60 protein-coding genes, 1 tRNA gene, 1 pseudogene and 1 riboswitch (1 of these 63 cut by a window edge) are annotated in these 55015 nt (G+C 64.9%); of the genes and pseudogenes, 19 read left to right on the top strand and 43 right to left on the bottom strand.

Annotation, left to right across the window (positions count from 1 at the left end; translation table 11 throughout):
- Positions 1 to 103: 103 nt before the first annotated feature.
- From GGR44_RS17005 to ppc, 5 genes and pseudogenes are all read right to left on the bottom strand, one after another.
- Positions 104 to 786 (bottom strand): annotated as a pseudogene (locus GGR44_RS17005) (IS3 family transposase); the annotation flags it as partial.
- Between the two features lie 385 nt (positions 787 to 1171).
- Positions 1172 to 1495: a transcriptional regulator gene (locus GGR44_RS14645; RefSeq protein ID WP_183956234.1), complete on the bottom strand. Its 324-nt coding sequence runs from the start codon at positions 1493 to 1495 to the stop codon at positions 1172 to 1174.
- 5 nt (positions 1496 to 1500) lie between these two features.
- Positions 1501 to 1839 (bottom strand): type II toxin-antitoxin system RelE/ParE family toxin, encoded by a 339-nt coding sequence (locus GGR44_RS14650; protein ID WP_183956235.1) that lies wholly within the window; start codon positions 1837 to 1839, stop codon positions 1501 to 1503.
- A 27-nt stretch (positions 1840 to 1866) separates the two neighbouring features.
- Positions 1867 to 3168 carry a tyrosine-type recombinase/integrase gene (locus GGR44_RS14655; protein ID WP_183956236.1) on the bottom strand — a complete coding sequence of 434 codons (1302 nt, stop codon included), beginning with the start codon at positions 3166 to 3168 and terminating at the stop codon, positions 1867 to 1869.
- 595 nt (positions 3169 to 3763) lie between these two features.
- Positions 3764 to 6466 (bottom strand): phosphoenolpyruvate carboxylase, encoded by a 2703-nt coding sequence (ppc, locus tag GGR44_RS14660; RefSeq protein ID WP_183956237.1) that lies wholly within the window; start codon positions 6464 to 6466, stop codon positions 3764 to 3766.
- Between the two features lie 125 nt (positions 6467 to 6591).
- Between ppc and GGR44_RS14665 the strand changes: the two genes are divergently transcribed.
- Genes GGR44_RS14665 through GGR44_RS14675 form a run of 3 tightly spaced genes read left to right on the top strand, consistent with a single transcriptional unit; the run spans position 6592 to position 8902 of the window.
- Positions 6592 to 6942: a hypothetical protein gene (locus GGR44_RS14665; RefSeq protein ID WP_183956238.1), complete on the top strand. Its 351-nt coding sequence runs from the start codon at positions 6592 to 6594 to the stop codon at positions 6940 to 6942.
- A 47-nt stretch (positions 6943 to 6989) separates the two neighbouring features.
- A complete protein-coding gene (locus tag GGR44_RS14670; RefSeq protein ID WP_183956239.1) occupies positions 6990 to 8441 on the top strand; it encodes a helicase HerA domain-containing protein in 1452 nt (483 codons plus the stop codon).
- Complete coding sequence (locus GGR44_RS14675) at positions 8438 to 8902, top strand: low molecular weight protein-tyrosine-phosphatase (protein ID WP_183956240.1); 465 nt, start codon at positions 8438 to 8440, stop codon at positions 8900 to 8902. The genes GGR44_RS14670 and GGR44_RS14675 overlap by 4 nt, the downstream gene beginning before the upstream one ends.
- Here the strand turns inward: GGR44_RS14675 and GGR44_RS14680 are convergent.
- Both GGR44_RS14680 and GGR44_RS14685 read right to left on the bottom strand, forming a co-directional pair.
- Positions 8893 to 10470 carry an amidase gene (locus GGR44_RS14680; RefSeq protein WP_183956241.1) on the bottom strand — a complete coding sequence of 526 codons (1578 nt, stop codon included), beginning with the start codon at positions 10468 to 10470 and terminating at the stop codon, positions 8893 to 8895. The two genes, GGR44_RS14675 and GGR44_RS14680, sit on opposite strands and share 10 nt — an antisense overlap.
- Positions 10467 to 10883, bottom strand: coding sequence for a DUF1801 domain-containing protein (locus tag GGR44_RS14685; RefSeq protein ID WP_183956242.1), 417 nt, complete (start codon positions 10881 to 10883; stop codon positions 10467 to 10469). The genes GGR44_RS14680 and GGR44_RS14685 overlap by 4 nt, the downstream gene beginning before the upstream one ends.
- A gap of 33 nt (positions 10884 to 10916) precedes the next feature.
- Positions 10917 to 11027, top strand: a riboswitch (yybP-ykoY riboswitch).
- A gap of 99 nt (positions 11028 to 11126) precedes the next feature.
- On the opposite strand from GGR44_RS14685, the gene GGR44_RS14690 reads away from it, so the two are divergent.
- The 6 genes from GGR44_RS14690 (at position 11127) to gltB (ending at position 20690) form a co-directional block, all read left to right on the top strand.
- Positions 11127 to 11705, top strand: coding sequence for a TMEM165/GDT1 family protein (locus tag GGR44_RS14690; RefSeq protein ID WP_183956243.1), 579 nt, complete (start codon positions 11127 to 11129; stop codon positions 11703 to 11705).
- 104 nt (positions 11706 to 11809) lie between these two features.
- Positions 11810 to 12745, top strand: coding sequence for a complex I NDUFA9 subunit family protein (locus tag GGR44_RS14695; RefSeq protein WP_183956244.1), 936 nt, complete (start codon positions 11810 to 11812; stop codon positions 12743 to 12745).
- A gap of 101 nt (positions 12746 to 12846) precedes the next feature.
- On the top strand, positions 12847 to 13656 hold the full coding sequence (locus GGR44_RS14700; protein WP_183956245.1) for an undecaprenyl-diphosphate phosphatase: 810 nt from the start codon (positions 12847 to 12849) through the stop codon (positions 13654 to 13656).
- Positions 13657 to 13821: 165 nt separating this feature from the next.
- On the top strand, positions 13822 to 15267 hold the full coding sequence (locus GGR44_RS14705) for an NAD(P)-dependent oxidoreductase (protein ID WP_183956246.1): 1446 nt from the start codon (positions 13822 to 13824) through the stop codon (positions 15265 to 15267).
- Positions 15268 to 15305: 38 nt separating this feature from the next.
- Positions 15306 to 16076, top strand: a complete 771-nt coding sequence (locus tag GGR44_RS14710; RefSeq protein ID WP_183956247.1) for a DUF2059 domain-containing protein — start codon at positions 15306 to 15308, stop codon at positions 16074 to 16076.
- Positions 16077 to 16154: 78 nt separating this feature from the next.
- Complete coding sequence (gene gltB / locus GGR44_RS14715; RefSeq protein WP_183956248.1) at positions 16155 to 20690, top strand: glutamate synthase large subunit; 4536 nt, start codon at positions 16155 to 16157, stop codon at positions 20688 to 20690.
- Between the two features lie 9 nt (positions 20691 to 20699).
- On the opposite strand, the gene GGR44_RS14720 is transcribed toward gltB, so the two are convergent.
- Complete coding sequence (locus tag GGR44_RS14720) at positions 20700 to 21197, bottom strand: hypothetical protein (RefSeq protein ID WP_183956249.1); 498 nt, start codon at positions 21195 to 21197, stop codon at positions 20700 to 20702.
- A gap of 121 nt (positions 21198 to 21318) precedes the next feature.
- Here GGR44_RS14720 and GGR44_RS14725 point away from each other — a divergent pair.
- The 6 genes from GGR44_RS14725 to eda all read left to right on the top strand — a co-directional run bounded on the left by GGR44_RS14725 (position 21319) and on the right by eda (position 28397).
- Positions 21319 to 21405: transfer RNA gene (locus GGR44_RS14725), tRNA-Leu, on the top strand.
- 794 nt (positions 21406 to 22199) lie between these two features.
- Positions 22200 to 23378 (top strand): SGNH/GDSL hydrolase family protein, encoded by a 1179-nt coding sequence (locus GGR44_RS14730; RefSeq protein WP_183956250.1) that lies wholly within the window; start codon positions 22200 to 22202, stop codon positions 23376 to 23378.
- A gap of 121 nt (positions 23379 to 23499) precedes the next feature.
- On the top strand, positions 23500 to 24975 hold the full coding sequence (gene zwf / locus GGR44_RS14735; protein WP_183956251.1) for a glucose-6-phosphate dehydrogenase: 1476 nt from the start codon (positions 23500 to 23502) through the stop codon (positions 24973 to 24975).
- Positions 24968 to 26815 carry a phosphogluconate dehydratase gene (gene edd / locus GGR44_RS14740; protein ID WP_183956252.1) on the top strand — a complete coding sequence of 616 codons (1848 nt, stop codon included), beginning with the start codon at positions 24968 to 24970 and terminating at the stop codon, positions 26813 to 26815. Before zwf ends, edd begins: the two co-directional genes overlap by 8 nt.
- Positions 26815 to 27783, top strand: a complete 969-nt coding sequence (glk, locus tag GGR44_RS14745) for a glucokinase (protein ID WP_183956253.1) — start codon at positions 26815 to 26817, stop codon at positions 27781 to 27783. Before edd ends, glk begins: the two co-directional genes overlap by 1 nt.
- Positions 27780 to 28397 (top strand): bifunctional 4-hydroxy-2-oxoglutarate aldolase/2-dehydro-3-deoxy-phosphogluconate aldolase, encoded by a 618-nt coding sequence (gene eda / locus GGR44_RS14750; protein WP_183956254.1) that lies wholly within the window; start codon positions 27780 to 27782, stop codon positions 28395 to 28397. Before glk ends, eda begins: the two co-directional genes overlap by 4 nt.
- 9 nt (positions 28398 to 28406) lie before the next feature.
- On the opposite strand, the gene GGR44_RS14755 is transcribed toward eda, so the two are convergent.
- On the bottom strand, positions 28407 to 28868 hold the full coding sequence (locus GGR44_RS14755) for an SH3 domain-containing protein (RefSeq protein ID WP_183956255.1): 462 nt from the start codon (positions 28866 to 28868) through the stop codon (positions 28407 to 28409).
- Positions 28869 to 28966: 98 nt separating this feature from the next.
- Here GGR44_RS14755 and GGR44_RS14760 point away from each other — a divergent pair, with 98 nt between their 5' ends.
- From GGR44_RS14760 to GGR44_RS14770, 3 genes are read left to right on the top strand one after another with little or no spacing between them, the layout of a single operon-like run.
- On the top strand, positions 28967 to 29965 hold the full coding sequence (locus tag GGR44_RS14760) for a 2-hydroxyacid dehydrogenase (RefSeq protein WP_183956256.1): 999 nt from the start codon (positions 28967 to 28969) through the stop codon (positions 29963 to 29965).
- A 60-nt stretch (positions 29966 to 30025) separates the two neighbouring features.
- Positions 30026 to 31303, top strand: coding sequence for an ammonium transporter (locus GGR44_RS14765; RefSeq protein ID WP_183956257.1), 1278 nt, complete (start codon positions 30026 to 30028; stop codon positions 31301 to 31303).
- A 10-nt stretch (positions 31304 to 31313) separates the two neighbouring features.
- Positions 31314 to 32159 carry a glycosyltransferase family 2 protein gene (locus GGR44_RS14770; RefSeq protein ID WP_183956258.1) on the top strand — a complete coding sequence of 282 codons (846 nt, stop codon included), beginning with the start codon at positions 31314 to 31316 and terminating at the stop codon, positions 32157 to 32159.
- A 28-nt stretch (positions 32160 to 32187) separates the two neighbouring features.
- On the opposite strand, the gene GGR44_RS14775 is transcribed toward GGR44_RS14770, so the two are convergent.
- Positions 32188 to 34371 (bottom strand): xanthine dehydrogenase family protein molybdopterin-binding subunit, encoded by a 2184-nt coding sequence (locus tag GGR44_RS14775; RefSeq protein ID WP_183956259.1) that lies wholly within the window; start codon positions 34369 to 34371, stop codon positions 32188 to 32190.
- Positions 34368 to 34829 (bottom strand): 2Fe-2S iron-sulfur cluster-binding protein, encoded by a 462-nt coding sequence (locus GGR44_RS14780; RefSeq protein ID WP_183956260.1) that lies wholly within the window; start codon positions 34827 to 34829, stop codon positions 34368 to 34370. Before GGR44_RS14780 ends, GGR44_RS14775 begins: the two co-directional genes overlap by 4 nt.
- Before the next feature lie 228 nt (positions 34830 to 35057).
- Between GGR44_RS14780 and GGR44_RS14785 the strand changes: the two genes are divergently transcribed.
- The gene (locus GGR44_RS14785) at positions 35058 to 35960 is read left to right on the top strand and encodes an XdhC family protein (RefSeq protein ID WP_183956261.1); all 903 of its coding nucleotides are present in this window, start codon (positions 35058 to 35060) and stop codon (positions 35958 to 35960) included.
- Here the strand turns inward: GGR44_RS14785 and GGR44_RS14790 are convergent.
- From GGR44_RS14790 to tuf, 32 genes are all read right to left on the bottom strand, one after another.
- Positions 35909 to 36511 carry a nucleotidyltransferase family protein gene (locus GGR44_RS14790; RefSeq protein WP_183956262.1) on the bottom strand — a complete coding sequence of 201 codons (603 nt, stop codon included), beginning with the start codon at positions 36509 to 36511 and terminating at the stop codon, positions 35909 to 35911. The genes GGR44_RS14785 and GGR44_RS14790 overlap by 52 nt on opposite strands.
- Positions 36512 to 36559: 48 nt before the next feature.
- On the bottom strand, positions 36560 to 37237 hold the full coding sequence (msrA, locus tag GGR44_RS14795; protein ID WP_183956263.1) for a peptide-methionine (S)-S-oxide reductase MsrA: 678 nt from the start codon (positions 37235 to 37237) through the stop codon (positions 36560 to 36562).
- Positions 37224 to 37376, bottom strand: a complete 153-nt coding sequence (locus tag GGR44_RS14800; protein WP_183956264.1) for a hypothetical protein — start codon at positions 37374 to 37376, stop codon at positions 37224 to 37226. Before GGR44_RS14800 ends, msrA begins: the two co-directional genes overlap by 14 nt.
- Positions 37377 to 37615: 239 nt before the next feature.
- Positions 37616 to 38818 (bottom strand): pyridoxal phosphate-dependent aminotransferase, encoded by a 1203-nt coding sequence (locus GGR44_RS14805; protein WP_183956265.1) that lies wholly within the window; start codon positions 38816 to 38818, stop codon positions 37616 to 37618.
- A gap of 123 nt (positions 38819 to 38941) precedes the next feature.
- Positions 38942 to 39565, bottom strand: coding sequence for an aminotransferase class IV (locus tag GGR44_RS14810; protein WP_183956266.1), 624 nt, complete (start codon positions 39563 to 39565; stop codon positions 38942 to 38944).
- A gap of 10 nt (positions 39566 to 39575) precedes the next feature.
- Entirely contained in the window at positions 39576 to 40775 is a 1200-nt protein-coding gene (gene pabB / locus GGR44_RS14815) for an aminodeoxychorismate synthase component I (protein ID WP_183956267.1), read from the bottom strand.
- Positions 40776 to 40832: 57 nt separating this feature from the next.
- Positions 40833 to 41357, bottom strand: coding sequence for a peptide deformylase (gene def, locus GGR44_RS14820; RefSeq protein WP_183956268.1), 525 nt, complete (start codon positions 41355 to 41357; stop codon positions 40833 to 40835).
- A gap of 100 nt (positions 41358 to 41457) precedes the next feature.
- Positions 41458 to 42018, bottom strand: coding sequence for an ATPase (locus GGR44_RS14825; RefSeq protein WP_246344700.1), 561 nt, complete (start codon positions 42016 to 42018; stop codon positions 41458 to 41460).
- Between the two features lie 37 nt (positions 42019 to 42055).
- The gene (locus GGR44_RS14830) at positions 42056 to 42712 is read right to left on the bottom strand and encodes an adenylate kinase (protein ID WP_183956269.1); all 657 of its coding nucleotides are present in this window, start codon (positions 42710 to 42712) and stop codon (positions 42056 to 42058) included.
- A gap of 43 nt (positions 42713 to 42755) precedes the next feature.
- Positions 42756 to 44102, bottom strand: coding sequence for a preprotein translocase subunit SecY (secY, locus tag GGR44_RS14835; protein ID WP_183956270.1), 1347 nt, complete (start codon positions 44100 to 44102; stop codon positions 42756 to 42758).
- Positions 44103 to 44295: 193 nt separating this feature from the next.
- Entirely contained in the window at positions 44296 to 44817 is a 522-nt protein-coding gene (gene rplO, locus GGR44_RS14840) for a 50S ribosomal protein L15 (RefSeq protein WP_183956271.1), read from the bottom strand.
- Positions 44818 to 45005: 188 nt separating this feature from the next.
- A complete protein-coding gene (rpmD, locus tag GGR44_RS14845; protein ID WP_021316788.1) occupies positions 45006 to 45182 on the bottom strand; it encodes a 50S ribosomal protein L30 in 177 nt (58 codons plus the stop codon).
- A 5-nt stretch (positions 45183 to 45187) separates the two neighbouring features.
- Positions 45188 to 45889: a 30S ribosomal protein S5 gene (gene rpsE, locus GGR44_RS14850; protein ID WP_183956272.1), complete on the bottom strand. Its 702-nt coding sequence runs from the start codon at positions 45887 to 45889 to the stop codon at positions 45188 to 45190.
- 2 nt (positions 45890 to 45891) lie between these two features.
- Positions 45892 to 46257: a 50S ribosomal protein L18 gene (gene rplR, locus GGR44_RS14855; protein ID WP_183956273.1), complete on the bottom strand. Its 366-nt coding sequence runs from the start codon at positions 46255 to 46257 to the stop codon at positions 45892 to 45894.
- Position 46258: 1 nt separating this feature from the next.
- Entirely contained in the window at positions 46259 to 46792 is a 534-nt protein-coding gene (rplF, locus tag GGR44_RS14860) for a 50S ribosomal protein L6 (protein WP_183956274.1), read from the bottom strand.
- A complete protein-coding gene (rpsH, locus tag GGR44_RS14865) occupies positions 46792 to 47187 on the bottom strand; it encodes a 30S ribosomal protein S8 (protein WP_021239751.1) in 396 nt (131 codons plus the stop codon). Before rpsH ends, rplF begins: the two co-directional genes overlap by 1 nt.
- A gap of 12 nt (positions 47188 to 47199) precedes the next feature.
- The gene (rpsN, locus tag GGR44_RS14870) at positions 47200 to 47505 is read right to left on the bottom strand and encodes a 30S ribosomal protein S14 (protein WP_183956275.1); all 306 of its coding nucleotides are present in this window, start codon (positions 47503 to 47505) and stop codon (positions 47200 to 47202) included.
- Positions 47506 to 47554: 49 nt separating this feature from the next.
- On the bottom strand, positions 47555 to 48127 hold the full coding sequence (gene rplE / locus GGR44_RS14875; protein ID WP_183956276.1) for a 50S ribosomal protein L5: 573 nt from the start codon (positions 48125 to 48127) through the stop codon (positions 47555 to 47557).
- On the bottom strand, positions 48127 to 48438 hold the full coding sequence (gene rplX, locus GGR44_RS14880) for a 50S ribosomal protein L24 (RefSeq protein ID WP_183956277.1): 312 nt from the start codon (positions 48436 to 48438) through the stop codon (positions 48127 to 48129). The genes rplE and rplX overlap by 1 nt, the downstream gene beginning before the upstream one ends.
- Positions 48438 to 48806 carry a 50S ribosomal protein L14 gene (rplN, locus tag GGR44_RS14885; RefSeq protein WP_183956278.1) on the bottom strand — a complete coding sequence of 123 codons (369 nt, stop codon included), beginning with the start codon at positions 48804 to 48806 and terminating at the stop codon, positions 48438 to 48440. The genes rplX and rplN overlap by 1 nt, the downstream gene beginning before the upstream one ends.
- 166 nt (positions 48807 to 48972) lie before the next feature.
- Positions 48973 to 49236 carry a 30S ribosomal protein S17 gene (rpsQ, locus tag GGR44_RS14890; RefSeq protein ID WP_009820639.1) on the bottom strand — a complete coding sequence of 88 codons (264 nt, stop codon included), beginning with the start codon at positions 49234 to 49236 and terminating at the stop codon, positions 48973 to 48975.
- A gap of 14 nt (positions 49237 to 49250) precedes the next feature.
- A complete protein-coding gene (rpmC, locus tag GGR44_RS14895; protein WP_183956279.1) occupies positions 49251 to 49454 on the bottom strand; it encodes a 50S ribosomal protein L29 in 204 nt (67 codons plus the stop codon).
- A gap of 5 nt (positions 49455 to 49459) precedes the next feature.
- Positions 49460 to 49891 (bottom strand): 50S ribosomal protein L16, encoded by a 432-nt coding sequence (rplP, locus tag GGR44_RS14900; RefSeq protein WP_183956280.1) that lies wholly within the window; start codon positions 49889 to 49891, stop codon positions 49460 to 49462.
- 21 nt (positions 49892 to 49912) lie between these two features.
- Positions 49913 to 50608, bottom strand: coding sequence for a 30S ribosomal protein S3 (rpsC, locus tag GGR44_RS14905; RefSeq protein WP_183956281.1), 696 nt, complete (start codon positions 50606 to 50608; stop codon positions 49913 to 49915).
- 4 nt (positions 50609 to 50612) lie between these two features.
- Positions 50613 to 50999 (bottom strand): 50S ribosomal protein L22, encoded by a 387-nt coding sequence (rplV, locus tag GGR44_RS14910; protein WP_183956282.1) that lies wholly within the window; start codon positions 50997 to 50999, stop codon positions 50613 to 50615.
- Positions 50999 to 51274 (bottom strand): 30S ribosomal protein S19, encoded by a 276-nt coding sequence (gene rpsS / locus GGR44_RS14915; RefSeq protein WP_021244948.1) that lies wholly within the window; start codon positions 51272 to 51274, stop codon positions 50999 to 51001. Before rpsS ends, rplV begins: the two co-directional genes overlap by 1 nt.
- 6 nt (positions 51275 to 51280) lie before the next feature.
- Positions 51281 to 52117: a 50S ribosomal protein L2 gene (gene rplB, locus GGR44_RS14920; protein WP_183956283.1), complete on the bottom strand. Its 837-nt coding sequence runs from the start codon at positions 52115 to 52117 to the stop codon at positions 51281 to 51283.
- Positions 52118 to 52127: 10 nt separating this feature from the next.
- Positions 52128 to 52442: a 50S ribosomal protein L23 gene (locus GGR44_RS14925; protein WP_183956284.1), complete on the bottom strand. Its 315-nt coding sequence runs from the start codon at positions 52440 to 52442 to the stop codon at positions 52128 to 52130.
- Positions 52435 to 53058 (bottom strand): 50S ribosomal protein L4, encoded by a 624-nt coding sequence (gene rplD / locus GGR44_RS14930; protein WP_183956285.1) that lies wholly within the window; start codon positions 53056 to 53058, stop codon positions 52435 to 52437. The genes GGR44_RS14925 and rplD overlap by 8 nt, the downstream gene beginning before the upstream one ends.
- A 3-nt stretch (positions 53059 to 53061) precedes the next feature.
- On the bottom strand, positions 53062 to 53817 hold the full coding sequence (gene rplC, locus GGR44_RS14935; protein WP_183956286.1) for a 50S ribosomal protein L3: 756 nt from the start codon (positions 53815 to 53817) through the stop codon (positions 53062 to 53064).
- 319 nt (positions 53818 to 54136) lie between these two features.
- Positions 54137 to 54445 (bottom strand): 30S ribosomal protein S10, encoded by a 309-nt coding sequence (gene rpsJ / locus GGR44_RS14940; protein ID WP_004208724.1) that lies wholly within the window; start codon positions 54443 to 54445, stop codon positions 54137 to 54139.
- 207 nt (positions 54446 to 54652) lie between these two features.
- Positions 54653 to 55015: the 3' portion of an elongation factor Tu gene (tuf, locus tag GGR44_RS14945; RefSeq protein WP_183956287.1), read on the bottom strand. Its footprint extends 828 nt past the window's final position; the window shows 363 of its 1191 coding nt (coding positions 829-1191); its start codon lies off the right edge, out of view; it ends in the stop codon at positions 54653 to 54655.

A 55015-nucleotide genomic window follows, 5' to 3' on the forward strand; every position in this document is an offset into this window, starting at 1 on the left:
GGTCGAGAATGTCGTTCGGTATCGAAGGCTCTTTGCGTCGTGACATAGTGGATCTCCTTGTTGCCCATTATGCCTCGCCGCACACGAAATTCCTGACAGTCCCCCAGATATAGGTAATGTCACCTGCCCACTTCTGGTTGGGCGCAGCAGCAACAAAATCCCCGTCCAGCCAGTTGGCTGCGACACCCAGGCGATGGTGGCTGTCGGTCGTCACCTTGTGCTTACGCGTGCGAACCGGCTTGATCCCGTTGAGGCGCATCAGTCGGCCCACGCGGCGCTCACCGACAGCGAGGCCCGCCTCCTTCAACTCCATCGTCATCCTCGGTCTGCCGTAGCTGCCTAGGCTCAGGTGATACTGTTCCCGGATATGGGTCAGCACGGCCATGTCTGTCCGATCCCGCCGACACATGGGCCGGGCACGCCACGAACGATAGCCACGAGGGCTGACCCGCATCACCCGGCAGATCGTCTCGATCGGCCATACATGCCGCCAGCTCTCCACGAACGCAAACCTCACGGCCGCTGACTCGCGAAGAACTGCGTGGCCTTTTTTAGGATATCCCTCTCCTCCTTGAGCACCCGGTTCTCAAGGCGAAGGCGTTCGTTCTCGCGGGCCAGATCTGTCGGCGGCGCTGATATCAGGTCTGTCGGCCGATATTGCGCGATCCACTTACCCAGCGTCGACTTCCCGACCCCCAAATCCTTGGCAACCCGTGCATGGGGCAAACCACTGGTCAGTGCAATCCGCACCGCCTCCTGCTTGAACTCTTCTGAATGCTTGATCATCTCTTCGGTCTCCTGTTGCGAGCTTAAAACGCTCAGGCGACCGGCGCAAAACCGTTACAAGTCCAGAGTTCCGTGGTGAGCGATGTCAGTATTTGCCCTCGCCGGTAAGCGCCCTTCGTGGCTGGCGATGTGGTTCCGGTCACGCTCCACTTTGAAAGGGCCGGAAAGGTTCAGGTCACGTTGCACGTCAAACCGTTGGGAGATGGTTCCACAGGTTCTCATACGCATTGAACGGGGGGTCAGTTAGTGCAGCAGGCATTGACAATCGTGCAGCTGGCGACAGCATTCCACATCGAGTCCATTGGATTTGTGTCTCAGCAACATCGAACGAGCCGAACTTGGTCAGCCGGTGGAGGGTTTTAGCACAGCTAGAATACCGCAGGCATCACGCTGCCTCGACACCATGGGCTTCGAACGCAACGCCAAGCCGCTTGCGAACGGCGCCGAATATCGCGGCGAGGTTGTCCATGCTGGGATTGCCCTTCTCGGAGAGCATGCGGTGCAGGCTCTTGCTCGGGCGCTTGGTTTCAGCGGCGAGGCCTTCGAACCCGACCGAGGCATTGACCAGGTCGCGCAGGATCAGACGTGCAACATGGGGTTCGCCATTGAGGAAGGCAGTCGCAGCCTCGTCGAGCATGGCCTTGGCGAACGCCGGATCGCGCGCGGCGCGCTCCTTCACCGTCTCCTTGAAATCGCGTGTCAGCGCCACCTTGCCTAACTCCTTGCCTTCTTCGCTTTGACCTTCCGGTCCTTGTACTCGTCGAGCAATGCGCTCGCCTGCCTGATATCCGACGGCTGCCGCTTCTTGGTCCCGCCCACGAAGAGGATGACCAACTGACCGCCGTCCTGGGTCAGATAGAGCCGGTATCCCGGCCCCCAGTCGATCCGATACTCGCCAAGGCCACCGCCAATCCATTTGACGTTGGACAGGTTGCCCAGTTCCATCCGGACGATGGCGGTCGCGACCTTGGCAGCGGCCTGGACATCGAGATCATCGAACCAGCCCCGAAACGGGCAGGAGCCATCCTCGCGAACATACTCCTCAACAATCATACTGCACCGCCATCGGTAACATATTCGTTACCTTCTGTCGAGGGATTCGATTCCGGCATGATCAGCCGCAAGGCTGGAGCGACGCAGGTCCGCCGCGCCCTCATCGAGCAGGCGGGCAATCTCGTCCGAGGTGCGCCGGACTGCCAGCTTCAGCGCCTCGTCGATATGGATGTAATCCTGCGTCACGTTCTGGGATGCATGGCCGAGCATGGCGCGGATCGTCAGTTCGGTGAACCCCAGTTCGCCGGCAATGCTGGCGAAGGTGTGGCGCAGAGTGTGGAGCGTCGCGCCCTCGATCCCGGCCAGTCGGCAGACCCGAATGAAGCACGCAGCGGCCGCCTGATAGGGGCCGGTGCCGGTCAGTGACGGGAATACATGAGGGTTCCCGGCAATCTCGGTCTGCGCGAGCACAACCCGGAGTGCCTCCGGCCCAATCGCGCGAACCTGGGCGTCGGTCTTGGTGTCGGGGAAAGCGATGAACCCGCCTTCGGCATGAGCCCAGGCGCGCTTCATCGCCTGGCCTTCCTCCCGCCGAAAGCCGGTCAGTGCGAGAAGCCTGACGACAGCAAGTGCGGTCAAGTTTTCGCCATTGCGCTCGGCATAGGCCATGGCTTTGCCCAGTGCGACGATTTCGGCGGAACTGAGCCGCCGGGTCTTCTTGTTGGTGGCGAGTTTCTTGGCGCCGCGAGTTGGATGTTCGGTCAGCAGACCCTTGTGCTTGGCATGGCCCAGGATCGCCTGCAGCGTGCCGAGGCAGCGCGCAGCGACGCCCGGCCCGCCAGCGGCTTTGCCGCCGCGCCCGCCGCCGCGCGCCTTGGCCGTCTTGCCGTCCCGCACATCGGACTGCATCTGCTCGACTTCGGCGATGGTCAGGTGCTTGGCGTGCCGCTTGCCAAGCAATGGCTTGATGTGCGTGTTGATCCGGCTCTCGTCCATCTTGAGCGAGGTTTCCTTGATCGGCCGGTTCCTGCGGCCAAGGATGTTCCCGGCGCGCGCCTCGGTCAGATACCATTCGCACATCTGGGAAACCGTCATCCCCTTACGGGCCTGATGGACCGCGACGGCCGGATCCTCGCCGGAGGCCACTTCGCCGAGCTTTATCTTCGCGAGATCGCGCGCGCGTTCGACCGTGATAACGCCATACCGGCCGAGGTTGATTCGCCGCTTGATGCCCTCGGCATTGCGGTACTGGACGATGAAGGTCTTGAGTCCTGACGGAAGCGCACGGACGCCGAAGCCCCGGATTTCGCTGTCCCACAGAACTGCCTGCGCCTGTCCGTCCGCGCTGAAGGCATCGACCGAGCGCTTGTTGATCTTGGCAGTCGGCATCGTTACCACTCCATTTGGAGACAAAGCTCAAATCGAGGCTTTCTGTCTCCGTATTGTCTCTAATTTTTGCCGTTTCGTGGCGAAGACAGGAGTAGGGTGGTGCGACATTGACCGCAACAACTATCGGAATTACCTTAGTATTTCGTAGAATCGGCTAGGCTGGCGAAATGGCTTGAATCGTTTTGCCAAGGTTGGGGTCGAGGGTTCGAATCCCTTCGCCCGCTCCAGTTTTTCTAGATAAATCAGTGATATAGTCGCCTTCTAGGCGAGGTGATTTTACGCCCTCAATCTGTGTCGCCACCATGTCGCCACGGGGATGCAACTCCGCGAACGGCGATGTGAGGCGACAGGTTCGTAGGATGCGGGTCGCCGGCAGACCCTGCTAATGCAGCCGGATTTCTAGTGTGGTGGATTTGAAATTCGCCACATTAAGCGGCCAGGCGCGGAGCGAATTTCAAATCCTTAAACCACACTAGAATCATATAGTTGCTATTGACCCTTTTGAATCTGAAGTTCGCTCCGACCTATCCATCCAATGTGGCGAACTTCAGATTCGGGTCACTAGGCTCAGCATGTGTAATTGCAGATCCTGAGCCTAACCGCTGTTGCGCAGCGCCGTTGCGATCGCGTTGATCGACAGTTCAATCCCTTCGCGGATGCGCGGATCATCCTCGCCCGCGCGGTGGCGCTTGAGCAGTTCGACCTGGAGCAGGTTCAATGGCTCGATATAGGGCAGGCGCAGCCGGATCGACGTTTCGAGCGTCGCGTTCCTGTCGAGCAGGCGCGACTGGCCGGTGGCGGCGAGCAACCCGTCATGCGTCTGCGCCCATCCGTCGCGGATGCGGCCGAAAATGCTCCCGGCCAGCGCCTGATCCTCGACCAGCGGCAGATAGCGGGCGGCGATGCCCAGGTCCGATTTCGCCAGCACCATTTCCAGATTGGCGAGCGCCGATTTGAGGAAGGACCAATGCTGCGCCATGTGGGCCAGCAACGCCTTGTCCTCGAACGCGGTCAGCGCATGGCCGACGCCATACCAGCCGGGCAGCATGACCCGCGCCTGCGCCCAGCTGAACACCCAGGGTATGGCGCGCAGATCCTCGATGGCGGTGCTTTTTTTGCGGCTGGCCGGACGCGACCCGATTTTCAGGCCCGCTATTTCCTGAATAGGGGTCAACTGGCGGAAGAAATCGCGGAAGCCTTCCGTGCCGTAGACCAGATCGCGATAGGCGGCGAAGGCGGTTTTCGACAGCTCATCCATCGCGCCCGCAAAGCGCGCCGCGTCGCGCGTGGAAATGCCTTCGGGTTCCAGACTGGCGAGCAGCGTCGCGCTGGTCATCGCTTCCAGATTGGTCATGGCGACATCGCGCGTGCCGAATTTGGCGGCGATCACCTCCCCCTGTTCGGTGATACGGATGCGCCCCTGCACCGTGTCCTTGGGCTGGGCCTGAATCGCGGCGAAGGCGGAGCCCCCCCCGCGTCCGACCGCGCCGCCGCGCCCGTGGAACAATTGCATCCCCGTTCCCGCCTCGGCAAAGACGGGAGCGAGCGCCTGGCTTGCCTTATACAGCCCCCAGGTCGAGGTGATGTAACCGCCATCCTTGTTGCTGTCGGAATAACCAACCATCACTTCCTGATGGCCGCGCGCCTTCACCACCCCGGCGATTTCGGGCAGGCCGAAATAGGCGGACATGATGTTGGGCGCGGCCTCCAGATCGCCGATGGTTTCAAACAGCGGAATGGCCATGATCGCGGCATGGGGCGGTTCGCCATTGTCGGCCGCCCGCCACAGGCCCGCTTCCTTCAGCAGGATGTTGACCTCCAGCAGGTCCGACACGCTCTGCGCCATGGAAATGATATAATGGCTGATGCATTGCGGCCCGTAGGTCCGGTGCGCCTGCGCCGCCGCCTCGACAATGGCCAGTTCCGTCGCCGTTTCCTCGCTATAGCTGGAAAAGCGCGAACCCAATGGCCGGTTGTTGGCCAGTTCCTTGCGCAACAGCGCGATGCGGGCATATTCGTCGAGCGCCAGATAATCCGCCTCGACCCCCGCAACCTTCAGCAATTCGGCCACGACCCGTTCGTGCACGGCGCTGTTCTGGCGCATGTCGAGCGTCGCGAGGTGGAAGCCGAAGGTTTCGACCGCGCGGATCAGCCGCCCGAGCGCACCGCCGGTCGCCAGCGCGCCGTCGCCCTCGCTGGCGAGTCCCTGCGCGACGATGACGAGATCGCGGCGAAAATCCTGCGGCGTCGCATAGGCCTCGCCGCTCAGCTTGGCCGGGCGCGCCGGCTGCTCCCCGGTCAGCGCGACGCAGGTCGCGGCGAGGCGCGCATAAATGCCCGACAAGGCCCGGCGATAGGGTTCATCCTTGCGGCTGGGCGACAGGTCGCCGCTGGCTTCGGCCAGGTCCAGCACCGCCTGCGGCACATGGGCGAGTTCGGTCGACAGCGACAATTCCGCGCCCAGCGCATGAAGCGCATCGAGATAATAGTTGATCGCCGCCTGACAGCCGCGCTGCAACGCAAAGGCGAGTTGCGGCGCCTGAACAAAGGGATTGCCATCGCGGTCGCCGCCGATCCAGCTTCCCACCCGCAGAAAACTCTGCGGGCGCGCGCCCAGCACCCGTTCCCAGCGCGCATAAAGCGCGGGCAGCACCGGCAGGAACACGTCGCGGAAATAGGCGAGCACATTTTCGATCTCGTCGGCGACGAACAGCTTTTCGCGACGCAGCGGGCGCGTCTGCCAAAGGAGCGCGATCTGGCGGAAAATCGCCTCCTCCAGATTTTCGCCCTCGGGCGTTTCGGCGCGCCCGGCGTCCTTTAACTGCATCAGGTCGGCGATGCGGTTCTTGTGGTCGATCATGCTCTTGCGCCGCACCTCGGTCGGGTGGGCGGTGAGCACGGGGACGATCAGGCTGTGCGCCAGCAGGTCGAGCACAGCGTCATGCGACACGCCATGCGATTCCAGCCGCGCCACGGCGGAGGCGACGTCCGCCCCCGGCTCGGCGGCGACGCCCTGCCGGTCCTCGGCCAGATTGGCGAGCATCGAAAACAGCATGAAGCCGCGCACGAAGGACAATGTGTCGTCCAGGCTGAGCGCATCCAGGCCGGTGTCGGCCAGGTCCGCCCCCTGAATGCCGCGCGCCCGGTCGACGGAGGCGGCGCGGATATACTCGGTCTGTTTATACAGCCCCTCCCCGCCATAGGCGCGGATGACATCGCCGAGCAGCCGCCCCAGATAGCGTATGTCAGGATTCTGCGTGATCGCGGGCGCGCCCGCGGGAGGGGTCAGAGTCGCCATGGAAACGATGCTGCATCGCAACAATCGGACGGTCAAGTAAGAGTCTGAACAGAATCCGGATCGACCTGAATCTGTCGAGCGTATAACTTTTGCGCATGCACCGTCGCCCGATCTTCGCATTAGTCATGCTGTGGGCGACCATGACGTCTCCTGCCGCCGCAATGTCTGTGAACTTCGGCCCTGTCTATGTTCGCTTTGAAGGCGAGGCTGGTACGCCCGCCGATCAGGCTGCCGTCGCAAACCTGATCATCGCCATCATGAGCATGTTTCCTGACGACAATGCCACAATCTGCTCAATTCCTTCATCGTCGAAAGAGGGGGCGAAGCGGCGCGCCATTGTCCGGGATTTATTAATCGCCGGGCATATCGCTCCCAGCCGTCTTGAAACCATAGAATTTTGCAAAGAAAGCTGGATGAGTGGGAAAGACCCCAAGGGCTCGGTCATGGTCATCCTCAACTGGCTCAAGTCGGATTAGAACCAAGCGGCCTTGCACTCGCCCACCCCCTACGCCAAAAGCCCCTCGTGACCGCCAACATCAGCATAGGAACCGACAGCCACGGCAAGGACGTGCTGGTCGATGTCGAGGAATTGCTCGCCACGCGCCTACTCGTTCAGGGCAATTCGGGGTCGGGCAAGTCGCATCTGTTGCGCCGCCTGCTGGAGGAAAGCGCCGCCATGGTGCAGCAGGTCGTCATCGACCCGGAGGGCGACTTCGTCACGCTGGCCGACGCCTATGGCCATGTCGTGATCGACGCGGGCGATTATAATGAGCGCGACATCGTGCGGATGGCGGGCCGCATCCGCGAACATCGCGCCTCGGTGGTGCTGAGCCTAGACGCCCTCGAACTGGAAGCGCAGATGAAATGCGCCGCAACCTTCCTTTCCACCCTGTTCGATGCGCCGCGCGACCATTGGTATCCCGCGCTGGTGGTGGTGGACGAAGCGCAGATGTTCGCGCCCGTAGCGGCGGGCGACGTTTCGGACGAGGCCCGGCGGCTTAGCCTTGCGGCCATGACCAACCTGATGTGCCGGGGGCGCAAGCGCGGGCTGGCGGGCGTCATCGCGACGCAGCGTCTGGCGAAACTCGCCAAAAATGTTGCGGCGGAAGCGTCGAACTTCCTGATGGGCCGCACCTTCCTAGACATCGACATGGCGCGCGCGGCGGACCTTTTGGGCATGGAGCGGCGGCAAGCGGAGCAGATTCGCGACCTGGAGCGCGGGCGATTCCTGGGCCTTGGCCCCGCCATCGCGCGGCGGCCGGTGTCGGTGAAGATCGGCGCGGTGCAAACGGGCACGCGCGGCGGATCGCACAAGCTGATGCCGCCGCCCGTCGCCGTGGCGGAGGATTTTCAGGAATTGCTGTTCGCGCGCGGACAGGAGGATGGGCCGCCCCCTTCCCCGCCGCGCGCCGATCCGCCGCCGCGCCCGGCCGAGGACATCATGCGCCAGTTGGCCGATGCGCCCCAGGCAAAGCCCGCCGCACCGCAACTCGACTTTGGCGAGAATGAGCCGGTGGTGATCGCCGTGCTGGAGGATATTGTCGCGGACATGGGCGACGCCGCGCCCGGCGTTGCCGCGCTCTATCAGGATTTCGGCGTGCGCTGCCGGATGAAGGGCCTGAAAACCGCGCCGATCGACCTGCCCGCCTTCCGCAGGCGTTTCGCCATGGCGCAGGCGGGGATGGCCGATGCCGACGATCCGCGCTGGCGGGATGCGCTGCGCGCCGCCGAGCCAGTGCCGGAGGACATGCTCGCCCCCTTCCTGCTGATCGCGCGCGCCGCGATGGAGGGGCGGCCCTGCCCCGACGACCATGCGCTGGCGCGGGCCTATGGCACCAGTTCGCCGGGCCGGGTCCGCCGCCTGATCGACTATATGGAGAAGCTCGGCGTCATCGTCGCGCGCACCGATTTCGGCGGGCGGCGCTCCATCGGCGTGCCCGGCCTCGGCCTCTCCACGGCGGCGGCTGAGGGATGATCGCGTCCGTCCTGTTCGTGTGCCTGGGCAATATCTGCCGCTCGCCGCTGGCGGAAGCGGCGATGCGGGCGGAGGCGGCGCGGCTCAACCTGCCCGTCCATGTCGATTCGGCGGGCACGGGCGACTGGCATGTCGGCGATCCGCCCGACCGCCGGGCGCAGGCGGTGGCGATGCGCCATGGCGTCGACATCAGCGGCTATCGCGGGCGACAGGTGAAGGCGGATGATTTCCGCCGCTTCACCCATCTCTTCGCGCTGGACGGCCAAAATCTGCGCGATCTGCGCCGCATCGCTCCGGCGGGGCATGGCGCGCACCTTGGCCTGTTGATGGACATGGTGCCAGGGCGTGAGGGCACGGGCGTCACCGACCCCTATTATGGCGACGAGGCCGGGTTCGACGAGACATGGGCCGATGTCACCGCCGCCGCCCGCGCCATTGCTGCGCTGCTCGGTCAGGGCTGAGCGGCTTCCAGTTCAGGCCCGGCATCGGCCGTCGCGCGAAAATCGGGGCGCAGTTTCAGCCCCTGCGCCTGTTCAAAGGCATAGCCGACGTTCAGCAGTCGCTGTTCATCATAGGCCGCGCCGATGAAGCTCAACCCCACGGGCAACCCGCGCATCTGCCCCATGGGGACGGTAAGGTGCGGATAGCCCGCAATCGCGGCCGGGCTGGTCAATCCGCGCGGCCCGGAATAATTGTCGCCATAAAGCGTGTCGCTGATCCAGGCCGGGCCATAGCTGAGGGCCAGCAACAGGTCGAGCTTGCGCGCGGCCAGCATCGCGTCGATCCCCTCCGGTCCCGCCAGCCGTTTCGCCTTGTCCCGCGCCTCCGCATAGGCCGGATCGGCCGCGCCAGCCCCCGCCTGCGCCTTTTCGAACAATTCCTGCCCGAACAGCGGCATTTCGCGCGGCGCATGGGCGCTGTTGAACGCGATCAGGTCGGCCAGCGTGCGACTTTCCACCCTCGCCGGGTCGGTGCTCGCCAGATAGGCGTTGAGGTCGGTCTTGAACTCGGCGTTCAACACCGTGCCGCTGGCCGCCCGCATCGCGTCCATATCGGGCTTTTCGACATCGACCAGTATCGCGCCCAGCGCCGTCAACCGGGCGAGCGCGGCGTCATAGAGCGCGACCAGCGCGGGCTGCTCGATCCCGCGCATCACGCCGATCCGCATCCCCTTGATCGCAGCCGGGTCGAGCGCGGCGGCATAATCATGGGCGTGGGCCTTTGCATCCGCCGTGGCTGGATCGGCCGGATCGCTGGCGATCAGGACGGACAGCAGGATCGCGGCGTCGCGCACGTCGCGCGCCATCGGCCCGGCGGTGTCCTGGCTTTGGCTGATCGGCACGATATGGGTGCGCGGCACAAGGCCGACGGTCGGCTTCAGCCCCACCAGCCCCATCAGCGATGACGGGCAGATGATCGAGCCGTTGGTTTCCGTGCCGATGGCGGCGGGCGCGAACCCGGCGGCGATGGCTGCGCCCGATCCGCTGGACGAGCCACAGGTCGTGCGATCGAGCGCATAGGGATTGCGGGTCAGGCCGCCCATGCCGCTCCATCCGCTCATCGACCGGGTCGAGCGGAAATTGGCCCATTCGGACATGTTGGCCTTGCCCAATATGATCGCGCCCGCCGCCTTCAGCGAAGCGGCGACCGGGGCGTCGCGGCCATTGTCGTTGCGGGCGAGCGCCAGCGACCCGGCGGTGGTCGGCATCCCCGCCGCTTCGATATTGTCCTTCAACAGGATCGGCACGCCATGCAGCGGCCCGCGCACAAGACCCGCGCGCCGCTCCGCATCCAGCGCCGCCGCCTGTTTCAGCGCATCGGGATTGAGGGTGATGATGCTGTTGAGGCGCGGCCCGCGCCGGTCCATCGCGGCAATGCGTTTGAGATAGGCGCGCACCGCCCGGACGCTGGTGGTGCGCCCGGCGGAAAGGTCGGCCGACAGGCTGGCGATACCGGCCTCCTCGACCGGCGCGGCGCTCGCCGGCGCGGCCATGACCGTCAGGGCCAGCAAAGTCATCATCATCTTCATCGCGGATAGGCCTCGTCCATGTAAGTCAGACTCTTGACGATCAACGCCTCCAGCACCGCCATGTCGATGGCCGAAAGCCGTTTGACATAGAGGCAGCCCTTGCCCCGGCGATGTTTGCCCAGCGTCGCAAAGTCCGCGTCGTCCAGACCGGCCAGATAGAAGACCAGTTCCGCCTTGCGCGGCGAAAAGCCGATCCGGCAACTGTCGCCCTCGCGCCCGCTGTCATAACGGTAATGGTAGCGGCCAAAGCCGATGATGCTCGGCCCCCACATGGCGGGCGGCTCGCCCGACAGCCGGGCCATCAGCGCGGTCACCGCGCGCCCGTCCGCCTGGCGCTCCTCGGGTTCGACCCGCGCCAGAAACGCCTCTACGTCCGCCGCCGTCTCGACCGTCTTGTTCGCGTCCTTCGCCATGGCTTGCCTTCCCCGCCTGTCTCGCCTAGAGGCTAGCGCGTCATCTGGGGAGTAGCCAGCCGTTCCGCGCCATGCGAACGGGTCATGCGTCAACATATTTGGTCGAGAGGCCATGGCGTATGGGATGCGGCGCGAAGCCGTATCGGGCGAGACCAATGGCATCGGCGCTTTTTGTCCGGCCGGGCGGAATGCGACGATGGCATTGCGTCTGTTTCACCTTCCGCCCGGCCCCGGATATGAAAGATGGAAGCGCTCTTCACCTCCGCCGCCCTGGTCGCGCTCGCCGAAATGGGCGACAAGACGCAATTGCTCGCCATGCTGCTGGCCACCCGCTTTCGCAGGCCCGCGCCGATCATCCTGGGCATATTGGTCGCAACGCTCGCCAATCATTTCCTCGCCGCGCTGCTCGGCCATTCGATCGCCGGAATGCTCGACCAGCCCTGGTTTCGCTACGCCATCGCCGCCAGCTTCGTCGCCATGGCCGCCTGGACGCTGATCCCCGACAGGCTGGACGCGGATGAGCCGATCCGCGCGCCATCCCGTGCGGGCGTGTTCGCCACGACGCTCATCGCCTTCTTCCTGGTCGAGATGGGCGACAAGACGCAGGTGGCGACCATCGCGCTGGGCGCGCGGTTCGACAATGTCTTTGCGGTGACGGCCGGCACGACGCTGGGCATGATGATCGCCAATGTCCCCGCCGTCGTCTTTGGCGAGGCGCTGGCGAAGACAGTGCCGATGCGCGCGCTTCAGGTCGGCGCGGCGCTGCTGTTCCTGGCGCTCGGCCTGTGGATGATCGCCGATCTGCAAGGCTGGATCGGCTGAAAAATCCACGCTCCGCCTGCCGTTGCGGTTGTCAGCGGCGGGCGGCTGTTGCAATGGGGGACGAAGAGTCTCTCTCCCTATCAGCACAGGGCATGGATCGCGCGATGAAGGATAAACTGGTTACGGTGTTCGGCGGCGCAGGCTTTGTAGGTCGGCAGGTCGTGCAATCATTGCTGGCGCAGGGCGCCCGCGTCCGGGTGGCGCAGCGCCGCCTGACCACCGCCGTGCGGGTGAAGCCGCTGGGCGGGCTGGGCCAGACCCAACTGGTCGCCGCCGACGTGACCAACCCGGCCAGTGTCGCCCTGGCGATCACCGGCAGCGACATCGTCATCAATCTGGTGGGGGTGCTGACCGGCGATTTCGACTCGGTGCAGGCGAAGGGCGCGGCCAATGTGGCGCAGGCGGCGGCGCAGGCCGGGGTCGGCGCGATGGTCCATGTTTCGGCCATCGGCGCCGACGCTGACAGCCCGTCCGCCTATGGCCGGTCCAAGGCCGCAGGCGAAGCCGCCGTGCTGGCCGCCTTCCCGCCCGCGACCATCGTTCGCCCATCGATCATCTTCGGGGCGGAGGACCAGTTCACCAATCGTTTTGCGGGCCTCATCCGCGCCATGCCGGTGGTGCCGGTGATCGGCGCGGCGACAAAATTCCAGCCCGTTTACGTCGCCGATGTCGCCCAAGCCATCGTCGCGGCGGCGGCCGATCCTGCGGCCCATGGCGGCAAGACGTTCGAACTGGGCGGGCCGCAGACCATGACGATGCTGGCCATCAACCAATGGATCGCCGCGCGCATCGGCCGGCACCGCAGTTTCGTTGCCGTGCCCGGCCCGTTCGCCAGCCTGATCGCGGCCTTCGGCTTCCTGCCCGGCGCGCCCATCACCCGCGACCAGTGGGCGATGCTGCAAAAGGACAATGTTGCCGCCGCCGGAGCGCCCGGCCTCGCCGAACTGGGCGTGACGGCGACGCCGATGGCCGCCGTGGCCGATGGCTGGCTGGTCGTCTATCGCAAGCATGGGCGCTTTGCCGGTCGGGTCAGCGCCTGATCGCCAGCCTGACGCCATGCCCCTGTCGCGCCGGGCCGATCCATCGGGTCGCCCCGGCCGCACAGGGCATTTTTTTGCCTGTCTGAAACCGGAAAATGCCCATGGACCTGCATTATCTGACCGTCATCCTGCTGGGCATTGTGGAGGGGCTGACCGAATTCCTGCCCGTATCCTCCACCGGCCACCTGATCCTGGCCAGCGAATTGCTGGGCTATGACGCGGCGACATGGGCGATGTTCAATGTGGTGATCCAGCTGGGCGCGATCCTGGCGGTCGTGGCGCTTTACTGGCGCACCTTCTGGGCCGTGGGCATGGGCTTGCTGAGCGGAGAGCCGACAAGCTGGCGCTTCCTGCGCAACCTGCTGGTGGCTTTCATTCCCGCGGCTGTCATCGGCCTTGCGCTGCATGACCAGATCGAAATGTTGCTGGGCGCGCCAAAGGTGGTGGCGGTCGCGCTGATCGTCGGCGGCGTCGCCATATTGGCGATCGAGCGGCTGATCCGCACCGATCGTTTCCACGGCATCGCCGACATCCCGCTTGTCCGCGTCATCGGGATCGGTTTCATCCAGTGTCTGGCGATGGTGCCGGGGGTCAGCCGTTCGGGCGCGACCATCATGGGGGCGCTGACGCTGGGCGTCGAACGGCGCACGGCGGCCGAGTTCAGCTTCTTCCTCGCCATCCCCACCATGCTGGGCGCGAGCGTGCTGGAACTGGCGAAAAAGGGCGACCAGATCACCAGCGCGGCGGTCGGCTGGGACAGTATCGCGCTGGGCTTCGTCACCGCCTTCATCGTCGCCCTGCTGGTCATCAAATGGTTTGTCGGACTGGTGTCGCGCCGCGGTTTCGTGCCCTTTGCCTGGTATCGAATCATTGCGGGCGTCGGAGCGCTGATCTGGCTCAGCCTGAGATAGGGCCGTATCGAGACTAATATTTGAAAGAATATTACAGATTGCGCCGGGACGGGTCAAAAATCGCCTGAATTAATGTCAGTATTACTGACCCATGCGGCAAAAACCGCGTGACTCCGCCGGTTTTTCTGCTATTGAACGCGCCTGCAACATTTTCAGGGGCGATCCATGGCCGACAATCCGATGCTGAAATTCGTGAAGACCGAGCAGGCCTATCCCGAGAAGCGCGCGGCCGACGATCGCGCCGACGACTTTCTGGAAATCAGCCGCAGCTTCATTGTGGACAAGGCCGAGGAACAGGCGTCGCGCTGCTCGCAATGCGGCGTGCCCTATTGCTCCACCCATTGCCCGCTGCACAATCACATTCCCGACTGGCTGCGCCTGACGGCCGAGGGGCGGCTGCGCGAAGCCTATGAACTGTCAAACCTGACCAGCACCATGCCTGAGATCTGCGGCCGCATCTGTCCGCAGGACCGGCTGTGCGAGGGCAATTGCGTCATCGAATTTTCCGGTCATGGCGCCGTGACCATCGGCAGCGTCGAAAAATTCGTCACTGACACCGCCTGGAAGGAAGGCTGGGTCGAACCGCTCGTCCCCGGCGCGGCGCGCGGCCAGTCGGTCGGCGTCATCGGCGCTGGGCCGGCTGGGCTGACGACGGCCGAATATCTGCGCGTCGCGGGCTATGACGTCCATGTCTATGACCGGCACGACCGCGCCGGCGGCCTGCTGACCTATGGCATCCCCGGCTTCAAGCTGGAAAAGGATGTGGTCATGCGCCGCATCCAGCGGCTGAAGGACGGCGGCATCGTCTTCCACGAAAGCTTCGAGGTTGGCCGCGACGCCAGCCTGGACGCATTGCGCGAAAAGCACGACGCGATCCTGATCGCGACCGGCGTCTACAAGCCGCGCGACATCCGCGCGCCGGGCGTCGGCGCGCCGGGCGTGGTCAAGGCGCTGGACTTCCTCACCGCGTCGAACAAGGCGGGGTTCGGCGACGCCGTGCCCGCCCATGAAGACGGATCGCTGCTCGCCACAGGCAAGAATGTCGTCGTCATCGGCGGCGGCGATACCGCGATGGATTGCGTACGCACCGCCATCCGCCAGGGCGCGAAATCGGTGAAGTGCCTCTATCGCCGCGACCGCGAAAATATGCCGGGTTCGCAGCGCGAAGTCGCCAATGCCGAGGAGGAAGGCGTCGAGTTCGTCTGGCTGACCGCGCCCATCGCCTTTGAAGGCACCGAGCATGTCACCGGCGTCAAAGTGACCCGGATGCGGCTGGGCCAGCCCGACGCGTCGGGCCGCCGCGCACCCGAACCCGATCCAGGCAGCGAATTTTCGATGGACGCCGACCTTGTCATCAAGGCGCTGGGCTATGACCCCGAAGAACTGCCCAAGCTGTTCGGCAGCGAAGACCTGTCCGTCACCCGCTGGGGCACGCTGCGCGTCGATCACAAGACGATGATGACCAGCGTCGACGGCGTCTTCGCGGCGGGCGACATCGTGCGCGGCGCAAGCCTGGTCGTCTGGGCCATCCGCGACGGCCGGGACGTGACCGACCATATGCACAAATATTTGAAGGCGAAGGCCAGGGCCGGGGCGAGGGTCGCTGCGTGAGGGTAACCCTGACCCTTGCATTGGCGCTGTTTGCGGCCATGCCTGTCCTGGCAGGCGCGCAGGAACAGCAAGCCAAGGTCAGCGTGCTGCCGCCCGGGCCGACTGCGCCGTCTTGGCTGGTCAAGACCACGCCAACCAAAGCTTCACTGGCCAAGGCATTGGCCCTGGCTGAAATGCTGAACAGCGAGGCCCTGACCCGTCGCCAGATAGCGCGCGCCTATACCGACACCATGCCCAAGCAGATCGGCCAACGCCCCGAATTTGCGGAAATGGAGCGGCTCTACCCCGGCATCGTTGCAGCGGTTATTCAGGCCGAACGTGACATTGTCGAGCCGGGCACGATCGCCGCGCTGCCCGCAATGCACAAGGCGCTGTCGGTCGTCTATGCCGATTATCTGACCGAGACGGATCTCGATGCGATCATCGCATTCTATGGCAGCGATACAGGCGCAAAAGCGATTCAGGCGGCGGCGGAGGGCAGCGACCTTGGTCATATGATCGACCGCAATCTGAGCGGTCAGGAACCGCATGTCGAGGTTGATGATTTCAGAAAAACGGCCACCGGCGTGGGAACGAAATTCATCGGCAGCCTGACCGACGATGACCGGCGAAAGCTGATCGCCTTTGGACTGACGCCCGCCGGGCGGAAATGGCAGGCGATCCAGCCGCTGATGTTCAAGGCCGCGGCCGACCAAGCCAACCAGCGCAATAGCGGTCTGAACACGCAGGCGGCGGATAATGTTGTGAATGTGATGACAGACTTCATTGCGAAGGCCGACGCGCAAAAGGCCAAGGCGACAGGCAACTGACGCGCATTTGTTGAAGACGATGATTCCCACGGGATACGGAGCCCGCAATGGCTCCAGACGATGATAAGGGTGAATGACATGAGCGACTTTCCTCTCCCTTCCGAAGCCGAACGCGCCCGCATCGCCCGTGAGGGCATGTATCACCCCGACCTCGAATCCGACGCCTGTGGCGTGGGCATGGTCGCGGCGACCGATGGCCGCCCGTCGCGCCGGGTCGTCGCCAGCGCCATCGACGCGCTGAAAGCCGTGTGGCATCGCGGCGCGGTCGACGCCGATGGCAAGACCGGCGACGGCGCGGGCATCCATGTCGACCTGCCCGTGCGCTTCTTTGACGACGCCATCGCCGACAGCGGGCACAAGCCCCGCCCCAATCGCCTCGCCGTCGGTATGATCTTCCTGCCGCGCACCGACCTCAGCGCGCAGGAAACCTGCCGCACCCTGGTGGAGGCGGAGATCATCGACGCGGGCTATACCATCTATGGCTGGCGCCAGGTGCCGGTCGACGTCTCGGTCATCGGCGAAAAGGCGCAGCGCACCCGCCCGGAAATCGAACAGATCATGATCGCCGGCCCGATGCCGGAGGAGCGCGACACCGCCGAATTCGAAAAGGAACTCTACCTCATCCGCCGCCGGATCGAGAAGAAGGTGATCGCCGCGCAGATCAACGATTTTTACATCTGTTCGCTGTCCTGCCGCTCGATCATCTACAAGGGGCTGTTCCTCGCCGAATCGCTGTCGGTCTTTTACCCCGACCTTCAGGACGAGCGGTTCGAAAGCCGCGTCGCGATCTTCCACCAGCGTTATTCGACCAACACCTTCCCGCAATGGTGGCTGGCCCAGCCGTTCCGCACCCTCGCCCATAATGGCGAGATCAACACGATCCGCGGCAACAAGAACTGGATGAAAAGCCACGAGATCAAGATGGCGAGCCTCGCCTTTGGCGAACAGTCGGAGGACATCAAGCCGGTGATCCCGGCGGGCGCGTCCGACACCGCCGCATTGGACGCCGTGTTCGAGGCGATCTGTCGCGCCGGTCGCGACGCGCCCACGGCCAAGCTGATGCTGGTGCCCGAGGCGTGGCAGTCGGAAAAGGCCGATCTGCCCCAGTCCCATGCCGACATGTATGAATATCTGGCCAGCGTCATGGAGCCGTGGGACGGCCCAGCCGCGCTCGCCATGACCGATGGCCGCTGGGCCGTCGCTGGCGTCGACCGCAACGCGCTGCGCCCGCTGCGCTATACGCTGACCGGCGACAACCTGCTGATCGTGGGGTCGGAAACCGGCATGGTCGTCGTGCCCGAAACCACCATCGTCAAGAAGGGCCGCATGGGCCCCGGCCAGATGATCGCCGTCGATTTGCTGGAAGGCGAAATCTATGACGACCGCGCGATCAAGGATCGCATTTCGGGCGAGCGCCCCTATGGCGAGCTGATCAAGGGCTTCATGACCGTCGACGATCTGGTCGATGCGCCCAGCGCCCTGCCGCAATGGGACAAGGCCGAACTGACCCGGCGCCAGGTGGCGGCGAACATGACGCTGGAGGACATGGAACTGATCCTCAGCCCGATGGTGGAGGACGCCAAGGAAGCCATCGGCTCCATGGGCGACGACACGCCGCTGGCCGTCATTTCCGACAAGCCGCGCACGATCAGCCATTTCTTCCGCCAGAATTTCAGCCAGGTCACCAATCCGCCGATCGACAGCTTGCGCGAACGGCATGTGATGAGCCTGAAGACGCGCTTTTCCAACCTGCACAACATCCTGGAGCAGGACGCGCAGAACAGCAGCGTGCTGGTGCTGGAATCGCCGGTGCTGACATCCGGGGAGTGGGCGCGACTGAAGGCGCAATTCGGCGCGCAGGTGGCTGAAATCGACTGCACTTTCCCGGCTGAGGGCGGGCAGGAGCAGTTGCGCGCCGCGATTCGCCGCATCCGCGAGGAAGCCGAACAGGCGGTGCGCGAAGGGCGGACCGAAATCTTCCTGACCGACGAGCAGGTCAGCGCCGATCGCATCGCCATTGCGGGCGTTCTGGCCGCCGCCGCCGTGCACACCCATCTGGTGCGCAAGGGGCTGCGCTCCTACGCCTCGATCAACGTGCGCTGCGCCGAAGCGATGGACACCCATTATTTCGCGGTGCTGATCGGCGTGGGCGCGACCACGGTCAACGCTTACCTCACCGAAGCCAGCATCGCCGACCGCCATGCGCGCGGCCTGTTCGGTGATTTGTCGCTGGATCAGTGCATTGAACGCTATCGCGTCGCGATCAACGAAGGCCTGCTGAAGATCATGTCCAAAATGGGCATCGCGGTCATCAGCTCCTATCGTGGCGGCTATAATTTCGAAGCTGTCGGCCTGTCGCGCGCGCTGGTCAACGACCTGTTCCCCGGTATGCCGGCGAAGATTTCGGGCGAAGGCTATGCCTCGCTTCACTACAGCGCCAAGCTGCGTCACGACGCGGCCTATGACTCGGCGGTCGTGCGCTTGCCGGTCGGCGGCTTCTATCGCCAGCGCAACGGGGGCGAGAGCCACGCCTATTCGGCGCAGCTCATGCACCTGCTGCAAACGGCGGTGGGCACCGACAGCTATTCCACCTATCTGCAATTTTCGCGCGGGGTCCGCGACCTGCCGCCCGTCTATCTGCGCGACCTGATGGAATTCAACTATGCCCGCGAAGCGGTGCCGATCGACGAGGTCGAGGCGACCACCGAAATCCGCAAGCGTTTCGTGACGCCGGGCATGTCGCTGGGCGCGCTGTCGCCCGAAGCGCATGAAACGCTGGCCATCGCCATGAACCGTATCGGCGCCAAGGCGGTGTCGGGCGAAGGCGGCGAGGACTCCAACCGTTTCCAGCCCTATGACAATGGCGACAACGCCAACAGCGTCATCAAGCAGATCGCGTCAGGCCGGTTCGGCGTCACCGCCGAATATCTGGGCAGCGCCGAGGAAATCGAGATCAAGGTGGCCCAGGGCGCCAAGCCCGGCGAAGGCGGCCAGTTGCCCGGTTTCAAGGTGACCGAGTTCATCGCCAAGCTGCGCCATTCGACGCCGGGCGTGACGCTGATTTCGCCCCCGCCCCATCACGACATCTACTCGATCGAGGATCTCGCGCAGCTCATCTATGACTGCAAGCAGATCAACCCGCGCGCGCGCGTCTGCGTGAAGCTGGTCAGCCAGGCGGGCATCGGCACCGTGGCGGCGGGCGTGGCCAAGGCCCATGCCGACGTCATCCTGGTCGCCGGCCATGTCGGCGGCACCGGCGCTTCGCCGCAGACCTCGATCAAACATGCCGGCACGCCATGGGAAATGGGCCTGTCGGAAGCCAATCAGGTGCTGACCCTCAACGGCCTGCGCCACCGCGTGAAGCTGCGCACCGACGGGGGCCTCAAGACCGGGCGCGACATCGTGATCGCGGCGATCCTGGGCGCGGAGGAGTTCGGCATCGGCACGCTGTCGCTGGTCGCCATGGGTTGCATCATGGTGCGCCAGTGCCACAGCAACACCTGCCCCGTGGGCGTGTGCGTGCAGGATGAAAAGCTGCGCCAGAAATTCACCGGCACGCCCGAAAAGGTCATCAACCTGATGACCTTCATCGCCGAAGAAGTGCGCGAGATACTGGCGCGGCTGGGCTATCGCAGCCTGGACGAGGTTATCGGACGCACCGAACTCTTGAAGCAGGTCAATCGCGGCGCCGAACATCTCGACGACCTGGATCTCAACCCCATTCTCGCCAAGGTCGACGCCAGCGACGAAGAACGGCGGTTCAGCCTGAAGAGCTGGCGCAACGAGGTGCCCGACAGCCTGGACGCGCAGATGATGCGCGACGCGCGCGCCGTGTTCGAACGGGGCGAAAAGATGCAGTTGACCTACACGGTGCGCAACACGCATCGCGCCGTCGGCACGCGTCTGTCGGCCGCCGTCACCGAAAAGTTCGGCATGTCGACGCTGGCCGACGGGCACCTGACCGTGCGCCTGCGCGGCAGCGCGGGGCAGTCGCTGGGCGCTTTCCTGTGCAAGGGCATCCTGCTGGAGGTCTTTGGCGACGCCAACGACTATGTGGGCAAGGGCCTGTCGGGCGGCACCATCGTCGTGCGCACGACCGTGTCCAGCCCGCTGTCGTCGAAGGACAACACGATCATCGGCAACACCGTCCTTTATGGCGCGACCAGCGGCAAGCTGTTCGCGGCCGGACAGGCGGGCGAACGCTTCGCCGTCCGCAATTCGGGCGCGCAGGTCGTGGTCGAAGGCTGCGGGGCCAATGGCTGCGAATATATGACCGGCGGCACCGCCGTCATACTGGGCAAGGTGGGCGCCAATTTCGGAGCCGGCATGACCGGCGGCATGGCCTTCATACTGGACGAGGAAGGCGGATTCCCCGCCCATGCCAACCCAGAGAGCATTGTCTGGCAACGGCTGGAAAGCGCCCATTGGGAAGGCGTGCTCAAGGAACTGGTCGCCGAGCACGCCAGCCGCACCGACAGCAAATGGTCGCAGGCGATCCTGGACGACTGGGACCGCTGGCGGCGCTATTTCTGGCAGGTCTGCCCGAAGGAGATGGTGGGCCGCCTCGCGCAGCCGCTGAGCGATTCGGCCTCAGAGGTCGTCGCCGCAGAATAACAAGGTCGGTCAGGGCTGGAAGGCGGTCGCCACGCGCGCGCCTTCCAGCCTCCGGCCCATCTGTCCCATCGCTTCGCCGCGCGCAAAGCGGTCGACATTGTCGGGCAGGCGATAGACCGGCGACGATGCCCGTTCCTGTTGCCTATCCTGACCATCGTCCTCGCCCCACGGCGCCTCCTGGCTTTGATAGTCAATCACGACCGGATCGGCTGGCCCGCTCACCATGCCATCCAGGTCCATCCCGGCCATATCGGCCGCCGCCTGACGCTCCGCCAGAGTGGGCGCGCACCCGGTGCAACGCACGACGTCCGGGCCCCGCAGGTCGGCATCGTCCGTCGGCGGGGCAAGCGGGGTCGAATCGACCGATGGCGGGCTGTCTTCAAACCCGGACCGGGCGGCGATCGGCGCGTTGATGGCATATTGCCCCACGGCCAGTCCGACAGGAACGGCCAGCGCCATGGCGCCCGCCGCCGCCGCCATCCATTGTCCGGGGCTGTTCACAACCATCCTCTCCGATCCGTTTCGGCCACTGAACGCACAAGGCAGATAGGTTGTTGCATGGCGTCGCGGCCTTTGCTAATGGCCAGCGCCTACCAGGGTCCGGCGCCGCCGGTTCCCCTTGAAATGTGCGGTCGTGGCGGAACTGGTAGACGCGCAACGTTGAGGTCGTTGTGGCCGAAAGGCCGTGGAAGTTCGAGTCTTCTCGACCGCACCAACATCCTTTGAAAAAAGGATAATTTCGGGGTTTGGCACACAGCCGGATCTGCGTACCGTTTCGTCGCTGCAAAGGATGGCTGGCGAAGCGTTTTGCTGCTCACCGGATTTGGCGCAGGCGACCGCCCCTCCACGGCGACGGCTGGCTGCTCGTTTGCGCCCACTCGAGAGCCACCTTGGGCGCGTCGGCAGATGATGCTTTGCGAGTAGGCCAGAAGCCTCGCCAGTTCGCGCGGCGTCCTTTAGATGCGCGACATCGGACTGCGCAGATTGTCGTATGGCCTGCACCGGGTCATTCTCGCCGATGACCGTCAGTTCCGATCCGGGCACGGTTGCGATGGCGACCGCCTTTTAGCAGCAGCCAGCTGTGGAAGTCGACCTTGTCGGCGAGACGCGAAGGGAAAAGGGCTGGATGCGCGAAGACTGCTCGCCCTCGCGCATATGGCAGGTTCGCTTGCGCATGCACGCGGCCCTCGCGGGGCGTTCGACCTTAGTCCGCCACGCCGGGCGGCGCCGGACCCGCTTTCATCCTTGGCATTGGCGGCGGTTACAAGATCACCCCTACCCAGGCTTGTGTGCTGGAAAATGGCATTCCAATCCTCCAGAATATTGAACCGGGAGATTGAACGCGCACCAATAGGGCGCATCATTTTTCCAGCCCGCAATTTAGGGGCAGGCGGGACGGGGATGTGGGACGGGCGCCGGGCGCCCCGCCCGCCGGCCCAAATTGTTTGACACTATGGGACCGAGCGATCAAACCCCCCTGATCGCTGATCGAATCAAGAGCCTTCACGAGTGACCGACAAGACGACCGACGAGAAGAACAAGCCATTTTCCGTTGCCCTGTTTGGAACGTCGAACGGTGTCATCCGCAATGGTTATGCGGGATATTTCGCCAATTCGCCGAAGGTCGAGCCCTTCACCAACTTTTCGCTCGGCGCCAGCACATCATCTTATGTGTTCTATCGGTCGGGCCACGGCAATCTTGCCGATTATGAATTCTGCATCCTTGACCTGTGCGTCAACGACGGGCGCTGGCTGGAAACCGGCCATGTCAAGCCAGCGACATGGACGGCGGTGCTGATGGACTTTTGCGAGCGGCTGGTGGCCATGGGCACATTGCCGATCATCCTGATCCTGCCATCACCCGACTTCCCCGACTGCAAGCCCAAGATTCGGTCGCTGGCGCGACGGGTGGCCAAGAAGCTCCACCTCCCTTTCTTCGACGGCTATGATCTGCTCGCGGCGGCGATGGCGACCGAACATGCGCCGCCGATGGACAATTTCTTCCGCGACAGCGTGCATGTCCACGAATGGCTGGGCCAGGAAATTTCGCGCCTGATCGTGCGCGCGCTGCCGCATCTGCGCAAGGGGCTGGCAAAGGCGGGAGAGCCGATCCAGACCGAAATCCAGCGCCACCATGTGCTCAAATTGCCGGAGGTCGATCCGGCAAATTGCGTGTCGCGCGGCACATCGCTGATCCGCGAGGATTTCAAGCATATCACCAGCAACGCCCCGCCGCTGACCATAGCATTGCCCGACGACAGCATGGTGCTCGCCTGCGCCGTCGACATGACCGGATGCCGGGGATATCTGGAACTGGAAGGGGATGGCGTCCACCATCAATATATGACGGGCATCTATACCAAGGATGACTGGCCCGAACAGAATATGCTTTTCGGCTTCCGTCCGATCCAGGGCGATGTGAAGGCCAGGGACGGTCAGATCAAATTGCGTTCCGTGCCCGAAGATTCGCGTAAGCCCGTGCTCGACCCGGCGAGCGACCTTCATGCCGAATTGCTGATGCACGCCCTGATCGTGCGAGCGCCGGAAGAAAAGATGGCGGTCGCCCATCCCTATACCGGCCGGATCGACATGATGCGCCTGACCAAGGAAGCCGATATCGACCGCATCGCCCGGCGCGCCATGTCGGATGAAGCGAAGCGGACCGAAACCCGCCAGATGGAAGTGTGATCCGGCCCGCTGCCCGGCTCCATTCGAGCCTGTTGGTGGTTGCGGCCCCCGGTCTTCCCGCTATAACTGGCCCATATCTCGATAGGGGATGATGTTTCTAACGGCTTAAGGGGGTAACCTTTTGACCGAACCGTCGGCCACGCTCATCCTGTTCGGCGCCACTGGCGACCTTGCGCACCGGATGCTTTTCCCGTCGCTTTACAATCTGCTGGCCGACAATCTGTTGCCCGACGATTTCCTGATCGTGGCGTCCGGGCGGACGGAAATGGATGACGATCATTTTCGCGATTCCGTCGACGCATCGCTGCACAAATATCTTCCCGAAGACCGCTATGATCCAGACCTTGCCGCGCGGCTGCGCGCACTGATCGTCTACGCGGCGGTGGAAGCGGGCAATATCGACCAGTTCCGCCATCTGGCGACGCGGGCGGAAGGACGGCGCAGCCGGGGCATTTCCGTCTATCTGTCGACCCCGCCGTCGCTGTTCGCGCCGACCGCGCAGGGACTGGCCGACGCCGGGCTCATCGCGCCGACGACCCGGATCGCGATGGAAAAGCCCATAGGCAAGGATCTCGCCTCGTCCAGGCTGGTCAACGACGGCATCGGCGCGCTGTTCGCCGAGGATCAGATTTTCCGGGTCGACCATTATCTGGGCAAGGAAACGGTGCAGAACCTGCTCGCCCTGCGCTTTGGCAACGTCATGTTCGAGCCGCTGTGGAATGCGGCGGCCATCGACCATGTGCAGATCACCGTGGGGGAAACGGTGGGGCTGGAAGGCCGCGTTTCCTATTATGACGGCGTCGGCGCGCTGCGCGACATGGTGCAGAACCATATGCTCCAGATATTGTCGATCATCGCCATGGAGCCGCCCGCCCGTTTCGACCCCACCGCTGTGCGCGATGAAAAGGTGAAGGCGCTGCGCTCGCTGCGCCCGATGAGCGCCGAAACGGTGAAGACGCACAGCGTGCGCGGCCAATATACGCCCGGCGCCGTCGGCGGCCAGATCGTCACCGGCTATGCCGACGAGCTGGGCAAAGCGTCGGACACCGAAACCTTTGTCGCGCTCAAGGCGCATATCGACAACTGGCGCTGGCAGGGCGTGCCCTTCTACCTGCGCACGGGCAAGCGGATGCCCGCGCGCCAGTCGGAAATCCTCATTCAGTTCAAGCCGGTGCGCCACTCCATCTTCGGCCGCAACGGGCAGCATTCAAGCGGGGGATCGGGCCTGGAACCCAACACCCTTATCATCCGCCTGCAACCGGAAGAATATATCCGCCTGCTCATCATGTCGAAACGGCCGGGGCTGGAACGGCAGATCAGGCTGGAGGAGGTGACGCTCGACGTGTCGCTGACCGCCGCCTTCGCCGGGCAGCGGCGGCGCATCGCCTATGAACGGCTGCTGCTCGACCTGCTGGAAGGCGACGCCACCCTGTTCGTCCGCCGCGACGAGGTGGAGGCGCAATGGGCCTGGATCGATTCGATCATCGACGGATGGCAAGAGGCGCATATGAAGCCCGCCGCCTATGCCTCAGGGAACTGGGGGCCCTCCTCGGCCATTGCCCTTATCGAACGCGATGGAGCAAGCTGGCATGACTGATCTTCACCCCGTCATCGCGCGGGTCACCGAACGCATTATCAAGCGCAGCGCGCCGCGCCGCCGCCTATATCTCGACCTCATCGAACGCGGCCGCGACGCTGGCACCAACCGGCACAGTCTGTCCTGCGGCAACCTCGCCCATGGCTTTGCCGCCAGCGGCGACGACAAGCCGGTGATCCGCACCGGCGCGGCGATGAACATCGGCATCGTCACCGCCTATAACGACATGCTGTCGGCGCATCAGCCCTATGGCCGCTATCCCGAAGCGATCAAGATCGCCGCGCGCGAAGTGGGCGCCACCGCGCAGGTGGCGGGCGGCGTCCCCGCCATGTGCGACGGCGTGACCCAGGGGCAGGCCGGCATGGACCTGTCGCTTTTTTCCCGCGACACCATCGCCCTGTCGACCGCCATCGCCCTGTCGCACGCCATGTTCGAAGGCAATCTCATGCTGGGCATATGCGACAAGATCGTGCCCGGCCTGCTGATCGGCGCGCTGCGTTTCGGCCATCTGCCCACCATATTGATCCCCGCCGGGCCGATGCCATCGGGCCTTGCGAACAAGGAAAAGGTGCGCATCCGTCAGCTTTATGCGGAAGGGAAAGTGGGCGCCGCCGAATTGCTGGAGGCGGAAAGCGCCAGTTACCATGGCGCTGGGACCTGCACCTTCTATGGCACCGCCAACTCCAACCAGATGATGATGGAGGTGATGGGTCTGCACATGCCCGGCGCCGCCTTCGTCAATCCGGGCACGAAATTGCGCGGCGAGCTGACCCGCGCTGCGGTCCACCGGCTGGCGGCGATCGGCTGGGCCAAGGACGGACAACCCAATGAGGATTACCGGCCGCTGGGCCATTGCGTCGATGAAAAGGCGATCGTCAACGCCATCATCGGCCTGATGGCGACCGGCGGTTCGACCAATCACGCCATCCATGTGCCCGCCATCGCGCGGGCGGCGGGGATCAGCGTCGACTGGACCGATTTTGCCGAACTGTCGGACGTCACGCCGCTGCTCGCCCGCGTCTATCCCAATGGTTCGGGCGACGTGAACGCCTTTCACGCGGCGGGCGGCATGGCCTTCGTCATCCGTGAACTGCTCGACGCCGGGCTGCTCCACCGCGACATTTTGACGGTCGCCCGACGCGACCTCACCGATTATGGCAAGGAGCCGGTGCTGGAGGACGATGCGCTGCTGTGGCGCGATGTCCCCGCGTCCCGCGACGACGCCATGCTGCGCCCCGCCGCCATGCCGTTCAGCCCCGATGGCGGCATGAAGCTGCTGGTCGGCAATCTTGGCCGCTGCGTGATGAAGGTCAGCGCCGTCGATCCCGACCGCTGGACGATAGAGGCGCCCGCCGCCATTTTCGACACGCAGGACGATGTGCTGCGCGCCTTCAAGGCGGGCGAATTGGAACGCGATGTCGTCGTTGTGGTCCGGTTTCAGGGGCCGCGCGCCAACGGGATGCCCGAACTGCACAAGCTGACCCCGGCGCTCGGCGTGTTGCAGGATCGCGGCTTCCGCGTCGCGCTGTTGACCGACGGGCGCATGTCGGGCGCTAGCGGAAAGGTGCCCGCCGCCATCCATCTGTCGCCAGAGGCGCTGGGCGGCGGCCCCATCGGCAAGCTGCGCAACGGCGACATGTTGCGGGTGTGCGCGCGGACCGGATCGCTCGACGCGCTCGTCGACCCGCTGGTCTGGCGCGAGCGGATGGAGCCGCCCGCCCCGCCGCCGCCCTATGACACGGGCCGCGAACTGTTCGCCCTGTTCCGCCACCACAGCGATCTGGCGGAAGCGGGCGCGTCGCCCATTTTGACCGCGATGGAAGGCGAATTGCCGTTCTGATGAAGGACATCGTCGCCGCTGACATCGGGGGCACCAATGCCCGCTTCGCCCGCGCAACGCTGGACGGCGCGGGGGCGCCGACGCTGGGCGTGGTGCGCAAATACAGGGTCGCCGATTTCCCCAGCCTGCAATCCTGCTGGGCGGCCTTTGCCGCGGATGATGGCGGCGCGCTGCCCGATGCGGCCTCCATCGCCTTCGCCACCGCCATCGGCCGCGACGTCATCAAGCTGACCAATTCCAGCTGGGTCGTCCGACCCGACAGCCTGGCCGATGAACTGGGGTTGGCCCACGTCCGGCTGGTCAATGATTTCGAGGCGGTGGCCCATGCCGTATCGCGGCTGCCGCCCGAAAATCTGCCGCTGCTGTTCGGAGAGGATCGGCCGTTCCCTATGGATGGCGGGGTCACCATCATGGGGCCGGGCACCGGCCTCGGCGTCGCCATGATCGCCTATGCCGATGGCCACCCCCATGTCATCGCGACCGAGGGCGGGCATCTCGACTTCGCGCCGCTCGACGCGCTGGAGGCCAGGATATTGGACCATTTGCGTGGCGAATTTCTGCGCGTATCGGTCGAACGCATCGTTTCCGGCCCCGGCCTCAACCATCTCTATCGCGCAATGGCGACCATCGGCCATCACCGGGTGACGATAATGAACGACGCCGAATTATGGCAGGCCGCGATTGAGGGCGGCGATGGCCATGCCCGCGCCGCGCTCGACCGTTTCTGCATGGCCTATGGCGCGGTGGCGGGCGATCTGGCGCTGGCCCACGGCCCCCATGCGGTGGTGCTGGCCGGCGGGCTGACGCAACGATTGCGCGACCATCTGCCGCGCAGCCATTTTCACAGCCGGTTCACCGCCAAGGGCCGGTTCGAAAGCCTGATGGCGACGGTGCCGATCCGCCTGGCCGTCCATGATGAAATCGGCCTGTTCGGCGCGGCCGCGGCCTATCGGGAGAAACGCTCATGACCCTGTCGGTCGGCGATGTGATGGAACTGGCGCCGGTCATCCCGGTCTTGGTGGTGGACCGGGTCGAGGACGCCGTGCCGATCGCGCAGGCGCTGGTCGCCGGCGGCCTGCCCGCGCTGGAGGTGACGCTGCGCACGCCCGCCGCGCTCGATGTGATCCGCGCCATGGCGCAGGTGGAGGGCGCGGTCGTGGGCGCGGGCACGGTGCTGAACCCGGCGCAGCTCGATGCGGCGATGGCGGCGGGCGCACGCTTCATCGTCAGCCCCGGCCTCACCGAACCCTTGGGCCGCGCCGCCATTGCTGCGGGCATCCCCTTCCTGCCCGGCACGGCCACGGCCGGCGACATCATGCGCGGCATGGACATGGGGCTGACCCACTTCAAATTCTTCCCGGCCGCGACATCGGGCGGCTTGCCCGCGCTCAAGGCGCTGGCCGCGCCGCTCCATACCGCCCGTTTCTGTCCCACAGGCGGCATCACCGCGCAAAGCGCGCCCGAATGGCTGGCCCAGCCCTTCGTCAAATGCGTGGGGGGCAGTTGGGTGATCCCCAAAGGCCCGGTCGACATGGCGGCGATAGAGGCGCTGGCGCGGGAGGCCGCCGCCCTGCCCCGTTAGGTCGGGGATTCAGCCACCGCCCCAGATCTGGTCCTGCCGCACAAAGCCGCGCTGGCCGCGCACATCCATCGCGCACCACCCGCGCGCGCAGTCCGACAGGCGGCCGACAACGCCCTTCTGCGCGCGATACAGAACCCGTGCGCCATCGGCGGGCGTTTCGCGCAGCTGCGCCTCTTCCGCCCGGACGATGGCCGTCGTCGTATCGCTCAGCAGCCGGACATGCATCCAGCCGGTCGTGCCCGACGGGTCTTCGATCTGGCGCCACAGGCCCAGCACCTTGATAACCTTCACCGGCAGGTCTCGGCGCCGGTAAATCCAGTTTGACGGATAATCCAGGCTCGGCCCGACGCGCATCCGCGCCTCATTCTGCGCGATCGACGCCCAATAGGGCACGGCCTTGCCCGATTGCGCGACGGCGGGCGCGGCCGCCCCCAGCATTGCCGCTGCCAGAACGCCGACCCACTTCACCATGTTCATTCCTGCAAACCGCATGACTCATGCCATAGCGGGTTGCGACCGCCCCCGACAATCCCCTTGACCAACAAGCCCATGGGGCATAGCGGCCGGATATGGCCAAGAAACCGCGTCCCGCACATCCCACGGTCATCGTCACCCGCCGCCTGCCCCCCGCGGTCGAGGCGCGCATGGCGGAATTGTTCAATACCCGCTTCAACGCCGACGACAAACCGATGAGCCGCGACGCACTGGCCAGCGCCATGGCGCAATGCGATGTGCTGGTGCCCACCGTCACCGATCATATCGACGCCGCGCTGATCGCCGCCGCGCCCGAAAGGCTGCAACTGATCGCCAGTTTCGGCAGCGGCGTCGACCATATCGACCTGACCGCCGCACGGCAGAAGGGCGTCATCGTCACCAACACGCCCGGCGTGTTGACCGAGGACACGGCCGACATGACCATGGCGCTGATCCTGTCCGTCCCTCGCCGCCTGGCGGAGGGCGAAAAGCTGGTGCGATCAGGCCGCTGGTCGGGGTGGAGCCCGTCGGGGATGCTGGGCCATCGCATCGCCGGCAAGAGGCTGGGCATCATCGGCATGGGCCGCATCGGTCGCGCCATCGCCCGGCGCGCCGTTGCTTTTGGCCTATCCATCGCCTATCACAACCGCCATCGCCTGCCCTTCGAAGTCGAACAGGAATTGCAGGCGACCTGGCATGAGGATGTCGATTCGCTGCTGGCGCAAAGCGACATCGTGTCGATCAACTGCCCGCTCAACGCCGACAGTCGCGGCATGATCGACGCGCGCCGGATCGCGCTGATGCGGCCCACCGCCTATTTCATCAATACCTCACGCGCGGAGGTGACCGATGAGGACGCGCTGGTCGCGGCCTTGAGCGAGGGGCGGATCGCAGGCGCGGGGCTGGACGTTTATGCCCATGAACCCGCCGTCGACGCGCGCCTGATGGCGCTTTCCAACGTCGTGCTGCTGCCGCACATGGGATCGGCGACGTTCGAGGGGCGCGACGCCACCGGCGCGCGGGTGATCGCCAATATCCGCAGTTGGGTCGATGGCCATCGCCCGCCCAATCAGGTGCTTGAAGGCTGGGTCTGATCCCCGCCCGCCAAACGCCCTTATCGAAGTCTTTACCGGACTTCGCTTAGACAGCGGGGCATGCGCGCCCTTGCCTCATTCCCGCTGATCGCCGCCGCGATCGCCCTGCCCCAGACCGCCCATGCCCAGAGCGTCGGCGTCGACAGCGGCGACACGGCATGGATGATCCTCTGCGCCCTCATCGTCCTCATCGCCGCGCTTCCCGGCCTTGCCCTGCGCCGCGCGGGGCTCGCCAATGCGCGCAACGGCCTGTCCGCCGCCGCGCAGGGGCTGGGCATGGCGGCCACCGCGTCGCTGGCCTGGGGCATTGCAGGCTACAGCCTCGCCTATGCGCCGGGCGGCGGCTGGCTGGGCGGCGGCGCCAACCTGTTCATGGGCGGCATGGCCGACCTGCGCGAAGGATTGACCGTCCCCGAAACCGCCTTCGCCTTGTTTCAGATGACGCTGGCGCTGCTGGGCGTGACGCTGATCGCCGGGGCGCTGGCCGAACGCGCCCGCTTCGGCTGGATGCTGCTGTTCGCGCCGCTGTGGCTGCTCATCGTCTATGCGCCGGTCGCCCGCTGGATGTGGGGCGGCGGCTGGCTGGCGGAACTGGGCGCGCTTGATTTTGCCGGCGCGCTGGTCGTCCACCTGACGGCGGGCTGTTCCGCGCTGGTGCTGGGCCTCATCATCGGGCCGCGCGAGCGGGCCGAAGGCGGCGCTCACGCCCCGCTGCTGACGCTGGCGGGCTCGGCGATGCTGTGGGTCGGCTTGATGGCGGCGAATGGCGGCTGGGCGCTGGGCGCCGCCAACGACGCCGCCAGCGCCCTGCTCAACACGCATTTCGCCGCGTGCGCCGGGCTGATCGGCTGGGCGCTGACCGACCGGCTGCTCGGCGGACGGACCAGCGCCACGGGCCTTGCATCGGGCGCCATCGCCGGTCTGGTCGCCATTTCCGCTTCAGCGGGGCTGGTGGGCGGCGCGGGCGCCATGGCCATCGGCCTGATCGCGGCCATCGCCTGCCGCATCGTCGCGGGCATGATCGGCCGTGGCCGGATCGACGACCCGGCCCGCATCTTCGCGGTCCATGGCGTGGGCGGATTGATCGGCGCGCTGCTGCTCATTCCCTTCACCCCCGCCACGCTGGGCGGCGTCGGCTTCGACCCGTCGGTCGGCTATGGCGCGATCATCGCCGCCCAGTTGATCGGCATCGCCGCCATCGCTGTCTGGGCGATGCTGGGATCAGCGATTCTGGGCCTTGGCCTGTCCTTCATCCTGCCCATGCGGGTCAGCGCGGACGAGGAAGCCACCGGCCTCGACGCCGCCCATCATGGCCAGCAGGCCTGGGACTTCCGTTAAGGGCAACGCCATGACCGTCGCCGTCGGCATCTTCGCGCATCAGGAAGAAAGGCGGATCGCCGCCTGCCTCGCCTCGCTGCCGCTGGACCGGCCCGGCACGCTTTTCCATGTGCTGGTCAACGGATCGACCGACGGCACCGTCGCGCGCGCCAGCGCCGCCGCCGAAGGCCGCACCAATGTGATCGTCCACGATCTGCAAGCGGGCGGCAAGTCGCGCACCTGGAACCATTTCATCCATCATCTGCTGACCGGCGACGAACAGGCCGTGATCCTGATGGACGGCGACGCCGAGATCACGCCCGGCTCCATAGATGCGCTGGTAACCGCTCTTGCCGCCGACCCCGCCGCGAATGCCGCAGCGGGGATGCCGATGAACGGGCGCAAGGCGGCGGCCTATCGCGCCATGCTGCGGCAGGATCGCGGCATTTTCGGCGATCTCTACGCCCTGTCCGGGCCTTTCGTCGCGGCGATCCGCGCGGCAGACCTGCGCCTGCCCGACGACCTGATCGGCGACGACGGGCTGGTCGCCGCCTGGGCGCACACCCATCTTGGCCCCGATGCCGACTGGGTGACGCAGCGGGTGCTCGCCTGCGAGGGCGCGGGCTTTCTGTGCGAGCCGGTTAGCCTGCTGCACCCGGCGACATGGCGGATGCAATATAAGCGCATGGTCAACTATTCCGTCCGCCACATGCAGAACCGCATCGTGTCGGACATCATGGGCCGCGCCGGGCCATCGGGCCTGCCCGCCTCGCTCGCCAGCCTCTATCCCCAATGGCTCCCCCGCCTGCACCCGCGCGGCGGCGTGCAGGGCTGGTTCGACCGCCGGGCGCTGGCGCGGATGAAGGCGAAGGGGTGATCCCCCTCGCCCGGTCCCCGCGCGGGATTCAGGCCAGCATGTCCGGCGTCACCGGCAGGCTGCGAATACGGCGGCCAGTCGCGGCGTGAACGGCGTTGACCATCGCCGGTATGACCGGCGGCAACGCCGGTTCGCCAAGCCCCGTGGGCGGATAGTCCGTCCTGATGAACTCGACGAGGATGTCCGGCGTATCGGGAATGCGCAGCAGCGGATGGCCGTCGAAATTGGATTGCTCGACCGCGCCGGCGACCTGCGTGATCGACTGTCCGGCCAGCGCCTGCGTCAGCCCCTCGATCACCGATCCCTGCGCCTGATGCATGGCGTTGAGCGGATTGATGATCTGGCTGCCGATATCGCCGGCCACCCACACGGTTTTCACCTTGGGCATGGAATCGACGATGGCGACTTCCACGACTTCCGCGAAATATCCCATATGGCTGAAATAAAAGGCAAAGCCCTTCCCCGATCCCTTGGGCATCCTGGCCCGCTGGTCCCAGCCCGCCATGGCGCAGACCTTCTCGATCACGGCCTTTGCGCGGGCGGTGACGAAGGGCGGCGAGCGATCACCGCGCGGAATTTCGCGGTCGGCGCCCAGCAATTCCAGCATCAGGGTCGGCAAATCCTTGCCCGCCGCCTGCGCCACTTCGTCCAGAAACGCCTGGGTGACAAAGGCGAGCGCGTTCGATCCGGGCGCGCGCAGCCAGCCGGTCGGCATGTTGGTGGACAGGAAACTCTGTTCCATCACCACATTGTCGACAAACTCCACCGGCGGCTCATATTCCGGCATTTCGGCGGCGCGCACCGGCTCACCGTCCTTGCCGAAGGTGATGAAATGATCGTGAAACGCGGTCAGCTTGCCCTTGGCGTCCAGCGCCGCGCGGAAACCATGCCAGCCGGCCGGGCGATAAAAATCCCGCCGCATGTCGTCCTGGCGCGAATAGAGCAGCTTTACCGGAACGCCGGGCAACTTCGCGGCAATCACCGCCGCCCGCACCATATAATCGTTCATCAGCCGCCGACCGAAGCCGCCGCCAATGCGAGTGAAATTGATGCGGATCTTTTCCGGCGGCAAATTCAGCGCCTTGGCGACCAGAGAGCGGCCATTTTCGGGATATTGGGTCGGCGCCCAGATTTCGATGGCCCCATCCTTGAACAGGGCGGTGCAATTCTGCGGTTCCAGCGTGCCATGGGCGAGGAAAGGATAGCTGTAATCGGCCTTGACCGTCTTCGCGGCGGCGGCGAAGGCGGCGTCGACATCGCCCTTGCGTATAATGTCGCCATCGGCCTTGCCCGTACGGCGGGCGGCGGCCTGCTTGGCGTAGCCCTCCGTCGAAAAACCGCTGACGGCGCTGTCGTCCCATTCGACCTTCAGCGCCTCGCGCGCCTTGTTGGCGCTCCACCAGCTTTTGGACAGGATCGCCACGCCGTCGAACAATGATTCGGGCTGGCCGTCGCCCTTGATGGTCAGCACATGGGCGACCCCGGGCAACGCCTTCACCTCGTCGATATTGGCCGACTTGAGCGTCCCGCCAAAGGCCGGGCAGTTTTCGATCACGGCATAAAGCATGCCGGGCAGCTTGAAATCGATGCCGAACAAAGGCTTGCCCGCGACGATGGCGGGGGTGTCGGGACCGATGATCGACTGGCCGATAATGCGGAAATCGGCGGCGTCCTTCAGCGTCAGCTTTTCCGGGTCGGGCGCGGGCAGCTTCGCCGCCGCCACCGCCAGCGCGGCATAGGTCAGGCTCTTGCCCGATGCCGGATCGCTCACCTTGCCGCTGGCGGTCTTCAGGCGCTCGGCGGGCACGCCCCATTGCGCCGCCGCCGCCGACACCAGCATGGCGCGGGCCGCCGCCCCCGCCCGTCGCGTCGGCACCCATTCGCGCGGCGTCGTGCGACTGCCGCCCGCCACCTGCCCGCCAAAGATCGACTGGTCGGCATGGGTCTGCTCGATCGTCACCTGCGCCCAGTCGACGTCCAGTTCCTCCGCGATCAGCATCGGCAGCATCGTCTTGGCGCCCTGACCGATCTCGGCATTTTTCGCGCCGATGATGACCCGGTTGTCGGGCAGGATGCGGATGAAGGCCGTCAAGATCGTCGGCGTCCCGTCGGCGGCCCGGGCCAGCGGCACGTTGAGGTCGAACAGCAATCCGCCCCCAGCGATCAGCGACGCGGAGATGAAGCTCCGCCGCGACAGCGTCGCCGCGCTCATGCCGCGGACTCCGCTGCGGCCTTGATCGCGGCGCGAATGCGGACATAGGTCGAACAGCGGCACAGATTGCCCATCATCGCGGCGTCGATGTCCGCATCGCTGGGCTTGGGCGTCTGGGCGAGCAGCGCGGTCGCGCTCATAATCTGCCCGGCCTGGCAATAACCGCATTGGGGCACGTCCTGCGCCACCCATGTCGCGGCGATGCGCTTGCCCGCATCGGTCGCCTGCACCCCTTCGATGGTGGTGATCGCCATGCCCTGCACGTCGCCCAGCGCCATCTGGCACGACCGCACGGCATTGCCGTCAACATGCACCGTGCACGCGCCGCACAGGCCGGCGCCGCAACCGAATTTGGTGCCGACCATATCCAGATCCTCGCGCAGCACCCACAGCAGCGGCTTAGCCGGGTCGCCATCGACCATGCGCTTTTCACCATTGACCGTCAGACTGATCGCCACCCTGCCACCTCCATCGCCAATTCAGCGCAGCACCCATGATGCGCGTCGGCCAGCCAAGCCATATCATCAACGCATGACGGTGCAAATCTCCACTACCGCCAAGGCGCGCGGCGGGAAAAGAGGCGCGGATGAAGCCCCTTCCCAACGGCCGATCATCGCGCATAGGATGGCCGCCTGTCGCGCGAACATGAGCCTGCCCCAATGTCGTCTCAACCGCCCCTTCCCCCCATGCTGCGGTCCAATGACGCCGCCCCGATCCGGCTGATCGCGGAACAGGGCGGGGCGCTGTGCACCATCGTCCGTATCGACGAGAGTTTCTCGCGTCGCGTGGGGGCGCAACTGGCCATTGCGCCCGACGGCACGATGGTCGGCAGCCTGGCCGACGGATGCCTGGAATCGGAATTGGCGCGCCAGGCGCAGACCGCTGCGGCATCGGGCGGGCCAGTGCTTTTACGCTATGGCGCGGGTTCGCCCTTCATGGATTTTCGCCTGCCCTGCGGCGCGGGCATCGACGTTCTTGTCGACCCCTCCCCTTGCGTCGAACAGGCGCGGGAAACCGTCGCCCGGCTCGACCGGCGCATCCCCGCGCAATGGCTCCTCCCCCCGCAAGCAGCGCCCCATGCGCGCGGCATCAGCTTCCTGCCCGCCTTGTCGCTGCTGACGTTCGGCGCGGGGCCTGAACAGGACCGGCTGATCCTTCTGGCGCGGTCGGCGGGCATCGACGCCCGCATGGTGCAGCCCGGCCCCGGCGGCCTCTCCCTTGGCCGCCCGCCCATGGACATGCCGGTCGATCACTGGACGGCCATCGTCCTGCTGTTCCACGACCATGAATGGGAACGCGCGCTGCTGCCCTGGGCGCTGGGCGCCGACGCCTTTTTCATCGGCGCCATAGGCGGGCGGCTGACCCGCGAACGCCGGATCGCCATGCTGCAGCGCGCAGGCATCGACGTCGGCCGGATCGCCCGGCTGCGCGCGCCCGTGGGGCTAATCCCTCACACGCGCGATCCCAACACGATGGCGCTGTCGATATTGGCCGATGTCGTGGGCCGCTACGACGCGCTGATCGATGAAGCCTCTGATCAGCGGGATGCCGACAACAACGCCGCCAGTCTGTCGACATCTGTCCTGTAGTCCACGTCCATCAACGCGTCGCCCACCACATCCACGACGGCGCCGTCCGGCACGCCCGCCAACAACGCACGCGCGCCCGCCCGGCCGCCAAGCGCCGCCAGATCGTCGAAGCGTTCGGCGGCGAAACAGGCAGGCGCGCCGGGGCGGCCATCGGCATGGCGCGTAGCCGCCAAGCCCGATACGCGTGCCCTGCTCGCCAGGTCGGCCAACAGGTCCACACCGATCAACGGCATATCCGCCAGCATGATGAGCAAATGGCTGGCCTGCATCGTCCGCGCCGCCTGCGCCGCCTGCGCCACCGACCCCCCCATGCCATCAGCAGGCGCGGGGTTGATGATCCTCCGCACCGGGCGCGGCAAGGCCTCGCCAAGAAAGGCCGGAGCCTGCGGCCCCGTCACCACCAATACCGGCGCGCCGGTAGACAGGGCCGTGTCGAGCGCCCATCGGCCCAGCTTCCTGCCCCCGCAATCATGGTCCAGCTTGCCCCCGCCAAAGCGTGCGCCCAGGCCCGCCGCCAGCACCGCAATCACGGTTCCTGGCGGCCATGTCATTGAAGGTGCAAAATCGGCCATTGCTCTCCGGGCTTCACGCCCCGGCGATTATCGCGCGGGCCGATCCTGATACTGCGCCGGGAACATCGTTCGCAAGGCTGCGACCTTGGGCATGTCCCACCGCAGGATATAGGGGTGGCGAGGGTTCTTCGTCAGGAAATTCTGGTGATACGCATCGGCATCCTGAAAGCCGGTAAAGCGTTCCACCCGCGTCACCACCGGTTCGCGCCACAGGCCGCTTTTGTCCAGTTGCGCCAGATAGGCGCGCGCCGCCCGCTCCTGCTCCGCATTCAGCGGAAACAGCGCGCTGCGATACTGTGTGCCATGGTCCGGCCCCTGATAATTGAGCGTGGTCGGATCGGCGATGACGGAAAAGAATATCCGCATCAACGCGCCATAGGTGACGACTTTGGGATCATAGGTAATGCGCACCGACTCGGCAAAGCCGGTATCGCCTTCGCTGACCTGCTCGTAATCGACCTTGCGTCCCTTTGGCCCGCCGGCAAAGCCCGACACCGCCAGATGAACGCCCTTCACATGGGAAAATACGCCCTCGACGCCCCAATAGCATCCGCCGGCAAAGACGGCGGTTTCCCATTTGCGGGTCGCGGCGGCGTCGATGGCCGGGGCGGGCGCCTGAACAGCCCGCTCAGCCGCCGACAGGGGCGTTGCAACGGCCAGCAAGACCGCCGAAACGGTCAGCAGGGCGCGATCAAAGACCCGCATGGTCCGCTGTCGACGCCGCCAGCGCGGTCGACGCAAAGGCCGGGGGATCATTGGGCTGCAACAGGAACATGCCCACCGCGCCCAGGGCAAAGCCGCCAAGGAAGCGGAGGAACAGGTCGGATTTGAGGAAAGACTTCATAACCTTCACATAGTCCCTGAATCACATGGTCATCGGCGGACTCCAACGGCGCCGCCTTGCCCTCTATCGCCTTGCCCATGGCTGAACGCCGTGACGCCGGTCACATTGTTTCGATCAATGCGTCCGAGAGAGCGACAAACGGCAAGACCAAATTCGTTTTTAATCGAAACGCAAATAGGCGTCGCGTCCGTCTCTTTCAAGACGGCGCGACGCGCAACGATCCGTTTCCGTTTTTGCGCTTATTTCAGCGCCGCGCAGGCTTCCTGAATGCGAGTGCACGCCTTTTTCAGCACCTCTTCCGACGTCGCATAGCTGATGCGGAAGGCGGGCGAGAGGCCAAAGGCGGCGCCATGGACGGCGGCGACGCGGGCCTCGTCCAGAAAATAACCGATCAGCGCCTCGTCACTGTCGATCAGCGCGCCCTTGGGCGTCGTCTTGCCGATCAGGCCGCTGGCGTCGGGATAGACATAGAAGGCGCCTTCGGGCGTCGGGCAATCCAGGCCCGGCGCGTCGTTCAGCATGGCGACGACCATGTCGCGGCGCTTCTTGAACGCCGCATTGCGCTCTTCCAGAAAATCCTGCGGGCCGGTCAGCGCCGCGACCGCGGCCGCCTGGCTGATCGAACAGGGGTTGCTGGTCGACTGCGATTGCAGCTTGCCCATCGCCTTGATGATCCACTCGGGGCCGCCGGCAAAGCCGATGCGCCAACCGGTCATGGAAAAGGCCTTGGAACAGCCGTTCACCGTCAGCGTGCGGTCATAAAGGTCCGGGCACACCTGCGCGATGGTCGCAAAGGGCGTGGGCGCATACCAGACATGCTCATACATGTCGTCGGTCATCACCAGAACATGCGGATGGCGCAGCAGCACCTCGCCCAGCGCCTTCAGCTCATCGGCCGAATAGGCCGCGCCCGACGGGTTGGACGGCGAATTGAGCATCACCCACTTGGTGCGCGGCGTGATCGCGGCATCGAGCTGCGCGGCGGTGATCTTGTAACCCTGGCGCGCCGGGCCTTCGATGAACACCGGCGTGCCGCCCGCAAAGTTGACGATATCGGGGTAGCTGACCCAATAAGGCGCCGGGATGATGACCTCATCCCCTGCATCGACGGTCGCGACCAGCGCGTTGAACAGCGTATGCTTGCCGCCCGAATTGACGCTGATCTGGCTGCGCTTGTAGGCAAGGCCATTGTCGCGCTTGAACTTGAAGGCGACGGCTTCCTTCACATCGGCGGTGCCATCGACATCGGTATAGCGCGTGAGGTTGTTGCGGATCGCGGCGATGCCCGCTTCCTTGACGAAATCGGGCGTGTCGAAATCGGGCTCGCCCGCCGACAGGCCAATCACGTCCACGCCTTCGGCTTTCAGCGCATTGACCCGCGCGCTCATGGCGAGCGTGGCGGAGGGCTGGATACGGCCGAGTGCGGCGGAAGTCTGGCTCATGGTGCGAATCTTTCCTGGAAATCCCCTTGCCCGCAAAGCAGGCGAACGGGGCGTCCCTTAGTGCGCAACGGTCGCAGGGGCAACCGCCAGTTCACAGCGTGCGGCCATATTGCGCCAGCCGGCTCAGCGATGCACCGTCGCCGCCACCATCCCGCGCGCGGCATTGCCGATGAAGAAGCCGCGCTCCAGGTCATGGGCGCGCAGATCCGCCTCGACCGCTTCGCCCATGTCGATCAGGCTGCGGCGCAATATGCCGGGCAGCAAGCCACGGCTGCTCGGCGGCGTCAGCAACTTGTCGCCCCGCTCGACGAAGATCGTCGAAAAACTGCCTTCGGTCAGGAAGCCGCGCTCGTCGGTCATCACCACTTCATAAGTGCCGCCCCGGCGCAGCGCGTCGCGATAGAGCGAACGGTCGGTGGTCTTGTGCAACAGGCGCAGGTCGCTTGCCGGGGCGTTGCGCGGCACGATCGCCACCGGCATCACCGCATGCGGCCATGTGCGATGCGCCCGCACCTCGATCGCCGTCGCGCCGCCGCGCGACACCAGCAGCCGCAACCGGCTGCGCTCGCGCAGGCGGAAGGTCGCGGCCTGCAGGTCATTGCGTACGGCATGGCGGTCAAAGGCGAAACCCAGCGCAGTCGCGCTCGCCTTCAACCGTTCCAGATGAAGGTCAAGCAGCCTGATCCCCTCTTCGGGATCGAAGGCCATGGTTTCCAGAAGATCAAACCGTCCGTCGGCCAGAGACATGGGTGATTCACTATCCTTCGCTGCGCCAGCCATCGGTCAGAAATCGTGCCTTTGCAAGACATTCGGCCCATTCTTCCGGCCCGGTCGAATCCGCGATCACGCCCGAACCCAGGCCGATGCGCGCGCGCGTCGGGTCCGCGCCGATGGCCAGCGTGCGGATCAGCACGTTGAAACTGGCGTCACCCTCCGGGTCGATCCAGCCCATCGCGCCAGTGTAAGCGCCACGCCCATGCGGCTCGACAGCCGCGATCACCTCCATCGCGCGCAGCTTGGGCGCTCCGGTGATGGAGCCGCAGGGGAACAGCGCGCGCAGCACGTCGACCGGCCCAAGGCCGGGGCGCAGCACGGACTGCACATCCGACACCATCTGATGCACCGTCGGATAGGTTTCGACCCGGAACAGATCAGGCACCTTCACGCTGCCGGCGACCGACACGCGCGACAGGTCGTTGCGCAGCAGGTCGACGATCATCAGATTTTCGGCGCGCTGCTTCGGGTCGGCGGCCAGCGCCGCCATGGCGGCGGCATCCTCTTGCCGGTCGGCGCGCCGCGTCGCCGTGCCCTTCATCGGCCGCGCGGCCAGCCTGCCCCCGCCCAGCGCAAAGAAGAGTTCGGGCGAGAAGGACAGGAGCATCCCCTGCCCGGTCGACACAATGCCGCCATGGGGAGCCTGCTGCCGCCCGCGAATGGCGGCATAAAGCGCCAGCGGATCGCCGCTGATCGCCAGTTCGCAGGGAAAGGTCAGATTGGCCTGATAGATGTCGCCCGCGCGGATCATGTCCTGCACCCGGCCAAAAGCCGTCAGATAATCGGCGCGCGACACCATCGGCGTCATCGCATTGACCTTCGCTGCCGCCGCGTCGGGCAGCATCGCGGGCACGGCCGACGCCGCCGCCAGCTCGACAGACTCGAACAGGCCGAACCACAGCAAAGGCATGTCGCCATCGGTGGGGGCGCTGGCCAGCCCCTCCAGTCGCGGCTCCAGCGCAAAGCCCAGCTCATAAGCGCAATAGCCCGCCGCATGGCGCCCGGCGCGCACAGCCTCCGCGAGGCGCTCCAGCGCGGGCGCGACCTCCTGCGGGAGCCGCGCGACAATCATCCCGACCGGATCGCGATAGAGCCGCGCCGGGGCCGCGCCGACTGGCCGCGCGTCGTCAAACAGCAGGAAGGGCGCGCGCCTGTGATGCAGCGTCCCATCGCCATAGGGCATGGGAAACAGGTTGGCCGGGGGGGACAAGGGGATGGAGCAGCGATACGGGCGGCCGGGTCAGGCGGCCCGGCGCGCCTTGTTCAGCTTCTTGAGCAGCATGTCGCGTTTCAGGCGCGACAGATGATCGATGAACAGCACGCCCTGCAAATGGTCCATCTCATGCTGGAGGCAGGTGGCGAGCAGGCCGTCCAGTTCCTCCTCATGGATGCGGCCGTCCCGGTCCATCCAACTGGCGCGGACGCGCGCCGGGCGCTCGACCTCGGCATATTGTTCGGGAACCGACAGGCAGCCTTCCTGATAGACCGACAATTCCTCCGACCCGTCCAGTATCTGCGGATTGATGAACACCATCGGCTTCCTGACGGGCGGGCCGTCCTCTTCCTCCGGCTCTTGCAAGTCCATGACCAGCAGCCGCTTGGGCACGCCCACCTGGATCGCGGCCAGGCCAATGCCCGGCGCATCATACATGGTTTCGAACATGTCGTCGATCAGGCGCTGAAGATCGTCGTCGATCGCCTCCACGGGCGTCGAGATGGTGCGGAGCCGCGGGTCCGGCGTTTCAAGGATCGGAAGAATGGCCATGGTTGCAAAATAAGCGGAAATTAGTCGCAATTCAAGCGAGCCGACCGGGAAGCAGCCGCCATGCCCCTGCCATGGCGCCGTTTCACCAGCCCGATCCCGGTCATGGCGTCGCTGCCGCCATTTCCGCCGCGCGCTTCAGGCCCGCCAGTTGCTGCCCCATCACCATGTCGACCACAGGCGCCAGCTTGTCCGCGCCGCCACGAACATAGCCGCCGACGACGTAAGTCATCGTCACCGCGCTGCCCTTCCCTTCCGCGCCGGGCTTGATCGCAAAGGTCAGCGTGCCGACCACCGCCTCCGCCTGCAACGGGCCGAAGCTGCCGACCATGCGCAGGACGGCGGGCGGCGCGGCATAGATGATGCGGGCATGTTCGATGACGCCATCGGGCGCGCCATCGCGGCCAGGTATCTTTTCACAGAAACAGCCGCCCACCGCCGAATCGAGCGCCATGTTGCGGGCGTCGCCGCTATATGTATGGTCGCTGTTCCACCAGCGGCCGGGTTGCGCCAGCAGCGCGAACAGGTCCGCCCGATCGGCAGCGATGGCGGCGCTGTTTTCAATGGCGAAGCCGGATGCGTCAGATGATGTTACGGCCGCCCCGGCCGGAAAGGCCCAGGCAGCCGTCAACAAAACCCCAGCCATCAACGCGATACGGATCATGCGCCCCTCCCCTGTTGAATCGGGGCGCATGATAGCGTCAGGCGCCGGTCCCGTCGAGGATGGCGGCGACCGCCACCGTCACATCGTCCATGTCGGCCATGCCGTCGACGCGGCTCACAATGCCGCGCGCCTCGTAAATCGGCAGGATCGGCGCGGTCTTGGCGCGATATTCGGCCATGCGGGTACGGACGGTTTCCTCATTGTCGTCGGGACGACGCTTGAATTCCGTGCCCCCGCACTTGTCGCACACGCCTTCAACCTTGGGCTGCTTGAACGTGTCGTGATAGCCTTCGCCGCAGTTCCCGCAGGTGAAACGGCCAGTGATCCGCTCGACCAGCGCGTCCTCGTCCACTTCCAGTTCGATGACATGGTCGAGCGTGCGGCTGCGTTCGCTCAGGATCGCGTCCAGCGAATGCGCCTGCGCTTCGGTGCGCGGATAGCCGTCAAAAATCACGCCGGTTTCGGGCGGCAGCGCGTCCAGCGCCTCGCCGATGATGCCCGACACCACTTCGTCGGGAACCAGCGCGCCCGCCTCCATCAATGCCTTGGCCTGCAACCCTACCGGCGTGCCCGCCTTCACGGCGGCGCGCAGCATGTCGCCGGTGGAAAGCTGCTTCATGCCCCGGCTGTCGACCAGCCGCGTCGCCTGCGTGCCTTTGCCAGCGCCCGGCGGGCCAAGCAGAATGATGTTCATTGCGCGCATTCTCCCCTGTTTACGTCTGCGCTATGCCGCCCTGTCAGCGGATGCGGCCCTTCAGCTTGGCCTTCTTGATCAGGTCGCCATATTGATGGGCCAGCAGATGGCTTTGAATCTGTGTAACGGTGTCGACGGTTACATTGACAACGATCAGCAGGCTAGTCCCACCAAGGTAGAATGGGATGCCCGCCCGCGCGATGACGAATTCCGGCACCAGACAGATGAACGCCAAATAGGCCGCGCCGATCACCGTGATCCGGGTCAGCACGTAGTCCAGATAGAGTTCGGTGTTCTTGCCCGGACGGATGCCGGGAATGAAGCCGCCATTGCGCTTGAGGTTGTCGGCCGTTTCTTCCGGATTGAACACAACGGCGGTGTAGAAGAAGCAGAAGAAGACGATGCCCAGGCCATAGAGCGTCATGTAGACCGGGCTGCCATGCGCCAGATACTGGTTCAGCGTCAGGATGAAATCGCTCCACTTGCTCTCGCCCGCGACAGCCGTGCCGGCGAATTGCGAGATGGTCAGCGGCATCAGCAGCAGCGAAGAGGCGAAGATCGGCGGAATGACGCCGGCGGTGTTGACCTTGAGCGGCAGATGGCTGCGGTCCGCCTGCATCAGCCCCTGACGCGTCTGCCGCTTGGGATATTGGATCAGCACCCGGCGCTGCGCCCGCTCCATGAAGCAGATCAGCGCGATCAGGCCCGTGCCCAGCACCACGATCAGCATGATCGTCAGGCCCGAAATGGAGCCTTCGCTGCCCGACTTGAACAAATTGGCCAGCGTCACCGGCAATTGCGCGACGATGCCCGCCATGATGATGAGCGAGGTGCCGTTGCCGATCCCGCGCGAGGTGATCTGTTCGCCCAGCCACATCAGGAACATGGTGCCGCCGATCAGCGAGATCACCGCCGACACGCGGAACAACAGACCCGGATCGATCACCGCGCCGCGCGATTCATAGCCCGCGGCGATCGCATAGCCCTGCACCGCTGCCAGCAGCACCGTGCCATAGCGGGTATATTGGTTCAGCTTCTTGCGCCCGCTTTCGCCTTCCTTCTTGATCGCCGCCAGTTGCGGCACCAGCGAAGTGGCGAGCTGCACCACGATGGACGCGGTGATATAGGGCATGATGCCCAGCGCGATCAGGCTCGCACGCTCCAGCGCGCCGCCCGAAAAGGTGTTGAAGATGTCGAGAACGCCGCCCCGCGTATCCTGAACCGCGCTGGCCAGCGCCGTCGGGTCGATGCCCGGCATCGGCACGAAGCTGAGGAAACGAAACACGATCAGCGCGCCCAGCGTGAACCACAGGCGCTTTTTCAGATCGGTGGCCTGGCTGAACTTGGCGAGGCTGAGATTGGATGCGAGCTGGTCGGCTCTCGATGCCATGGGCTTGACCTTCAACAATCACATTAAAAGCACCGGGCGACCCGGCCGCAAAGGGATTCGCAATCCCCTTAACCGCGTCTGCCCGGCATGTCGAACGGTGTGTGACGCCGACATGCGTGCGCGGAAACGAAAAAGCAAAGCCCCGCCAACCCATATCGGTCAGCGGGGCGATGCTTGCAAGCCTTTGGGCCGATCAGGCCTTCTTGGCGGCCTTGGCGCTACCCTTCTTGGCGGCGGCCTTTTCGGCGGCGGGGACGACGGCGATCACCTCGACCTTGCCGCCGGCCTTTTCAACCGCTTCGACCGCGCCGGCGGAAGCGCCGGCCACCAGGAAGCTGACCTTCGCGGTCAGTTCGCCCTTGCCCAGCAGGCGCACGCCATCCTTGCCGCCACGGGCGAGGGCAGCGCCCTTCAGCGCGGCATGGTCGATGGTGGCGTTGGCGTCGAGCTTGCCCGCGTCGATGGCGGCCTGCACTGCGCCCAGGTTCACGATCGCGAAATCCTTGGCGAAGATGTTGTTGAAGCCGCGCTTCGGGATCCGCATGTGGAGCGGCATCTGGCCGCCTTCGAAGCCGTTGATGGCGACGCCCGAACGCGCCTTGGCGCCCTTCTGGCCGCGACCGGCGGTCTTGCCCTTGCCCGAACCGATGCCCCGGCCCACACGCATCCGGCCCTTGCGGGCGCCGGCATTGTCGTTGATTTCGTTCAGTTTCATATCTTGCACTCGCTTTCGCTTTTGTCGCGCACTGTCAAATCTGGCCGCTCAGTGAGAGCTGCACAAATGTAACGACGTGTAAAAATATGATCAGTAGAAATTTGCCTGACCAAGCAAACAAGATCAGAAGTGGAATGAGCGCCAAAACGCAACACGCCAGCTTCCGATCCCGCGCTTTACCTTTCAATCTACTCGACCACTTCCACCATATGCGGCAGCTTCTTGATCGCGCCGCGGACTTCCGCGGTGTCTTCCAGCTCCACCACGCGGTGCATCTTGCCAAGGCCCAGACCGATCAGAATTTTCTTCTGGTCGGCGGGGCGACGGATCGGCGAACCGATCTGCTTGATCTTGATTTTCGCCATATCGGTTACTCCGCAATCGCTTCGGCGTCGGCCTGCGCGACTTCGGCCGATGCGCCGCCACGACGCAGAAGGTCGGCGACCTTCTTGCCACGGCGCTGCGCCACCGACTTCGGGCTGGTCTGTTCGCCCAGCGCCTCAAAGGTCGCACGGATCATGTTATAGGGGTTCGACGTGCCGTTCGACTTGGTCACGACGTCCGCCACGCCCAGGCTTTCGAAGACGGCGCGCATCGGGCCGCCCGCGATGATGCCGGTCCCGGCCGGGGCCGAACGCACGGTCACCTTGCCAGCGCCGAAATGGCCCAGGCCGTCATGGTGCAGGGTGCGGCCTTCCTTCAGCGGAACGCGGACCATCGCCTTCTTGGCGGCGGCGGTCGCCTTGCTGATGGCTTCGGGCACTTCGCGCGCCTTGCCATGGCCGAAGCCCGCACGACCCTTGCCGTCGCCGACGACGACCAGAGCCGCGAAACCGAAGCGCTTGCCGCCCTTCACGGTCTTGCTGACGCGGTTGATGTGAACCAGCTTTTCGATCAGCTCCTCACCCTGTTCCTCGTCACGATTGCCGCGACGGTCGTCGCGACGGCCACGGCCGCCGCGTTCGCCGCGGTTGCGGTCGCCGCCACGGTTGCCACGGCCACGGCCGGGACCGCGACCCTCGGTCGCTTCAGCGCCTTCGGGCGCTGCCTGAATGGTGTTTTCGTCAGCCATGATCAGAACTCCAGCCCGCCTTCGCGGGCGGCATCGGCCAGCGCCTTGACGCGGCCATGGAACAGGAAGCCACCACGGTCGAACACGACCTGGGTGACGCCAGCGGCGGTCGCCGCTGCGGCGACGCGCTTGCCGACATCGGCGGCGGCTTCAGCAGAAGCGCCGGTCTTGCCCAGAGCCTTCGAACCGACATCCTTGTCCAGGGTCGAAGCCGACGCGACGGTCTTGCCGGCGGCGTCATCAATGACCTGGGCGTAGATGTGACGGCCCGAACGATGCACGGACAGGCGCGGGCGGGCGCCCGAAACGGCCTTGAGCGCGGTGCGGACGCGGCGACGACGCCGCGCGAAGAGGGAAAGCTTTGCCATCTTACTTCTTCTTCCCTTCCTTGCGGAAGATGAACTCGCCGGCGTACTTGATACCCTTGCCCTTATAGGGTTCGGGCTTGCGCCAGCGGCGGATCTCGGCAGCGACCTGACCCACCTTCTGCTTGTCGATGCCGCTGATCTCGACCGTGGTGTTATCCGGGGTCTTGATCTCGATGCCTTCGGGCACGTCGAAGTCGACGTCATGCGAATAGCCCAGTTGCAGCTTCAGGGTCTTGCCCTGCGCATTGGCGCGGTAACCGACGCCGGTGATGAGCAGCTTCTTCGAAAAGCCCTCGGTCACGCCGGTGATCAGGTTCTGCACCATCGTGCGCTGCATGCCCCAGAAAGCGCGCGCAGCCTTCGAAGCGTTGGCAGGCTGCACCGAAATGCTACCATCCTCGACCGCGTAGCTGATTTCGTCACGCAACTGGAGCGCCAGTGTGCCCTTGGGGCCCTTGACCGAGAGCTGACCGCCCTCGATGGTCGCCGTCACCCCAGCGGGGATCGCGACAGGCTTCTTGCCAATACGGCTCATCAGAACACCTCCGCCAGCACTTCGCCGCCGACATTCTGTTCGCGCGCTTCCGCGTCGGACAGAACGCCCCTGGGCGTCGAGACAATGGTGATGCCCAGGCCATTGCGCACCACCGGCAGTTCCTTGGAACCCGAATAGACGCGGCGGCCAGGCTTGGACACGCGGGCGACATGCTTGATCGCGGGCTGCCCTTCGAAATATTTCAGTTCAATCCGCAGGCCGGGATGCTTGCCGAGCGCTTCCTCGCTATAGCCACGGATGTAGCCTTCACGCTGAAGAACGTCGAGCACGCGGGCGCGCAGCTTGCTGGCGGGGGACACAACGCTGTCCTTCTTCGCCTGCTGCCCGTTGCGGATGCGGGTGAGCATATCACCCAGGGGATCGGTCAATGCCATCTCAAATGATCCTTACCAGCTCGACTTGGTGACGCCGGGGATCAGGCCCTTGTTGGCCAGATCGCGGAGCTGCACACGGCAGAGGCGGAATTTGCGGTAATAGGCGCGCGGGCGGCCCGTCAGTTCGCACCGGTTGCGGATGCGGGTCGGGTTGCCGTTGCGGGGAATTTCCGCCATCTTCAGACGCGCGATCAGCCGATCGGAGTCGTCAGCGGTCGTATCATTCGCGATCGCCTTGAGCTTCGCATAGCGGCCGGCATATTTCTTCACCAGCTTCTTGCGGCGCTCATTCTTGTTGATCGAACTCAGTTTCGCCATGACTTAAGTTCTCTTTCCTTGGGTTGGTCGGAAAGAGAAGCGGGGCCGTTCAGGCCGCCTGCTTCTCTTCGATCGGGAAGGGGAAGCCGAAGAGGCGCAGCAATTCGCGCGCTTCATCGTCCGTCTTCGCCGTGGTGGTCACGATGATGTCCATACCGCGCACCTTGTCGACGCGGTCATAGCTGATCTCGGGGAAGATGATCTGTTCCTTGATGCCGAAGGCATAGTTGCCACGACCGTCAAAGCTCTTGGGGTTCAGACCGCGAAAGTCGCGAACGCGCGGCAGAGCGATGTTGATCAGGCGATCGAGGAACTCGTACATGCGCTCGCGGCGCAGCGTCACCTTGGCGCCGATGGGCATGCCTTCGCGCAGCTTGAACTGGGCGATCGACTTGCGGGCCTTGGTGATGACGGGCTTCTGGCCCGCGATCAGTTCCATCTCTTCGGCCGCCGAAGTGACCTTCTTCTTGTCCTGGGTCGCTTCGCCCACGCCCATGTTGAGCGTGATCTTCTCGATCCGGGGGATTTCCATGACGTTCTTGTAACCGAATTTCTCGGTCATCGCCTTGGCGATTTCGGCGTCATAGAGCGCCTTGGAGCGCGGGATATATTTGTCGGCCATTACAGCACCTCACCGGACTTGACGGCGACGCGGACCTTCTTGCCGTCGCGGTCCTCGAAACGGACGCGGGTCGGCTTGCCATCCTTGTCGGCGACAGCGACGTTGGAAATGTGCAGCGGCGCGGGCTTGCGATCGATGCCACCCTGGGGGTTCATCTGATCGGGCTTGCGATGCTTCGCATGCACGTTGACGCCTTCAACGAGGACTTTGTCCTCCTTGGGCATGACCTGCAGGACGGCGCCGGTGCGGCCCTTGTCCTTGCCGGCGAGCACGACGACCTTGTCGCCCTTCTTGATCTTGGCAGCGCCCATTACAGCACCTCGGGGGCAAGCGAAATGATCTTCATGTGCTTCTTGGCGCGCAGTTCGCGAACGACCGGGCCAAAGATACGGGTGCCGATCGGCTCCTCGTTCTTGTTGATGAGCACAGCGGCATTGCCGTCGAAACGAATCACCGAGCCATCGGCGCGGCGAATGTCCTTGGCGGTGCGGACGATGACGGCACGATGCACGTCGCCCTTCTTAACCTTGCCGCGCGGCTGGGCTTCCTTGACGGAGACGACGATGATGTCGCCCACGCCCGCGAAGCGCCGCTTCGACCCGCCCAGCACCTTGATGCACTGGACGCGCTTGGCGCCGCTATTGTCCGCGACGTCAAGATTGGATTGCATCTGGATCATTGATCCGGTTCCTTCTCATTTGGCCTACCGGGACAATCCCCGGCGGTTCCGAATTCCTGTTTCGACCCGGAAGATTCGAAACATGAAGCGCGGGCCTTTACCTTCTCCCGAAGGAAAAGGCCAGCCCGCGTTTGCATGTTTTCGACCCCGTGGGCCGGTGACTGGCTCAGGCCGCCGTTTCGGGCGACTTGTGCGTATCCACGCGCTCGATGACCTTCCAGGTCTTCAGCTTGGAAATCGGGGCGGTTTCCTCGATGCGGACCGTCTCGCCTTCCTTGTAGACATTGCCCTCGTCATGGGCATGGTACTTCTTCGACAGGCGGATGATCTTGCCGTAGAGCGCGTGCTTAACCTTGCGCTCCACGCGAACCACCACCGTCTTGTCGGTCTTGTCGGAAACCACCGTTCCCGTCAGCACGCGCTTGGGCATCGTGTGTTTCCTTCTTACTTCGCAGCCGAGCGCGAACGCTCGGACTGAAGGGTCATGATCTGCGCGATCGACCGGCGCACTTCACGCACCCGGCTGGGCTTTTCCAGCTGGTTGGTGGCGGCCTGGAAACGCAGGTTGAACTGCTCGCGCTTCAGGTTGTTCAGTTCGGTCGACAGCTCGTCGTCCGATTTGGTCTTGAGATCAGCAACGTTGGCCATCGGCTTCACGCTCCCAGATGCGAGGTGTCGCCGAGGCGGGCGACGACCTTGGTCTTGATGGGCAGCTTCATCGCGGCGCGCGAGAAGGCCTCTGCTGCGAGCGGACCGGGCACGCCGTCCAGTTCGAACAGGATGCGGCCCGGCTTGACGCGAGCGGCCCAATATTCGACCGAACCCTTGCCCTTGCCCTGGCGGACTTCGGCGGGCTTCTTCGACACCGGAACGTCGGGGAACACGCGGATCCACAGACGGCCCTGACGGCGAAGGTGACGCTGGATCGCGCGGCGGGCCGCCTCGATCTGGCGGGCGGTGACGCGCTCGGGTTCCAGAGCCTTCAGGCCATAGGCGCCGAAGTTCAGGGCGGAACCGCCCTTCGCCTCGCCCTTGATCCGACCCTTGAAGGTCTTGCGGAACTTCATCTTCTTCGGTTGCAGCATGACGCTATACCTACCTTATAATCAGCGCGCCGGGCGCACGCCGGAGGTCTGAGCCTCCAGCATGAGCCGGTCGGTGGCCATCGGGTCGTGGCCCAGGATTTCGCCCTTGAAGATCCAGACCTTGATGCCGCACACGCCATAGGCGGTGTGCGCCTCGGCCTCGGCATAGTCGACGTTCGCGCGCAGCGTGTGCAGCGGAACGCGGCCTTCGCGATACCATTCGGTGCGGGCGATTTCCGCGCCGCCCAGACGGCCGCCGCAGGTGATCTTGATGCCTTCGGCGCCCAGACGCAGGGCCGACTGCACCGCGCGCTTCATGGCGCGACGGAAGGCGACACGGCGTTCGAGCTGGTCGGCGATGCCCTGTGCGACGAGCTTGGAGTCGATTTCCGGCTTGCGGATTTCAACGATGTTCAGCGACACGTCGGACGCGGTGAACTGACCCAGCTTGCGGCGCAGCTTTTCGATGTCCGCGCCCTTCTTGCCGATGATGACGCCCGGACGGGCGGCATAGACCGACACGCGGCACAGCTTGGCCGGACGCTCGATCACGACCTTGCTGATCGCGGCCTGCGGCAGGTTCTTCATGATGTACTGGCGGATCTTCAGATCCTCCAGCAGCAGACGGCCATAATCCTGGCCTTCGGCGAACCAGCGGCTGTCCCAGGTGCGGTTGATCTGGAGACGCAGACCGATCGGATTGCTCTTGTGACCCATGTGCTTACGCCTCCGCTTCTTCGCCAGCTTCACGCACGACGATGCGCACGCGGCTGAAGGGCTTGAGGATACGGGTCGACTTGCCGCGGCCGCGTGCGTGGAAACGCTTCAGGGTGAAGCTCTTGCCCACCGAAGCTTCCGCGACGACCAGCGAGTCGACGTCGAGATTGTGGTTGTTTTCCGCATTGGCGATGGCCGAAGCCAGCACCTTGCGAACGTCGACCGCCATCGCCTTCTTCGAGAAGGCGAGCACGTTCAGCGCGTCTTCGACCTTGCGGCCGCGGATCAGCGCGGCGACCAGGTTCAGCTTCTGCGCCGAACCACGGATCTGCGTGCCGACGGCCAGAGCCTCGTTATCGGCGACGCGACGGGGAGCCTTGGGCTTCGACATCAGCGCTTACCCTTCTTGTCGGCGGCGTGGCCGGGGAAATAGCGGGTCGGGGCGAATTCGCCCAGCTTGTGACCCACCATGTCCTCGTTGACGGACACCGGAACATGCTTGCGGCCATTGTAGACGTTGAACGTCAGGCCCACGAACTGCGGCAGGATGGTGGAGCGACGCGACCAGGTCTTGATCGGGGCGCGGCCACCGGCATCCTGGGCCGCTTCGGCCTTCTTGAGAAGGCTGAGGTCCACGAACGGACCTTTCCAGACGGAACGAGCCATCGCGGATTACCTCTTCTTCTTGGCGTGACGGCTACGGATGATGAACTTGTCCGTGGCCTTGTTGTGACGGGTGCGGGCGCCCTTGGTCGGCTTGCCCCAGGGGGTGACCGGATGACGACCGCCAGAGGTGCGGCCTTCACCGCCGCCATGGGGGTGATCGACCGGGTTCTTGGCGACGCCGCGGGTCAGCGGACGCTTGCCCAGCCAGCGGTTGCGGCCGGCCTTGGCAAGGTTGGTGTTGGCGTTGTCGGGGTTCGACACCGCGCCCACCGTGCCCATGCAGTCGGAACGGATGTACCGCTGTTCACCCGACGACAGGCGAACCATCACCATGCCGCGATCGCGACCAACGAGCTGGGCATAGGTGCCCGCCGAACGGCAGAGCTGACCGCCCTTGCCCGGCTTCATCTCGATATTGTGGATGATCGTGCCGACCGGCATCTGGCCCAGTTCCATCGCGTTGCCCGGCTTCACGTCGGTCTTCTTGCCCGCGATGATCTTGTCGCCGGGGGCCAGACGCTGCGGCGCCAGGACGTAGTTCTGGGTGCCATCGGGATAGCTGACCAGCGCGATGAAGGCGGTGCGGTTGGGGTCATATTCCAGACGCTCCACCGTGCCTTCGACGTCCCACAGGCGACGCTTGAAGTCGATGATGCGATATTTCTGCTTGTGACCGCCCGCGATACCGCGCGAGGTCACATGACCCTTGTTGTTGCGGCCACCGGTCTTGCGCTTGCCTTCGGTCAGCGCCTTGACGGGCTTGCCCTTGTGCAGGCTCGACTTGTCGACGAGGATCAGGCCGCGCTGGGCCGGGCTCGTCGGGTTATAGTGCTTGAGTGCCATTGATCCCGCCTCAAATACCGGTGGTGACGTCGATGGACTGGCCTTCGGCCAGCGTCACGATCGCCTTCTTCACGTCGTTGCGCTTGTAGGGCTTGCCCTTCCAGCGCTTGACCTTGCCCTTCTGGATCAGCGTGTTGACCGCTTTCACGGTCACGCCGAACAGGGCTTCGACAGCAGCCTTGATTTCCGGCTTGGTGGCGTCGCCAGCAACCTTGAAAACCACGGCGTTGTTTTCGGAGAGAAGGGTCGACTTCTCGGTGATGACCGGGGCGACAACCACGTCATAATGACGGTTGGCGACGGTCGCGGCTTCGTTCTTAGCCATTGAAGCGGGCCTCCAGCTTTTCGACCGCGGCGCGGGTCAGCACCAGCGAGTCGGCTTTCAGGATGTCGTAGACATTGGCGCCGACGGCGGGCAGCAGGTCCACGCCGACGATGTTGGCCGACGCCTTGGCGAAGCTGACATTGACCGCGTCGCCGTCGATGAACAGCGCCTTGGACAGGTTCAGCTTGGCAAGGCTGGCGACCAGCGCCTTGGTCTTGCCTTCGGCAACGTCAAGGTTGTCGACCACGATCAGCGATCCGGTCTTGGCCTTCGACGACAGCGCCATCTTCAGGCCCAGCGCGCGAACCTTCTTGTTCAGCGAAGGGTTGAAGTCGCGGACGCGGGCGCCGTGGGCCTTACCACCGCCGATGAAGACGGGAGCGCGGCGATCGCCGTGACGGGCGGTGCCGCCGCCCTTCTGGCGACCGAACTTCTTGCCGGTGCGGGCGACATCGGAACGCTCGCGGGTGCCGCGGGCAGTGCCGCGACGCTTTTCGAGCTGCCAGGTGACGACGCGGTGCAGGATGTCGGCGCGGGGCTCAAGGCCGAAAACGGCGTCGTTGAGCTCCAGATCGCCAGCTTCCGCTGCATCGAGGGTCTGTACGTTGACCTTCATGGTTTAGCCCTCCTGGCCTTCGGTCGCTTCGGGAGCCGCCGCTTCTTCAGCGGGCGTCTCGGCGGCAGCGTTGTTGCTGTTGGCGGCAGCCTTCAGGCTGGCCGGATAGGGCGCGTCGGCGGGGCGCTTCACCTTCACGGCGTCGCACACGGTCAGCCAGGTGCCCTTGGCGCCCGGAACCGAACCCTTGACGAACAACAGGCCGCGCTCGACGTCCGTGCGGACGATCTCCAGGTTCTGCTGCGTGCGTTCGCGGTCGCCCATGTGGCCCGCCATCTTCTTGTTCTTGAACACGCGGCCCGGATCCTGACGGTTACCGGTCGAACCATGGGCGCGGTGGCTGATCGACACGCCGTGGGTGGCGCGCATACCGCCGAAGCCCCAGCGCTTCATGGCGCCGGCAAAGCCCTTGCCCTGGGTGTGACCGGCGACGTCGACCAGCTGGCCGGCGATGAAATGGTCGGCGGCGATTTCCGCGCCGACATCGAGGAGCGCGTCCTCGGCGACACGAAATTCGACCAGACGCTGCTTGGGCTCAACTTCCGCCTTGGCGAAGTGGCCGCGCTGCGGCTTGGCGACATTCTTGACCTTAGCGACACCAGCGCCGAGCTGGACGGCCACATAGCCGTCGCTGTCCACGCTCTTGCGCGCCACGACCTGATTGCCCTCAAGGGCCAGAACCGTGACGGGCACGTGCCGTCCGTCCTCATTGAACAGGCGGGTCATCCCCACCTTCTTCGCGATAACGCCTGTGCGCATCACTATTTGCTCCCACAGAGGCCCGTCTTAGCAACGGGCGTATCCAACGAAAAAACCGCTCAGGATGATTCCCTCGCGGCCCAACCCAAATAATAGATCACCCCGTCAGGGTCGGATGCCGATCCCTCCCGGGAAAGGCGACGGGGGACCAGGACCACGCGCCTGCCCGGTTCACCGGATAAAGGCCGTGCGGTATCCCTTGTGTCGTTTGAGCCCCCAGCGAGCTGGAGTACCCGATACCCTGCCTGTCCAAAGGACCACAGGGACTTGCTTGTTTGCCCGAGACCCCGGCCTTCGCCGGGGCTAAAGACAAACTCGCTTAAGCGAGTTTGATTTCCACGTTCACGCCGGCAGCCAGGTCCAGCTTCATCAGCGCGTCGACCGTCTGCGGCGTCGGCTGCACAATGTCAAGCATACGCTTGTAGGTGCGGACTTCGAACTGCTCGCGCGACTTCTTGTCGATGTGCGGGCCACGGTTGACCGTGAACTTTTCGATGCGCGTCGGCAGGGGAATGGGGCCGCGGATGAGAGCGCCGGTGCGACGGGCGGTTTCGGCGATGTCGCCGGTTGCCTGGTCGAGCACGCGATGGTCGAATGCCTTGAGGCGAATGCGGATGTTGCTGTCCATGTCCTGTTACCGATGCGAAAGAGCCAAATACCCAGCGCATTTTCCAAAATCAGCCGGAGCAGCCGATGATTTATGAAAATGCACCACCAAAAAATATCCGCCCCGTTTCCGGCCCTTCTAGCTCGGTTGAGCCGGAGAAAGGCGATCCGGGGCGGTGGAAAATCACAGCGGCGCGAATCAGGCGATTCGCGCCGCTGCGGTCCTATATTACTTCGAGATCGTGCCGACAACCCCTGCGCCGACGGTGCGGCCGCCTTCGCGGATGGCGAAGCGCAGACCCGAGTCCATCGCGATCGGAGCGATCAGCTTCACGCCCAGCTTCACATTGTCGCCCGGCATCACCATTTCGGTGCCTTCCGGCAGGATCACTTCGCCGGTGACGTCGGTGGTGCGGAAGTAGAACTGCGGACGATAGTTCGCGAAGAACGGGGTGTGACGGCCGCCTTCTTCCTTCGACAGCACATAGACTTCGGCGTCGAATTCGGTGTGCGGGGTGACCGAGCCGGGCTTGGCCAGAACCTGGCCACGCTCAACGTCTTCACGGCCGACGCCACGAACCAGGGCGCCGAT

The sequence above is a fragment of the Sphingobium fontiphilum genome, from assembly GCF_014196635.1.
Taxonomy (GTDB): domain Bacteria; phylum Pseudomonadota; class Alphaproteobacteria; order Sphingomonadales; family Sphingomonadaceae; genus Sphingobium; species Sphingobium fontiphilum.

Bases quoted from the DNA above. Each gene is read 5' to 3' on its own strand.
- def (WP_183956268.1), bottom strand. From the start codon at position 41,357: ATGGCCATTCTTCCGATCCTTGAAACGCCGGACCCGCGGCTCCGCACC.
- GGR44_RS14675 (WP_183956240.1), top strand. From the start codon at position 8,438: ATGATCGCGTCCGTCCTGTTCGTGTGCCTGGGCAATATCTGCCGCTCG.
- GGR44_RS14700 (WP_183956245.1), top strand. From the start codon at position 12,847: ATGGACCTGCATTATCTGACCGTCATCCTGCTGGGCATTGTGGAGGGG.
- rplN (WP_183956278.1), bottom strand. From the start codon at position 48,806: ATGATCCAGATGCAATCCAATCTTGACGTCGCGGACAATAGCGGCGCC.
- rpsH (WP_021239751.1), bottom strand. From the start codon at position 47,187: ATGGCATTGACCGATCCCCTGGGTGATATGCTCACCCGCATCCGCAAC.
- rplE (WP_183956276.1), bottom strand. From the start codon at position 48,127: ATGGCCGACAAATATATCCCGCGCTCCAAGGCGCTCTATGACGCCGAA.
- pabB (WP_183956267.1), bottom strand. From the start codon at position 40,775: ATGCCCTATGGCGATGGGACGCTGCATCACAGGCGCGCGCCCTTCCTG.
- rpsS (WP_021244948.1), bottom strand. From the start codon at position 51,274: ATGGCTCGTTCCGTCTGGAAAGGTCCGTTCGTGGACCTCAGCCTTCTC.
- GGR44_RS14785 (WP_183956261.1), top strand. From the start codon at position 35,058: ATGCTGCGGTCCAATGACGCCGCCCCGATCCGGCTGATCGCGGAACAG.
- rplP (WP_183956280.1), bottom strand. From the start codon at position 49,891: ATGCTGCAACCGAAGAAGATGAAGTTCCGCAAGACCTTCAAGGGTCGG.
- rplR (WP_183956273.1), bottom strand. From the start codon at position 46,257: ATGGCAAAGCTTTCCCTCTTCGCGCGGCGTCGTCGCCGCGTCCGCACC.
- GGR44_RS14770 (WP_183956258.1), top strand. From the start codon at position 31,314: ATGACCGTCGCCGTCGGCATCTTCGCGCATCAGGAAGAAAGGCGGATC.
- GGR44_RS14680 (WP_183956241.1), bottom strand. From the start codon at position 10,470: ATGAAGATGATGATGACTTTGCTGGCCCTGACGGTCATGGCCGCGCCG.
- rplB (WP_183956283.1), bottom strand. From the start codon at position 52,117: ATGGCACTCAAGCACTATAACCCGACGAGCCCGGCCCAGCGCGGCCTG.
- GGR44_RS14805 (WP_183956265.1), bottom strand. From the start codon at position 38,818: ATGAGCCAGACTTCCGCCGCACTCGGCCGTATCCAGCCCTCCGCCACG.
- rpsJ (WP_004208724.1), bottom strand. From the start codon at position 54,445: ATGGACAGCAACATCCGCATTCGCCTCAAGGCATTCGACCATCGCGTG.
- GGR44_RS14760 (WP_183956256.1), top strand. From the start codon at position 28,967: ATGGCCAAGAAACCGCGTCCCGCACATCCCACGGTCATCGTCACCCGC.
- rplX (WP_183956277.1), bottom strand. From the start codon at position 48,438: ATGGGCGCTGCCAAGATCAAGAAGGGCGACAAGGTCGTCGTGCTCGCC.
- rpsE (WP_183956272.1), bottom strand. From the start codon at position 45,889: ATGGCTGACGAAAACACCATTCAGGCAGCGCCCGAAGGCGCTGAAGCG.
- GGR44_RS14925 (WP_183956284.1), bottom strand. From the start codon at position 52,442: ATGGCTAAGAACGAAGCCGCGACCGTCGCCAACCGTCATTATGACGTG.
- msrA (WP_183956263.1), bottom strand. From the start codon at position 37,237: ATGCGGGTCTTTGATCGCGCCCTGCTGACCGTTTCGGCGGTCTTGCTG.
- rplV (WP_183956282.1), bottom strand. From the start codon at position 50,999: ATGTCGAAGCCCAAGGCTCCCCGTCGCGTCGCCGATAACGAGGCTCTG.
- rpmD (WP_021316788.1), bottom strand. From the start codon at position 45,182: ATGGCGAAAATCAAGATCAAGCAGATCGGTTCGCCGATCCGTCGCCCC.
- GGR44_RS14690 (WP_183956243.1), top strand. From the start codon at position 11,127: ATGGAAGCGCTCTTCACCTCCGCCGCCCTGGTCGCGCTCGCCGAAATG.
- GGR44_RS14825 (WP_246344700.1), bottom strand. From the start codon at position 42,018: ATGATCCGTATCGCGTTGATGGCTGGGGTTTTGTTGACGGCTGCCTGG.
- rpmC (WP_183956279.1), bottom strand. From the start codon at position 49,454: ATGGCCAACGTTGCTGATCTCAAGACCAAATCGGACGACGAGCTGTCG.
- GGR44_RS14800 (WP_183956264.1), bottom strand. From the start codon at position 37,376: ATGAAGTCTTTCCTCAAATCCGACCTGTTCCTCCGCTTCCTTGGCGGC.
- edd (WP_183956252.1), top strand. From the start codon at position 24,968: ATGACTGATCTTCACCCCGTCATCGCGCGGGTCACCGAACGCATTATC.
- GGR44_RS14830 (WP_183956269.1), bottom strand. From the start codon at position 42,712: ATGAACATCATTCTGCTTGGCCCGCCGGGCGCTGGCAAAGGCACGCAG.
- ppc (WP_183956237.1), bottom strand. From the start codon at position 6,466: ATGGCGACTCTGACCCCTCCCGCGGGCGCGCCCGCGATCACGCAGAAT.
- GGR44_RS14765 (WP_183956257.1), top strand. From the start codon at position 30,026: ATGCGCGCCCTTGCCTCATTCCCGCTGATCGCCGCCGCGATCGCCCTG.
- GGR44_RS14720 (WP_183956249.1), bottom strand. From the start codon at position 21,197: ATGGTTGTGAACAGCCCCGGACAATGGATGGCGGCGGCGGCGGGCGCC.
- GGR44_RS14705 (WP_183956246.1), top strand. From the start codon at position 13,822: ATGGCCGACAATCCGATGCTGAAATTCGTGAAGACCGAGCAGGCCTAT.
- rpsC (WP_183956281.1), bottom strand. From the start codon at position 50,608: ATGGGTCACAAGAGCAATCCGATCGGTCTGCGTCTCCAGATCAACCGC.
- GGR44_RS14810 (WP_183956266.1), bottom strand. From the start codon at position 39,565: ATGTCTCTGGCCGACGGACGGTTTGATCTTCTGGAAACCATGGCCTTC.
- GGR44_RS14790 (WP_183956262.1), bottom strand. From the start codon at position 36,511: ATGACATGGCCGCCAGGAACCGTGATTGCGGTGCTGGCGGCGGGCCTG.
- rpsQ (WP_009820639.1), bottom strand. From the start codon at position 49,236: ATGCCCAAGCGCGTGCTGACGGGAACGGTGGTTTCCGACAAGACCGAC.
- GGR44_RS14710 (WP_183956247.1), top strand. From the start codon at position 15,306: ATGCCTGTCCTGGCAGGCGCGCAGGAACAGCAAGCCAAGGTCAGCGTG.
- rplF (WP_183956274.1), bottom strand. From the start codon at position 46,792: ATGAGCCGTATTGGCAAGAAGCCTGTCGCGATCCCCGCTGGGGTGACG.
- GGR44_RS14655 (WP_183956236.1), bottom strand. From the start codon at position 3,168: ATGCCGACTGCCAAGATCAACAAGCGCTCGGTCGATGCCTTCAGCGCG.
- GGR44_RS14685 (WP_183956242.1), bottom strand. From the start codon at position 10,883: ATGGCGAAGGACGCGAACAAGACGGTCGAGACGGCGGCGGACGTAGAG.
- GGR44_RS14755 (WP_183956255.1), bottom strand. From the start codon at position 28,868: ATGGTGAAGTGGGTCGGCGTTCTGGCAGCGGCAATGCTGGGGGCGGCC.
- gltB (WP_183956248.1), top strand. From the start codon at position 16,155: ATGAGCGACTTTCCTCTCCCTTCCGAAGCCGAACGCGCCCGCATCGCC.
- GGR44_RS14665 (WP_183956238.1), top strand. From the start codon at position 6,592: ATGCTGTGGGCGACCATGACGTCTCCTGCCGCCGCAATGTCTGTGAAC.
- rplO (WP_183956271.1), bottom strand. From the start codon at position 44,817: ATGAAACTGAACGAAATCAACGACAATGCCGGCGCCCGCAAGGGCCGG.
- eda (WP_183956254.1), top strand. From the start codon at position 27,780: ATGACCCTGTCGGTCGGCGATGTGATGGAACTGGCGCCGGTCATCCCG.
- rplD (WP_183956285.1), bottom strand. From the start codon at position 53,058: ATGAAGGTCAACGTACAGACCCTCGATGCAGCGGAAGCTGGCGATCTG.
- glk (WP_183956253.1), top strand. From the start codon at position 26,815: ATGAAGGACATCGTCGCCGCTGACATCGGGGGCACCAATGCCCGCTTC.
- rpsN (WP_183956275.1), bottom strand. From the start codon at position 47,505: ATGGCGAAACTGAGTTCGATCAACAAGAATGAGCGCCGCAAGAAGCTG.
- secY (WP_183956270.1), bottom strand. From the start codon at position 44,102: ATGGCATCGAGAGCCGACCAGCTCGCATCCAATCTCAGCCTCGCCAAG.
- GGR44_RS14695 (WP_183956244.1), top strand. From the start codon at position 11,810: ATGAAGGATAAACTGGTTACGGTGTTCGGCGGCGCAGGCTTTGTAGGT.
- rplC (WP_183956286.1), bottom strand. From the start codon at position 53,817: ATGCGCACAGGCGTTATCGCGAAGAAGGTGGGGATGACCCGCCTGTTC.
- GGR44_RS14650 (WP_183956235.1), bottom strand. From the start codon at position 1,839: ATGATTGTTGAGGAGTATGTTCGCGAGGATGGCTCCTGCCCGTTTCGG.
- GGR44_RS14775 (WP_183956259.1), bottom strand. From the start codon at position 34,371: ATGAGCGCGGCGACGCTGTCGCGGCGGAGCTTCATCTCCGCGTCGCTG.